Raw genomic sequence first — 54,931 nt, 5'->3', positions numbered from 1 at the left:
AGGCAAAGCTCGACAACAGCGGAATGAACGCGCGGCCATGCAACCCGGCGCCGCCCATGATGCGGTCCATCAGGAACGCAGCACGCGCCATGTAGCCGAAATCCTCCAGCAGCAGGATGAACAGGAAGATCATGATGATCTGCGGCAGGAACACGATCACGCTGCCGACACCCGAAATCACGCCGTTCTGCAGGAAGCTTTGCAGCAGGCTCCAGCTATCGGGCAGCACGTCGTGGACCGCTTGCCCGATCACCGAGAAACCGTCCGACAACAGCTCCATCACCGGCTGCGCCCAGCTGAACACCGCCTGGAACATCACGAAAAGGATCAGCGCCAGGATCATCACGCCCCAGACCGGATGCAGCACCACGGCATCGATCTTCGTCGTCAGCGTGTCCGGCTTGGTCGGCATCGTCACTGCGGCGGCGATGATGCGATCCGCCTCGCGCTGCGCGGCCTTGAGATCGGAGATCGTCGGCGTCGTCCACTGGTTGGCGGCCCGTTCCGCTTTCGCGCGGGAGAGGAAGTCGTCGGTCCGGCGCAACAGCTCGTCGACGCCGCCCTTGCGGACCGCGACCGAGGTGACGATCGGCAGGCCAAGCTCCTGCGACAGGCGCTCGAGATTGATGTCGACGCCGCGGCGCCTGGCGATGTCGATCATGTTGAGGACCAGCATCATCGGCCGGCCGACGCGCTTGAGCTCGAGCACGAGGCGGAGCGTCAGCCGCAGATTGGTCGCGTCCGCGACGCAGAGCACGAGGTCGGGAACTTCTTCGCCGGCGAAGCGCCCGAGCACGATGTCGCGGGTGATCTCCTCGTCCGGGCTGCGGCCGCGCAGCGAGTAGGTGCCGGGCAGGTCGAGCACGGTCACGCTGCGGCCCTCCGGCGTGACGAAGCCGCCGGATTTGCGCTCCACCGTGACGCCGGGATAGTTGGCGACCTTCTGGCGGCTTCCGGTGAGACTGTTGAACAGCGAGGTCTTGCCGGTGTTCGGCGCACCGACCAGCGCCAGGCGCAGAGGTACCGTTGTCATTCGACGATCACAGCCATGGCTTCGCTCCGGCGCAGCGCGATGGTGTTGTTGTCGACGCGCACCGCGATCGGGTCGCGCCGGATCATGCCCTCATGCAGGATTTCCACGCGCGCGCCCTCGACGAACCCCATTTCGACCAGCCGTTGCTCCAGCTCCTGCGGCGATAGCGACGATCCCGTCACCAGCGCCTCGAGCCTGAGGATTTTGCCGACAAAACCGCGATCCGCACCACCGAGCCGGATGTCCTTCGAGCTTTTTGGATCGCCTGTCATACGGCCTGTTTTTCAGCAGCTAATCACAGGGTCAAGCATTTGCCCGTGCAAGGTTTTAGAACTCCTAAAAACAGCTGCGACCCACTTCGGCCCGGCGGATTTTCCCCTCGACCACGGCTCGCCGCCAGCCGGGCCGTGTACGGCTGCGTCCGGCAGCGGCCCCGTCGATCGCAAGACCGGTTCGCGGCCTGCCGGGCAATCGACCGCCTCTCGGCTGCGGCCGGCTCCGAACCTCCAGGGCTGGGATTTGCTTCCTCAGGCGCGACGGTTTGCGTTAATGTTCGCCTCGAGTCGGAGCCCCCGTGCAGACCGCACAACCTAGTTCGCTGAGACTGCTGCAATGGATGATGGCCGCGTCGCTGGCCCTTCCGCTGGCGCTGTTCTTGTTCGCCTCCGCGATGTCCTGGGTCTCGACCAACGAGGCCGCCGACCGCGAGATCGAGCGCACGCTCGACGTGGCCCACGAGCACGCCCTCAAGGTGTTCGAGACCATCGACGGCAGCCTCTCGGAAATCGCCGAGATGATCCGCGGCCTGCCCGATGACGGCATCGCCGCGCGCGAGGAGAGCCTGCATCAGCGGCTGGGCCAGCTCACGGCGTCGCTGCCGCAGATGAAATCGGCCTGGATCTTCGACGCCAGGGGTCACGCCCTCGCCAACAGCCTGACGGTGCCGGCCCCCGACATCGATTTCTCCGATCGCGACTACTTCAGGGCGCAGGTCGACGGCGACGCCGGCACCTTCATCAGCGAGGCAATGAAGCCACGTGCCCCCTATCAGGGATCGGCGTTCTTCGGCGTCAGCCGCCGGCGCAGCCACGAGGACGGCAGCTTCGGCGGCGTCATCCAGGCGTCCGTGCTGCCCGAATATTTCGAGAATTTCTACGCTCGGATCGGGCGCGAGCGCGGCAGCTTCTTCGCCCTGATCCGCGCCGACGGCGCGGTGTTGGCGCAATTCCCTGTCATCGACCACCCGTTCCGGTTCGAGCCGAGCGGTGACCTCGGACAACAGCTCACCGCCAATCCGCTCTCCGGCCTCTTTACGATGATCTCGCCGGCCGACGGCATCGAACGGCGGTTGGGTTATCGGCGGCTTGCGGAATACCCGATCTATGTCGCCGCCGGCCTCGAGACCGCGGCGATCCGCGCGCGCTGGATCAGCGCCATGGCCCAGCATCTGATCTTCGGGGTGCCGGCCACCGCCCTGCTGTTCCTGCTGCTCGCGCTGGCCTTCCGCCGAACCAAGCATCTGCAAAGGGAGGCCAGCCGGCGCATGGAGGCCGAGGAGGCGCTGCGGCACGGCCAGCGGCTGGAAGCGCTGGGACAGCTCACCGGCGGCGTCGCTCACGACTTCAACAATCTCCTGACCGTGATCCGCGGATCGGTCGACATGTTGCGGCGGCGGGATCTGCCGGAGCCGCGGCGGCAGCATTACATCGATGCGATCTCCAACACCGTGAACCGCGCCGCCAAGCTGACCGGACAGCTCCTGGCGTTCGCGCGGCGGCAGGCCCTCAAGCCCGAGGTGTTCGACGCCGTCCAGAGCGTGCAGACGCTGAGCGAGATGATCGCAACCCTGATCGGGTCGCGCATCGAGATCGTCACCGAGGTGCCGGACGTGCCCTGCCTGATCAACGCCGATGCAGGCCAGTTCGAGACCGCTGTGATCAACATGGCGGTGAACGCGCGCGACGCCATGGCCGGCACCGGCCGGCTCACGATCGCGGTGCGTCGGGCCGACGCGCTGCCGTCCGGGTTCAGCAGTCCACCGAGCCCGCACGGCCACGTCGCGGTATCGGTGGCCGATACCGGAATCGGGATTCCGCCGGAATTGCTGGGCCGCATCTTCGAGCCGTTCTTCACCACCAAGGAGGTCGGCCAGGGCACCGGCCTCGGTCTGTCGCAGGTGTTCGGCTTCGCCAAGCAGTCCGGCGGCGAGGTCGACGTGGCGAGCGAGGTCGGCAAGGGCGCGACCTTCACGCTCTATCTGCCGCGCGCGACCGGCACCGGCCGCGCGCAATCACTGCTCCCAGAGGACACGGCGGCACATGCGAGCGGCACCTCGGTGCTGGTTGTCGAAGACAATCCCGAGGTCGGAAACTTCGCCGTCGATGCGCTGACCCAGCTCGGCAACACCGCCGTGCTGGTCGACAACGCCACCCACGCGCTGGAGGAGCTCGCAACCGACGCCGATCGATTCGACGTGGTGTTCACCGACGTCGTGATGCCCGGCATGAGCGGTATCGAGCTCGCGCAGGAAATCCGCCGGCAAGGTCTCGACGTGCCGATCGTGCTCGCGAGCGGTTACAGCCAGGTGCTGTCGCAGCAGGGCAGCTACGGTTTCGAGCTGCTGCAGAAACCCTATTCCGCCGAGCAGCTGCTGCGCGCGCTGCACAAGGCGGCACGCTCGAACCGGGTCAGGCGGCACCAGGCGCCGGCGTGATGGGACGGCACCGAGTGGGTGACGCGACCCGAAGCAAATTCGGTGTCATCACCCGCGCATACGTCGGCGTCTTTGGCGAGTGAGGGACGCACTCTGGACGGGTTCCCTCTCCGCAAGGGAGAGGGAGCCCGACCAGCGCGCTCTCTTCACTATCGCTGCAGGGGCGAACGAAACGAGACCCCGTGACCGTTGGAGTCCCCATCAAAACCGGCTATGCATGCGCCGCTTTCGACGAGGACGACACTTGATCCCCAGTAACGATACGTCGCCGGCGCCGTTCGGCGCGTTGGCGCCGAATGCGGCGCAGGCCGCCATCATCCGCCTTGCGCACAACAGCGGACTTAAGCGCGGCGCATTCCGCCCGTGGCTGTCGCGCCTCGTCAACCTGTTCGGCTCGGGACCGCTCGACGTGCTCTATCAGGGCGCCTCGTTCCGCTTCTATCATCAGGCGAGCGCGACCGAGCGCGGCGCGCTGTTCAATCCCGACTACAATCTCCAGGAGCTCGACTTCCTGCGACGGCATGTCGGCGCGGGCGGCATCTTCGTCGATCTCGGTGCCAATGTCGGCACCTATGCGCTGGCGCTGGCGCGCGATGTCGGGCCCACCGGCAAGGTGATCGCGATCGAGCCGCATCCGGTGACGCATACGCGACTCAAGTTCAACACCGAAGCCTCCGGCTATGCGCAGGTGCGGCTCGTCGCGGCTGCAGCCGGCCCGACCGACGGCGAATTGATGATCGAGACCGACGGCGACAATCTCGGCGCCAGCCATATCGTTACCGGTACGCCCACCGGCAAGGCGTTCAAGGTGCCCTCGCTGCGGCTGCAACGCATCCTCGAAGAGGCCGGCGCGACCAAAGTCGACGCACTCAAGATCGACGTCGAAGGTTTCGAGGACCGGGTGCTGATCGGCTTCTTCCACGATGCGCCCGAGGCGCTGTGGCCGCACGCGGTGGTGATCGAGCATCTCTCGCAGGACGAATGGACCGACGATTGCCTCGCGGACATGCACGCGCGTGGTTACGTCGAGCAGGGCCGGACGCGAAGCAATACGCTGCTGACGCGGGAATGAGGGTTGCCCGCTCTCACCCCGTCATTGCGAGGAGCTTGCGACAAAACTGCAAGGCAGCTTTGCGCAGAAGCGACGAAGCAGAGAAGGGAGGCTCGCAATGATCGACCACATCGGCTTCTCGGTCTCGGATTATGCGCGTGCCAAGGCGTTCTATCAGACCGCGCTGGCGCCGCTCGGCTACAGCCTGATCATGGAAGTGCCCGCGGAGCTGACCGGCCATGAGCCTGCGGCCGGCTTCGGTGCCAACGGCAAGCCGGATTTCTGGATCGGCGGCGAAGGCGCGATGAACAAGCCGGTGCACATCGCGATCGTTGCGAAGGATCGCGCCACCGTGGATGCGTTCTACAAGGCCGCGCTGTCGGCCGGCGGCCGCGACAATGGTCCGCCCGGCATCCGCGCGCACTATCACCCGAACTATTACGGCGCGTTCGTGCGCGATCCCGATGGTCACAACATCGAGGCGGTCTGTCACTCGCCGGAATGAACTTGTCGCGCGGGAACGTCGCCATCCGCCGTCGGTTGTCGCTTCGCCATTTTGATGGAGCGATGAATGATCACGGTGCGTTCCGACATGGTCAGGAACCCGACGGGCCTGATGCCGGAGCCGATCGAGCCGCCCGGGATTCCGCCGGCGACGCCGGGAACACCGAGTGAACCGCCGCCGGGAATCCCTCCAGGCAATCCCAATCCGGAGATTCCACCGCCGGTGCACGACCCCGGCGAACCGCCGCGGCCGGATGAACTGCCAGGCAACATGCCCGATGAACTGCCGGTGCCGGGACCGCCCGGCCCGACCGCACCGCCGCCCGCGACGGACTGTTCAGACGCTCGGTGAGCCGCCCCGGCAACGGCTCGTGAGGGAGTTTCGACGCCGTCTTTTCCATGTCCGGGCGTTTCTTCTGAATGCGTGCTGAACAAACGCGCATGCAACCCGTTATGATGTCGAAATAAAGTACCCTCCTGATTCGTTTCCCGCCACAATCCGGCCTAACGGCTGGCTGTTCATCGTCCCGCCGAACAGTTCGGTTATTACCCGTCCTTCCTGCCCCGACGCTCCGCCGAGGATTCCAGATATCATGACAAAGCTTCGTCTCGTGCTGCTTGCCACGACTGCGCTGACGTTGATGCAGTTCGCCGCCTCAGCTTCGCACGCACAAACCTCGCCGCTGGTCGTCGCACAGGCGCAGCCGAAGGAAGAGCTTGGCCCGGATGGAAAGCCGAAGCCGCGTCCGGCGCCGGGCGCTCCCGCTCGACCGACGCCGCCCGCTGCCGCGCCGCATCCGGCGCCACCGCCACCAGCCGCGCCGGCACGCCCGACGCCTCCGCCGCCTGCGGCAGCTCCGGCACATCCTGCCCCGCCGCCGGCAGCCGCACCGGCCCGTCCAGCACCGCCGGCCCCGCCAGCGGCAGCACCGGCGAGACCCACACCAACCCCGCCGCCCGCTGCAGCTCCCGCGCGCCCCGCTCCCCCGGCGCCGCCGGCGGCTGCGCCGGCACGGCCGGCTCCGACTCCGCCGCCCGCTGCGGCACCCGCGCGTCCTACTCCGCCGGCGGCCGAACCGGCGCGTCCGGCTGCGCCGCCGCCCGCGGCGGCCCCGTCTCACGTCCCGCCGACACCAGCCCCGAATGCGGCTCCGGCAGCTCGCCCCTCGACATTGCCGGCCACACCCGCTCCCGCGGCGCCGCCGGCTCCTGGTGCACGACCGGCCCCTGGCACTCCACCGGCGGCCGCGCCGGCTCCCGGTGCAAGGCCGGCTCCGGGTACACCGCCCGCCGCCGCGCCGGCCCCGACGCCGCCGGCCGGTGGCGCACAGCCGCCTGCACGTCCCGGTACCTTGCCCGGACAGCCCCCGGCTGCGGCCCCAGCGGCGCCGGCTCCGGGCCAGCAGGGACGCCCCAATGTGCTGCCCGGAACGCAGCCTCCGGCCGCCGCGGCACCGCCCGCTGCCGCGCCGACGATCGCGCGCCCGGCCGGCCCGCCGGCACCCACAATCGTCCCCGGGTCGGCGGCGGCGACACCGCCGCCCAACAAGCCGCAATACGCCCCGCCGATGGCTTCATCGGCCTTCCGCGCCGCGCCCCAGGTGGCAGCGCCGCTGCCGCCGCCGCCGCGGCGTGACCTGACTCCACTCGCCGTCGGCGCGGGCTTCGTCGCCGGCGCGATCGTCGGCGCGACCATCGCCGACCTGCAGGGTCAGCGACAGGTGGTCGTCGAAGGTGGCCGCACCGTCTATACCGAACCGGATCGGGTCATCGTCGTCGATCCGAGCGGACAGGCTTATGTCCGCGGCGACGATCTCTACCGCTTCCGTTACGGCGCCCGCGACATCCGCACCGAGACGGTCGGCGGCGAGACGCGCACCATCGTGATCCGTCCCGACGGCAGCCAGATCATCACGGTGGTCGGCCCCGACGGCCAGTTGCTGCGCCGGATCCGCAGGGGTCCGGACGGCCGCGAACTCGTCATCATCGACAACACTTATCGCGATCCGCGCGCAGTCGGCGGCTTCTATGTCGATCTGCCGCCGCCGGTGGTGCGTATCCCCTATGATCGCTACATCGTCGCAGCCGACGCAGCTTCGCCCGACCTGATCTACGAAACCATGGAAGCTCCGCCGGTGGACCGGATCGACCGTCGCTATACGCTCGAGGAGATCCGCTACAGCCCGAACGTGCGCATGCTGATGCCGTCGATCGACGTCAACACCATCAACTTCGACTCCGGCTCGTGGGCGATTCCACCGGACCAGGCGGCAAAGCTGCAGGCGATCGCCGACGGCCTCAACCGGGCGATCCAGCGCAACCCGCGCGAGGTGTTCCTGATCGAGGGCCATACGGATGCGACCGGCAACGACACCGACAATCTGTCGCTGTCCGATCGCCGTGCGCAGTCCGCGGCCGAACTGCTGACACAGCAGTTCAACGTGCCGGCCGAGAACCTGACGTCGCAGGGCTATGGCTCGCAATATCTGAAGGAGCAGACCGACGGACCAAGCCGCATCAATCGCCGCGTCACCGTCCGCCGCATCACCCCGCTGCTCACCGGCGACGCCAGCGCGCCGCGCTGAGCGCGTGCAGGATCAAAAATCAAAATGGCCGGGAGCGATCCCGGCCATTTTTGTTTGGGCGTGCGAAGAGACATCGAAGCCAGCGGGGCGCTTGCTTCACCTCGCTTGCGGGAAGAGCCCTGATCGCAGATGCGATCCGGGTGAGGGGTACAGGTTGGTCAACACACATCACTCGCGGAGATGCCCCTCACCCCAACCCACTCCCCGCAAGAGCGGGGCGAGGGGCGCAGCATCGACGCTGCCATCACCGCGCCATCTGCTGCGGATCGTAGAAGAACCGCTCCTCGATCAGTTCGTCACCGCGCCAGGTCTGCCAGGCGACCTCCTCCATGCTGCGGACCTTGCCGTCCTTGCCGGTGAACTCGAACCGCCAGCAGATTGCGGAGTGGTCGCCATCGAGCATCAGCGGCCCGAGTCGCTTGGTCTTCACGCCGGCGACCGACGCCAATACGGCCGCCTCGCGCGCCGCAAGCGCCTCGCGGCCGACGCGCCATTCGCCGTCATTTTCCTGGGTGCGGGCGTCGGCAGCATAGAAATTCGTGATCGCGCCGACATGGTCGTTGCATTCGACGGTATCGGCGAAGGCTCGCAGGGTCTCGAGTGAAGGCATGAAGGTCTCCCGGTTTGTCAGAGCCGGCTGATTATTTACCGACTCGTGGTCGGTATTTACCGACTAAAGGTCGGTAAGTCAATTGGCGCGGCGCTGGAACTGGGCTAGACAGGTGACATGGCAACCCAGGCCGAACGGCGCGAGAAGACCAGGAACTCAATCGTCAAGGCGGCGCGACGCATCTTCGGCGAGCGCGGCTTTGCCGCGACGACGATGGACGAGATCGCGGCGGGCGCGCGGGTTGCAAAAGGCGCGGTCTATCATCACTTCGCGACCAAGGAGGCGGTGTTCGAGGCGGTGTTCGAACAGGTCTCGCTCGACCTCGTCGCCGATCTCGACCGCATCTCGCGTGCCGAGAACGATCCGCTCGCCGCGATGGCGGCGGGAACGCAGGGCTATTTCGCGGCCTGTTCCAAGGGCCCGACCGGCCAGATCATCTTGCGGGACGGCCCCGCTGTGCTCGGCTGGGAGCGCTGGCGCGAGATCGACGCCAGGCATTTCGGCGGCAAGTTTCCGCGCGCGATCGCCGCTGCGATGGAGGCCGGCGTGATAGCGAAGCAGCCGATCGAGCCGTTGGCGCGACTGTTGCTCGGCGCAGTGACGGAGGCCGCGGTCGCGGTGTCGGGCGGACACGATATCGGCAAGGCGGGCACGGATTACGCGCGCGCATTCCGCTCGCTGCTGGATGCGTTGCGGGTGAAGTAGCGCACGATCCCTCCCATGCCGGGACGACCTGAGTTTGTGGCCGCTGCCCGCGCCCCTCAGTCCTTGTCGTTCTCGAGCTGGAAGATCTGCGCACCCTCCCCGCTCGAGATCAAACCGGTCTTGCCGTAAAGACCGAGCTTGGCGCGGGTGTCGGCAATGTCGAGGTTACGCATCGTCAATTGCCCGATGCGGTCGGCGGGCGTGAAGGCGGCGTCTTCCACCTTCTCCATGCTCAGCCGCTCCGGCGCGTAGGTCAGGTTCGGGCTCTCGGTGTTGAGAATGGAATAGTCGTTGCCGCGGCGAAGCTCGAGCGTCACCTCGCCGGTGACGGCGCGCGCCACCCAGCGCTGCGCGGTCTCGCGCAGCATCAGCGCCTGCGAGTCGAACCAGCGTCCCTGATAGAGCAGGCGCCCGAGCCGCAGCCCGCTGATGCGATACTGCTCGATCGTATCCTCGTTGTGGATGCCGGTGACGAGTCGCTCATAGGCGATGTGCAGCAGGGCCATGCCGGGCGCTTCATAGATGCCGCGGCTCTTCGCCTCGATGATCCGGTTCTCGATCTGGTCGCTCATGCCGAGACCATGGCGGCCGCCGATCGCATTGGCTTCGAGGAACAGCGCGACCGGATCGGCAAAACTCTTGCCGTTGAGCGCGACCGGCTGGCCCTCCTCGAAGCGCACCACGACCTTCTCGGGCCTGACATCGCAATCGCCGCGCCAGAACGGCACGCCCATGATCGGGTTGACAATGGTGATGCCGCTGGAAAGGCTCTCGAGATCCTTGGCCTCGTGGGTGGCGCCGAGCAAATTGCTGTCGGTCGAATAGGCCTTCTCCGCGCTCATCTTGTAGGCGAAGCCCTGCGCGGTCATGAATTCAGACATTTCGGCGCGGCCGCCGAGTTCGTCGATGAACTGCTGGTCGAGCCAGGGCTTGTAGATGCGCAGGCTCGGATTGGTGAGCAGGCCGTAGCGATAGAAGCGCTCGATGTCGTTGCCCTTGTAGGTCGAGCCGTCGCCCCAGATGTTGACGCCGTCCTCCTGCATCGCGGAGACCAGCATCGTGCCGGTCACGGCGCGGCCGAGCGGGGTGGTGTTGAAATAGGTGAGGCCGCCGGTCGAGATGTGGAAGGCGCCGGACTGGATCGCGGCGATTCCTTCATGGACCAGCTGCGTGCGGCAATCCACCAGGCGTGCCTTCTCGGCGCCGAAATCCATCGCCTTGCGGGGGATCGCGTCATAATCCGCCTCGTCGGGCTGACCGAGATTGGCGGTGTAGGCGAACACGCGGGCGCCCTTCTGCTTCATCCACAAAAGCGCTGCTGACGTGTCGAGACCACCGGAGAAGGCGATGCCGACTTTCTCTCCCTTGGGCAGGCTTTTCAGGATCGTGGTCATGAGGCGTCCAATCGGTCAGGTCGGTTGCGGTTTGGCTGCGCGAATAACAAATTTCGCTGCCTTGAGCACGCGTTTAATGACGTTTACAGCCCCTTTGGCGCCACTGCGCCGCTCACGCGTGCGGGGCCGACGTCGCGGCCGCGCCAGCGCTGCATCGCCCGGTAGCCGGGCCATGCCAACCGCGTCAGCGCCGAGTCGACCTGGGCATCGGTCAGGCGGGTCGCGGCCCAGCGGTAGATCAGGGCATAGGCCAGCCAGACCACCAGGAAGGAGACGAGGCCGGCGATTGCCACGTCGGTGAAGAAATGCCCGCCGAACGCCATCCGTAAGCCGCTGGTTGCAATGCCGAACACGGTGGCCCCGACATAGGCGAGCGGCCGCCAGGCGGGCGGCGCCAGCGCCGCCGGCGCATAGGTCCAGAACGCGGTCGCGCCTTCGCCGGAAAAGAACGAGCAGTTGCGCGCGCAATCGCCGCGCGGATCCCACCACGGCACGAATTTCAAGTCACCGCCGAACTGCATCACCACCACAGGCCGCGGCCGGCCCCAATAGCTCTTGAAGGTGAGATTGGTGAGCAGACCAGCGGACAGAAGCATCGTTGTGAGCAGGAAGATCGCCGCGCGGGGCGACATCAGCATCGGGCGGTCGGGCCGGATGAACTTCACCACGATCGCAACGATCGCCGGCAGCACCAGGCCCCAGGCGATCCACATCGCCGCATCGCGCGCGAACGACGCGAGCGCATCGAGCTTCAGCGGAAAGGTTTTCTGCGCAACGTCGTAGAACAGCGCTGCCAGCTTCAGGTCGAGCTCGGGGTAGATCCCGAACACGAGGCCAATGACGAACGCTAGCGCAAGCGCGATGACGAGTCCGGTCCGGTTCATGGCGCGCGGTTTAGCCGAGGCAGCGGGGCATGGGAAGCTTCACGGCTGCGGGCGCGATTGCGAGGGCAGCGGCGGCGGCCGCGAGGGACGCGACGGCGCGCGCCAGGCGCCGGCGGTGCGGCCGGCGACCAGCCAATAGACCAGCCCCGCGACGATGCCGGCGCCAGTCATGATCTCCATGTGCCGGCGCACGATGCCCTCGAAATGCATCGTATCGGGATCGAACGGCACGAGGCCGAGATAGCAGGCCGCGCCGACGATGGCGCCTCCGACGGCATAGGCCAGCACGCTTCTGATGTCGAATGCCTCGGTGACCAGCACGATGATCAGCGCCGGCAACAGCGCGAAGCCGGAAATGAAGATGAAGCCGAAGCCGAGCACGACGTCGATCGCGTTCTGGTCGATCGGCGCGTCCGGCAGGTTGCTGATCTCGGGATAGAGCACCGCGCCGACCACGATGATCCCTGCCACGAAGCAGGCCAGCAGAAAGGCGAAGGCGACGACGAACAGGCGGCCGATCAAGGCCATGTCAGGTTTCCTCCGTCACCGCGAGCGAAGCGAGGCAATCCATCTCGCAACTTGCCGAGACATGGATTGCTTCGTCGCTTCGCTCCTCGCAACGACGAATTGCACGGAGGCCACGATCAATCCGTCATCGCCATCGCGCGCAGCGCCTGGCGCTCGCGCGCGGAAAGCTTTTCGGTCTCCGACTTGAGCTGGCCGCAGGCGGCGAGGATGTCGCGGCCGCGCGGCGTGCGCACCGGCGAGGAATAGCCGGCGTTGAAGATGTATTCGGAGAATTTCTCGATCTGCTCCCAGTCGGAGCACTCGTAGGCCGTGCCCGGCCAAGGATTGAACGGGATCAGGTTGATCTTGGCCGGGATGCCCTTGAGCAGCTTGACCAGGAGCCGCGCGTCATCAAGCGAATCGTTGACGCCCTTCAGCATCACATATTCGAAGGTGATGCGACGCGCGTTCGACGCGCCGGGATAGTCGCGGCAGGCCTGCAGCAATTGTTGAATCGGATATTTGCGGTTCAGCGGCACCAGCTCGTCGCGCAGCTCATCGCGGACCGCGTGCAGCGAGATCGCCAGCATCACGCCGATCTCCTCTCCGGTACGCTTGATGTTCGGCACCACACCGGAGGTCGACAGCGTGATGCGGCGGCGGGAAATGCCGATGCCCTCGTTGTCGGCGACGATCAGCAGCGCATCGCGCACCGCGTCGAAATTGTAGAGCGGCTCGCCCATCCCCATCATCACGATGTTGGTGACGCGGCGCGAGCCGTCCTCGCGGTCGGCCCAATCATTAAGACGGTCGCGCGCCACCATCACCTGGCCGACGATCTCGCCGGCGGTGAGGTTACGCACCAGCCGCTGCGTGCCGGTGTGGCAGAACGCGCAGTTCAGCGTGCAGCCAACCTGCGAGGAGACACACAGCGTGCCGCGGTCGGTCTCGGGGATGTAGACGCACTCGACCTCGTGCGGCCGCTCGACCTTGTCGCCGCTCGGCAGGCGGAGCAGCCATTTGCGGGTGCCGTCATTGGAGATCTGCTCGGCGACCACTTCGGGGCGGTCGACGGTGAAATGCTTCTCAAGCTCGGCGCGCATGTCCTTCGAGACATTGGTCATCTCGTCGAAGCTTTTGGCGCCGCGGAAGTACATCCAATGCCAGAGCTGCTGCGTGCGCATCTTGCGCTGCGACGGCGCAACGCCGATCTCGCCGAGGCGATCGGCGATCTCGGCGCGCGACAGCCCGATCAGCGAGGGCTTCGCCGGCGGCACATAGGTTTCGAGCGGAACCTTTTCGACCAGCGCGCTGGCGCCCGATGCGGCTGGGGTGATCACGGTGTCGGTCATGAAACCTCAAATAGGCCTTCCAGACCGGGCTGGAAAGCCATCAAATGCGCGGAATTGAGCGCGCCTCGAGCGTCTTCAAGCGAAGTGGATACCGGTTCGCGTAAAGAAAACGCGTCAAAACAAGAAGCTAATGCCGGCAGTCCTGCGACAGCCGGTCGAGCGCCTGCGACAGGCCCTTGAGCGAGAACGTATCCGTCGTCTCGGTGCCCTTGGCCGAGACGGCCTTGACCGTCACATCGGCCGATTTGCGCATGGCTTCCACCATCCGTTCCTCCTCGGCCGCGTTCTTGATCCAGAGACCGTCGCCCTGGGTATACATCGCATACGACGCGCCACCGACCTGGAGGGTCGATTCGGAGCCCGGTTTCAGCGCATAGCCGATCATGATCGAGACTTCGTTGACGACCTTTTCCGCCGGACGGGTCGAGACGAAGGCATAGGCCGGATCGCGCGGCCGGTTCGGCGGGTTGGTCTTCGACGACGACGGCTTGGCCAGCGCGAAGCAGACCTTCTTGCCGTTGGGCGCCGCCGTATAGGCGCCCCAGGTGCCGAACTGGCCGATCAGCGTCGGCTCCGCACCGCCGGCCGCGGCGGTCGCGGCCGCCGGAGCAGGTTTGGTCGGCTCCTTCTTCGGCGCAGCCTGCGCCGACGCGAGCGAAATGACCCCGCAAAGCAGTCCGCTTGCCACCAGCGATGTCAGTTTTTCCCGCACGGACAATTGGTTCCCCCATCATTGTGACTGGAAGATGGCCCGGCGATTCCCCCACTGCCGGTGCGGGTGGATAACCGGGAAACGCTTGTTTGGGAAGGCAGTTACGGTTCGACGACGACGCTGGCGACGGCGGAACCTCGCATCACCCTTCATCACGTCTTGGCGCGCGCCGCGCGCTGATTCTCCCACTGTTCGTCGGTCCATTGCAGCAGGTCCTCGGCGCCGGAACTGCGCAGGTGCATGCCGCCGTCCTGCACCACCATCTCGCCATTGATGTAGCCGGCCTGGTCCGAGATCAGGAAGCTTGCAAGGTTGGCGAGTTCGGAATGCTCGCCGGGGCGGCCGAGCGGATTGCGATGCGCCCAGCTCTCGCTGCGGCCCTCGGGACGCAGCTGCCCGGTCGCGCCCGGTGTCGGGAACGCGCCGGGTGCGATCGCGACCGTACGGATGCCCTTCGGCCCCCATTCGACGGCGAGGCTCCTGGTCATCGCCAGCACCGCGGTCTTGGCCATCGACGACGGCACGGTGAAGGCGCGGCCCGTGATGGTCGAGGTCGAGAGGATCGAGAGCACGACGCCCTTGTGCTTGCCCTCGATCCAGCGTCGGCCGGCGGCGAGCGTGCAGTACATCGTGCCGTGCAGCGTCGGTGCCAGGATCGCGTCCGCCGCACGGAATGACAGATGCTCGCTCTGCGCGATGAAGGTTGCGGCAGCATTGTTGACGAGAATGTCGATCGGCGCATCCTGCCAGATCAGGTCCATCATCGCCTCGACAGCGGCGCCATCGCGGATATCGCAGCGTGCGGTGGATGCTTTGGCGCCGAACTCGCTGCGGAACTTGGCTGCGGTCTCCTCGAGCAATTCCAGCCGCCGGCCGCAGATGATCAATTCGGCGCCGAGTTCGGCAAAGCGGCGGCCCATCGCCGCGCCAAGACCGGAGCCGCCGCCGGTGATCAGGATGCGCTTGCGTGCCAGCAGGCCTGTTTCAAACATAGTTTGATCCCTCCGCTTTATATTGTCGCTCCGCCGCAAATCCGGCATGAAGCTTTCAGTCCTTTTGCGTCCGAAACTCAGGTGTGTCCATGAAAGCCATCCTCTGCTCGCAATACTGTCAACCCGACGATCTCGTGCTGGCTGACGTTCCGGATCCGGTGGCCGGACCCGGCGAAGCCGTGATCGCGATCAAGGCGGCGGCGCTGAACTTCTTCGATATCCTGATGATCCAGGGCAAGTACCAGATCAAGCCGCCGTTCCCGTTCTCGCCGGCCGCGGAAGTCGCCGGCATGATCGAGAGCGTCGGCGAGGGCGTGACCGATCTGAAGCCCGGCGATCGCGTCGTCGCCTCCTGCGGCCATAACGGCGCGCGCGACAAGATCGCTTTGCCCGCGAACTCCATCGTGAAGATTCCCGACAATCTCGACTACGATCGCGCCGCCGGCATCATCATCATCTACGGCACCGCGCTGCATGCCCTGGAAGATCGCGCCAGCCCGAAGCCAGGCGAGACGCTCGCAGTGCTCGGTGCCGCCGGCGGCACCGGCCTCGCCGCCTGCGAGCTCGGCAAGCTGATGGGGCTGAAGGTGATCGCGTGCGCCTCGTCGGACGAGAAGCTCGAATTCGCCAGGCAGCACGGTGCCGAGCTGACGCTGAACTACGCCAAGGAAGATCTGAAGGAAGGCCTGCGCCGGCTGACCAATGGCAAGGGCGCAGACATCATCTTCGATCCGGTCGGCGGTTCCTACGCCGAGGCCGCGCTGCGCTCGACCGCATGGGAAGGCCGCTTCCTGGTGATCGGCTTTGCCGCAGGCGACATCCCGAAGATGCCGCTCAACCTCGCGCTGCTGAAGGGCTGCGACATCAGGGGCGTGTTCTGGGGTGCCTGGGCCCGGCTCAATCCGGACAAGAACCGCAAGAACCTCGAGAAGCTCGTGCAATGGACCGCGGAAGGCAAGATCTCCTCGCACGTCGATCGCACCTTCCCGCTCTCACAGACCGCCGAAGCCTTGAAGGTGCTCGCCGGCCGCAAGGCGATGGGCAAGGTGATCCTGCATCCGGGAAGCTGAGGAGCCGTAGCCCGGATGAAGCGCAGCGAAATCCGGGACGGTCCACCCACGGGCGAGAAAGACACCGGATTGCGCTTCGCTCCATCCGGGCTACGCAGCCACGAAGGCTGCGCGACGCTCACTCCTCCGCGAACGTGCCGCGCTTCAACGCGGCGCGTGCTGCGTCGCGGTGCTCCGGCGTGATGTGGCCTGCCACCAGGCGGATCGCGGTTGCGAGGATCGCGGCGTCGTCGGTGTAGCCGAGGATCGGCATCATGTCGGGAATGAAATCGAACGGCAGGATGAAGTAGGCGATCGCCCCGAGCAGCGCCGCCTGCACATGGCGCGGGGTCTCGCGATCGAACGCGCAGTAATAGGCGGCGAGCAGGTCCTCGGCGAACGGCAATTTCGCCACTACCTTCTTGAACTTGATCCAGAAGCGGCGGCGCACGCTGTCGCGGTCCTGCGCCAGCCGATCGGCAGGTTCAAATCCCACGCTGTGCTCGGTCGTTGCCATCGCAAGGTCCCTCGGCGCCGCGCGCCGGTCCGGCCGCGGTCAGCGAGAATCTGGGGATGTCGACTGACCGCCGCAAGGCTGCTCAGCCGACCCCGAGCTGCCGTGCGATGGCGTTCATGGCCTTGGCGAGATCGATGTCCCGCTTGGTGACCCCGCCGACTTCGTGGGTCGCCAGCACGACCTCGACCGTCTTGTAGACATTCTTCCATTCCGGGTGATGGTCATTCCTCTCGGCGACCAGGGCTGCGCGCGCCATGAAGCCGAAGGCCTCGTTGAAATCCCTGAACACGAAGGTCTTGGCGATCGCCTCGCGGCCCTCGGTCTCCGACCAGCCCGCCAGTTCCCAGAGCGCCGCCTTTTTTGCTTCCGCTGTCAGCCGTTCGACCATGGCAACCCTCCCGTTTGGTCCTGATCTTACCCCAACAAAGCGCCTGCGGGATGGGATCCATGCCGAAATTAAGGCCGAAATCGCGTCCCATCGCCGCTGGTAACCATGACGGAGATGTAACATCTGAGGACTGCGGAATTTGCTACAATTACGCAAAATAACCGCGTTGGTACTTCTGGAATTGAGCCCAATCGATCGTTTGCGAGACCGATGACCGACGGCCCCGGCCCCGCCAATATTCCCCCCAGACCGCCCCGTACGGCGCGGCAGCGAATCGCATTCGTGCTGATCGCAGGCGCACTCGCGATCGTCGGCACGCTGGCCGCGGGCTATTATTTCGCGATGCGCCCGGTGACCCTGCGCATCGCCGTCGGGCCGCCCAACAGCGACGACCTCAAGCTGGTGCAGACGCTGGCGCAGGCTTTCAACAATCAGCAGCACAGCCAGGTCAAGCTTCGACCGGTGCCAACCGACGGCGCGCCGGCCAGCGCGCAGACGCTCGCCGACGGCAAGGCCGATCTCGCCATCATCCGCGGCGATCTCGAAGTGCCGAAGAACGCGCAGGCGGTTGCGACCTTGCGCAAGAATGTCGTGGTGATGTGGGTTCCGCCCGCCGCGAAAGGCAGGGGCAGAAAGGCCGCGAAGATCACCAAGATCGCCCAGCTTGCCGGCCACAAGATCGGCGTCGTCGGCCGCACCCAAGCCAACGTCAATCTGCTGAAGATGATCCTGCTGCAATACGGCGTCGATCCGATGAAGGTCGATATCGTCCAGTTCCCGGCGAACGAGGCCGTCGAGGCGATCCGCAACCAGAAGGCCGACGCCTATCTCGCCGCGGGTCCCGCCAACAGCAAGATCACGATCGACGCGATCACGGCGTCGAGCCACGACGGCGGCGAGCCCACCTTCCTCGCCATCGACGCCTCGGAGGCGATCGCGCAGAACCATCCGGCCTATGAGGCTGCTGAAATTCCGGCCGGCTCGCTCGGCTCCGCCGAGCGGCCCGACGACGAGCTCAAGACCATCAGCTTCTCGCACCACATCGTTGCCCGAAGGAGCCTGTCGGATTCGACCGTCGCTGCATTCACCCGGCAATTGTTCTCGATCCGCCAGTCGCTCAAGAACGAATTCCCGCTCGCCGCCAAGATCGAGACGCCCGACACCGACAAGGATGCCACCATCCCCGTGCATCCGGGCGCGGCCGCCTTCGTCGACGGCGAGGAGAAGACCTTCCTCGACCGCTACAGCGATTACATCTGGTGGAGCCTGATGGCGTTCTCGGCGATGGGCTCGGCCGGTGCGTGGTTCGCCGGCTATCTGAAGCAGGACGAGCGCAACACCAACACCTCGCAGCGCGACCGCCTTCTCGAGATGCTGCGGACGGCGCGGCATAGCGACTCCACCGACGAGCTCGACCAGATGCAGGCCGAGGCCGACGACATCCTGCGCGACACCCTGGTGTGTTTCGAGCACGGCGCGATCGAGCAGGGCACGCTGACCGCGTTCAACATCGCGCTGGAGCAGTTCCACAACGCGGTCGCCGACCGCAAGGCGCTGCTGATCAGCATGCCGCAGAATTTGCAGCGCACCGCGACGCAATTCCGGGCGGCGGGGACGGCGTAACGCTTCATATCCCTTCGAACCAGCGCCCTGCGGCGATCTCAGTAGGAGAACCCCGGCGGTGGAGCCAGGGGCTTACCCCTCTCCCCACCCTCCCCCACAAGGGGGAGGGAGCCTGACCGGCGTGCTCACCTGACAAAAAACCAACGGTGTCTTCATGAGCAAATTTCGTCCGCCCCTGTAATCTCTCCGTCATGGAATTTTTCTAGGTCTTTGCGCGCTTGCGGCGCATTTTCTGTGCCGCGACCCCGAGGAGGCCCCCATGACAATCCGGTTTTCGCGCAAGATCACCCGCAGACGTTTTCTGTCCACCACGGCCGCGACCGGCGTCGGCCTCGTTGCGATGCCGTATCTCTCCCGCGCCGCCGATCGGCCGGTGATCACCCATGGCGTGCAATCCGGCGATGTCGGCGTCGACGGCGGCGTGGTCTGGGCGCGCGCCGACCGACCCTCGCAGATGATGGTCGAGGTCGCCACGTCAGAATCCTTCAAGGATGCCCGCGCGCTGCCGCCGATCACGGCGATGCCGGAAAGCGACTTCACTGCCAAAATGCTGCTGGAGAACCTGCCCTCCGGCCAGGACATCTTCTATCGCGTCCGCTTCCGCGACCTCTCCCATATCGATATCGTCGGCGAGCCGGTGGTCGGCCGTTTCCGCACCGCGCCGAGCGACCGCCGCGATGTCTCGTTCGTCTGGGGCGGCGATGTCGCCGGCCAGGGCTGGGGCATCAATCCCGATGATGGCGGCATGGTCACCTTCGCCGCGATGAAGAAGCACCATCCGGATTTCCTGCTGCACTCCGGCGACACCATCTATGCCGACGGCATCATTCCGTCAGAGGTGAAACTTCCCGACGGCAAGATCTGGAAGAACATCACCATTCCGGAGAAGGCCAAGGTCGCCGAGACACTCGACGAATACCGCGCCGCCCACAAGTACAATTTCCTCGACGACAATGTGCGCGCCTTCAATGCCGAGGTGCCGATCTTCGTGCAGTGGGACGATCACGAGGTGACCAACAACTGGTCGCTGTCGAAGCAGCTCCCCGCCGCCTACAAGGAGCGCGACATCACGCTGCTGGCCGCACGCGCGGCCCGCGCCTTCCACGAGATGTATCCGATGCGCGAGAGCATCGTCGAGCCGGGCCGCGTCTATCGCACGCTGAGCTACGGGCCGCTGCTCGACGTGTTCATGCTCGACGAACGCAGCTATCGCGGCCCGAACGGCGCAAACCTGCAGGAGACCTACGGTCCCGACGCCTATTTCATCGGGCCCGATCAGCTCGCCTGGCTGAAGCGTGCGCTGCTCAACTCGCGCGCGACCTGGAAGGTGATCGCCTCCGACATGCCGCTGTCGCTGATCGTCTATGACGATGCGACCAACAAGAAGGGCTCGGAAGCGTTTGCCCAGGGCGACGGCCCGGCCCGCGGACGCGAGCTCGAGATCGCCGACATCCTGCGCTTCATCAAGACCGCCGGCATCGTCAACACGGTATGGCTGACCGCCGACGTTCACTACGCGGCCGCGCACTACTACAACCCGAACAACGCCCAGTTCCAGGAGTTCGATCCGTTCTGGGAATTCGTCTCCGGCCCGCTGCACGCCGGCACGTTCGGCCCGAACGAGCTCGACAACACGTTTGGCCCCGAGGTGAAGTTCGTCAAGGCACCGGGCGATGCGAACCAGAACCTGCCGCCGTCGGCCGGCATGCAGTTCTTCGGCCACGTCAAGATCGACGGCAGGAGCGGCCAGATGACCGTGACCCTGCGCGACCGCGCCGACGTCGCGCTGTGGTCGACGACGCTCGATCCGAAACAGGTGTAGTCCGGCCACAACGGAACTGCCCCGTCCCCTGACGCCCCTGGCCCAAGGCCAGGGGCGCGATTGACCGGGGATAGACGTCACCGACCTCTTCCGGTATCGAGATCAGAGCCATTATGCTGGGGGCCCGGAGGGGCGGAGCATGAGGCGCTGCGAGTCCATTCGTGTGCTCGGTGGCATCGTCGCGGGGTCTCGACTTTGCCGCTTCATTGTCGTCGCCATCGCAGCGCTCGCGCTGCTGCCGATCGAAGTCAGCGATGCTGGCTGGCTGCCGGATATCTTCAAGAGCTCGTCCAGGCACGCCGGACCGCCAAAGCGCGTGAAGTCGGCAAGGCCAGCCCGGTCGGCGAGGCGCAACGCCTCACCAAGGCCTCACCGCACGCGGCTTGCCGCCCTCGGGCCCGCCGTCCTGCCTCGTTCTGCTCTCAAACCGGCCTCGTCAGCATGCGATCCCTCGACATACCGGGTGGTTCTCGATGTAGGGCATACGGCTGAATCGGAAGGTGCGATCAGCGCCCGCAATGTCGCCGAGTACAGCTTCAACCTGCGCCTTGCGAAGCTGATCGCGGAGAAGCTGAAGGCCGAAGGCTTTGCCGAAACCCGACTGCTTCTGACTGCGGGCAAGGCCAGACCGAGCCTTTTCAAACGAGTGGCTAAAGCCAATGATCTGAGCGCCGATCTCTTCCTGTCGATCCACCATGATTCCGTGCCCGACAAACTGCTCGAGGACTGGGAATTCGAGGGCAAGAAAAGCCATTACAGCGATCGGTTCAGCGGGTACTCCGTCTTCGTCTCCCGCGACAATCCGGACTTCAAGACGAGCCTCTCATTCGCCGAACTGATCGGCAAGGAATTGAAGGCCGAGGGGCTTCATTATGCCGAGCAGTATACCCAACCCGTCATGGGTCGCTACCAGCACCCGCTGCTGAACAAGGAGACCGGCGTCTACGACTATGATGAGCTCATCGTGTTGCGAAAGACCCGGATGCCCGCTGTGCTGCTGGAAGCGGGGTCCATCATCAACCGGGGCGAGGAGCTCGAGATGGACTCGCCCGAACGCCAAAACATGATCAGCAGCGGTGTCGCGACTGCCGTCAAGGAGTTCTGCGATCCGCGATGGGCCATCCTCGGTCCGCTCTGATCGCCCGAGCAACCGGAGGGAACGCGATCAGGTCGGTCGCTAGTGACGTCAGCCCGGCTTGCCCGCCTTGATGTCCTTGAATTTTGCGAGCGCCTGTTCGAACTTGGCGTTGAACAGCCACATCGCATCGAGGATTTCGCGGAACGTCGCTGATGTTCTCGCCCTGTCGGCCCGGCCGAAGGCGAAGATGCTGTTGTTGCGCAGGTATCGCATGATCCTTGTGTCGGAGATCCTGTAGGCCGTGAGGTTGCCCGACTTCAGTGCGGCCCTGGTCGGAGTGGGAACGATCTGGATCAGCTCAAACAGCTTCATTTGATCGATCGGGTCAGGCAGCGCTTTCAGGATCGCCGGGATGTCGGGGAAAATATCCGCGTGCGCGTTCATCAGGGCGTCCCGCACGGCGGTCCAGTGATTGAACCTGTGATCGAGGTTGCCGGCCCGTGCCTCTTCCTCGTCGTCGCGGCGGCTCAGTGCAGGATCGAGCTTTGCGATCGATCCCTTCATGGCTGCCCACTTCCTTCGACCGTTGCGGTCTTCGGACGGACCCGTCTGCAGACTGCCCTTGTATGTGTTGGACCGCGCATTTCCGGCATTCTGCTTGCCGCCCGTCTCGGCATAGAAGAGGCCGAGGCTGATACGGCCTGCGGCGGCGGCATTCGCAGCATCCAGCCCCTTGGCGCGGGCGATCGCGGTCGCCAGATCGACGACGTCCTTGAATGGCGTATCCGATCGTTGCGCGCTGGCGGGCGGGGCCTCCATGACGTCGAAGAGCTTCCTGTATTCATCGAACAGCGGTTCATTGTCGGCGTCGAAATATGCGGGCGGGATTCCGAATCGGTTGGGTCTTCCGATCCTCGATGGAAGCGCATCGGTGAGATCCTTGTAGGCGCTCATCATCTCGACGCGGGCAAGGTAGATGGCCTGGCCCGGCAAGTCGGGCAGAGGCTGCCTGGAATCGATCTGCGCGCGTCGCTGGCGCAGGATCTGCTCGAAGTCCTTCCGGGCCTTGTCGTAGATCGCAAGCGCCGATTGCTGGCTCGTGAGTGCGACCGGCTCGCCCCTCGCCGGAGAAAAGAAACTGCCGATGACGGTTAAGGCAGGCGAGATGGTCACGCCGACGATCGCATGCGTTGCAACCGGCGGCGAGAGGAGCAGCCCTAGAGATAGCCCTGCTGCGGGCGCAGCGGCAGATGACCTGATCGCCATGGCGGCTTCCCGATACCGAGTTTCGCCGAATCCGACTCCCTGGATCGTAGACGACGAACGCGCCGGCCGCGAGGCGTTAGGCCCGCAGTCAGCACCGGTTTCTCAACGCAGCCTCGAGCGCTTCGCCCGAACAAGGCTTGGACAGCCGTGGCTTTTCGGCCAGCGACGGCGGAAGCCGGATGTCTCCGCCATAACCCGTCACGAAGGCGTAGCGCACCTTCAGCACATTCAGCCGCTCGGCGAGCGCGAACGACTTCTCGCCCCTGACAAGGCCGACATCGAGCAGGGCAAAGTCGGGCAGGCGTTCGGCGATCATCTCGAGCGCCCGCGCCACGTTGGGGGCGGTACGAACCGTCGTCGCGCCCAGGCGCAGGATTGTGTCCTCGAAATCGAGCGCAATGATCGGATCGTCTTCGACGATCAAGACGTCGCCGGGGATATCGGCGCGGAGGGCGGGCTTCATGTCTCGGCACGGTCCATTTTTCGAGGACGAATCAGGGATCCGGATCATAGCCCGGATGGATGGCCCGCTGCTGGCGCCCCGAGAGCACGCCTGCTGTTCCCATGATGAAACCACCACATCAGGGGACGCGCCGTCTGTTCACTTGTGCACATAAGAAGTGGAACCGAGGAGGAACCAATTCACTGTCGTGGCGTTGGAACCAGCGGATTTTCCAATGCATTCAAAACCAGACGCTTCGGCCGGAGCCAGCGACCGGCCCTTCAACAATTTGCTGCGCAGACTGAACGCGGCCGATTTCGCGTTGCTCGCGCCGTATCTTTCATTGGTCGAGGCTGCGGCGGGTGACCTGCTCTACAACCCCGGCGATGACGTCGGCACCGTGCATTTTCCCTGCGGTCCGAGTCTGGCGTCCTATCTCGTCCCCAACGAAGACGGCCGCGATGTCGAGACGATCCTGGTCGGCCGCGAAGGCGCGGTCGGCGGAATCGTGAGCCAGGGCTTCCTGCCGGCCTACACGCGGATCACCGTCAAGTTCGGCGGACCGTTCGTACGGTTGCCGATCACGAGGCTCGACATGGCGAAGCTCGCCTCGCCGTCCATCCGCAACATCTTCGCGCGCTATGCCGACTGCATGCTGGCGCAGATGTTCCAGTCGACAGCCTGCAACGCCGTCCACTCGATCGAGCAGCGCGCCGCCAAATGGATCATCTCGGCGATGGAGCGCACCGATGGCGACGGCGTGGTGCCGCTCACCCATGAGCAGCTTGCCACACTGCTCGGCGTCGGCCGCAGCTACACCAGCCGCGTGATCCAGAGCTTCAAGGCCGAAGGAGTGCTGGACACGCGCCGCGGTGCCGTCGTGATCCGCAATCCCGACGGACTCCGGCAGCGCGCCTGCCCGTGCAACGACGCGGTGCGGGAGCACTTCGAGACCGTGCTGCGCGGGGTCTATCCGAGCGAGGACAATCCCTCGAATTGACGAGGCTTGCTCCACCTCGCCCCGCGCGTGGGGAGAGGGAGGCGGCTATCGCACGGCGCAAAAACCACGCTACACTTGCCCCATGAGCGGGGCAGGACTTCACGCCATCTTCGATGTCGCGGCCTGGGGTGCTGCTTGCGCCGCCATCTGGTGGCTGTCGCGCGTGCGCGGCCTGCAATTCCCGCGGCAATCCTTCGAGCTGCCCTACGTCGCCGCGCTGGTGTTCGGCGCCGGGATCGGCGCCTACATCTTCGGCACGCTGAACCTGTGGTTCTCGGGCATGCCTGGCATCGCCCGCTCGGTCGAGGGCGCATTGGCCGGCGGCATCGTCGCGATCGAGCTCTACAAATGGCTGCACGGCATTACGATCCGCACCGGCGCTCGCTTCGCGCTGCCGCTCGCGGTCGGCGTCGCGATCGGTCGGATCGGCTGCTATCTCGCCGGCCTCGACGATTTCACCTACGGCACGCCGACCACGCTGCCCTGGGGACATGATTTCGGCGATGGCGCGCTGCGTCATCCGGTGCAACTCTACGAGAGTATCGCGATGGCAGCGTTCGCTGTGTTCTACGTGTTGATGGTATTGAACCGAAACGCCGCCGTAATCACCAATGGATTCTACCTCGCCCTGTTCTATTACGGTCTGCAGCGCTTCTTCTGGGAATTTCTCAAGCCATATGGCACGCTGATCGGCCCGTTCTCGCTGTTCCACCTGCTGTCGCTTTTCGTCGTGGCCTATGCCGCCGTCATGCTGGCGACGGCACCAAGTGCGAGTTTGAAGCATGAACGCGCCGCTGCGTAAGGCCCGCCCCTACATCTTCTGGGGCCAGACCCAATCGCTCTGCGAGACCTGCCTGACCCTGGTACCGACCAAGATCCAGATCCTCGGCAACGAGGTCTGGTACGAGAAGCGCTGCAAGCGGCACGGCGTGCAGTCGACGCTGGTCTCGACCGATCAGGCCTATTGGCGGCTGTGCAAGGATTTCATCAAGCCGGGCGACCGGCCGCTGGCTGTCCAGCGCCACACCGAATTCGGCTGCCCCTATGATTGCGGCCTGTGCCCGGACCACGAGCAGCACTCCTGCCTGGCGCTGATCGAGATCACCGAGCACTGCAACCTCACCTGCCCGGTGTGCTTTGCGGAGTCCTCGCCGGCACGCACCCGCTTCACGCCGCTCGACAAGATCGAGCGGATGCTCGACGCACTGGTGGCCAGCGAAGGCGAGCCTGACCTGGTGCAGATCTCCGGCGGCGAGCCGACGTTGCATCCGGATTTCTTCGCCATCCTGGACGCCGTGCGGGCACGGCCGATCCGTCATGTCATGGTCAACACCAACGGCCTCAGAATCGCGCGCGAGCCGGACTTCGTGGCAAGGCTCGCCGAGAACAGGCGCGGGCTGGAGATCTACCTGCAATTCGACTCGCTGAGGCGCGAGGCGCTGGTCAATCTGCGCGGTGCCGATCTGCGCAAGATCCGGCAGCAGGCGCTGGAGAATCTCGAGCGCCAGGGCATCTCGACCACGCTTGTCGCCACCATCAAGCGCGGCATCAACGACGGCGAGATCGGCGATATCGTCCGCCACGCACTGACGTGGAGCTGCGTGCGCGGCGTGACGCTGCAACCGGTGCAGGACGCCGGCCGCAACGAGAATTTCGACAAGGACACCGACCGCATCATGCTGTCGGAGATCCGCCGGCGCGTGGTCGAGACCGGGGTGTTCGGCGACAAGGACATGATCCCGCTGCCGTGCAACCCCGAGAGCATCTCGATCGGCTACGGGCTGCGCAACGGCGAGAAGGTGCTGCCGTTGACCTCGCTGATCCCGCAGGAGCAGCTCGTCGCCGTGATGCCCAACACGATCAGCCCGGAGAAATATCCGATGCTGCGGGAGAAATTCGTCGACCTGTTCTCGCTGTCGTCGGGGCCGCTGAACACCAGCGATCGCGTCTGCGAGCTGCTGTGCTGCCTGCCGGGCTTCGAGGTGCCGGACGGGCTGACCTACGCCAACATCTTCCGCATCACCATCGTGCAGTTCCTCGATCGCTTCAATTTCTGCGTCGGCAACGTCAAGCGAAGCTGCATCCATTTCGTCACAGAGTCCGGCGCGATCATCCCGTTCGACACCTACAATCTGTTCTACCGCAACGGAAAGATCGCTCGTATCCGCGCCGAGCTCGCACAGCAGACCTATCGGGAAACCAGCCAGGGCGAGGACGTGCCGCGATGAGCGACGACAGCCGCCCCATCATGCCCGACGGATCGCCACCTCCCGTGCTTCCGCCGCGACTGCCCCCGCCACGCAGCGGCTGTGCGACGGCGTTCATGGTGCTGATCGGGCTGATCCTGCTGCTGCCGGGGCTGTGCGCCATCGTGTTCGGGGTCGGCTCGCTGAGTTCGTCGCTGCGCATGGAGCCCGTGCTCGTATTCCTGATCCTGCTCGGGCTCATGGTCGGGTTCGCCGGCATCATGCTGATCCGGGCTGCGATCAAGGGGCGATAGCCGCCAGGAGGCGCGAAGGATCATGGGCACCTTGGACCAGCCGCCGCCGACCAACCCCCAGGAACCACGCCAGCGCAGCGGCTGCGTGACCGCGATCATGCTGACCCTCGGCATCATCCTGCTGCTGCCCGGCCTGATGTGCGCGGTCCTGATCGTCGCCGCGGGTGATTCGGGCAGAGACCCGTTCACGCCTGTCGTGATGTTTATCGCCCTTGGCGGCGTCGCGTTGATCGTCTGGGCGCTTTCCCGAAAGTGACATCGGGCCCCGGAACTCGCCAAAACCGGCCCTTCCGGCCCTAAATTCGATCAACCAAATCACCAATAAACCGTTGTTTTTTGGCGTTTTCTGACTATATTGCGGCGCAACGCGCAAGGTGCCCGGTCCGCTGACCGGGCTTCCTTTTTGGGGCGATGCGTCCCCGTCAAATTTCTTAGGTATGAGCGTGATCCGGGCCCGGACGGGCCGCGCTAGCGAGCGGCCGGCCCCGATGGTCCGGTGAGACCGCGCTCAAGACCCTTTGCACGACCAGAAGAAGAGCCATGAACCTTCGTAACGTCGCCATCATCGCCCACGTCGACCACGGCAAGACCACCCTCGTCGACCGTCTGCTGCAGCAATCCGGCACCTTCCGCGAGAACCAGAAGGTGACCGAGCGCGCGATGGACTCCAACGATCTGGAGCGCGAGCGTGGCATCACCATCCTGGCCAAGGCGGCCTCGGTGCAGTGGAAGGACATGCGCATCAACATCGTCGATACCCCAGGCCACGCTGATTTCGGCGGCGAGGTCGAGCGCATCCTCAACATGGTGGATGGCGCACTGGTGCTGGTCGACGCCGCCGAAGGCCCGCTGCCGCAGACCAAGTTCGTGGTCTCGAAGGCGCTCAAGATCGGGTTGAAGCCGATCGTCGTGATCAACAAGGTCGATCGCCCCGACGCGCGCCCGACCGAGGTCATCAACGAGGTGTTCGACCTGTTCGCGGCGCTCGATGCGAGCGAGGAGCAGCTCGACTTCCCGATCCTGTACGGTTCGGCCAAGCAGGGCTGGATGGCCGAAAGCCCCGAGGGTCCGAAGGATCTCGGCATGCAGCCGCTGTTCGACCTGATCGTGCGCCATGTGCCGCCGCCGACGGTTGAAGAGGGCCCGTTCCGCATGATCGGCACCATCCTCGAAGCCAACCCCTATCTCGGCCGCATCATCACCGGCCGTATCTCCTCCGGCTCGATCAAGCCGAACCAGCAGGTCAAGGTGCTGTCCGCCGACGGCAAGCTGATCGAGAGCGGCCGCCTGACGAAGATCCTGGCCTTCCGCGGCCTCGAGCGCACCCCGCTCGAGGAGGCCGAGGCCGGTGACATCGTCGCGATCGCGGGCCTGACCAAGGGCACCGTCGCCGACACCTTCTGCGATCCCTCGGTCGACACGCCGATGGCCGCGCAGCCGATCGATCCGCCGACGGTGTCGATGTCGTTCATCGTCAACAACTCGCCGCTCGCCGGCACCGAGGGCGACAAGGTGACCTCGCGCATGATCCGCGACCGCCTGATGCGCGAGGCCGAGGGCAACGTCGCGCTGCGCGTCGTCGAGGCCGCCGACAAGGATTCCATGGAAGTCTCCGGCCGCGGCGAATTGCAGCTCGCGATCCTGATCGAGACCATGCGCCGCGAGGGCTTCGAGCTCTCGGTGTCACGCCCGCGCGTCGTGCTGCAGAAGGACGAGGCGACCGGCGCCTGGCAGGAGCCGATCGAGGAGGTCGTGATCGACGTCGACGAGGAGCATTCCGGCGTCGTCGTGCAGAAGATGAGCGAGCGCAAGGCCGAGCTGATCGAGATGCGCCCGTCCGGCGGCAACCGCCTGCGGCTGGTGTTCTACGCGCCGACCCGCGGCCTGATCGGCTACCAGGGCGAATTGCTCACCGACACCCGCGGCACCGCGATCATGAACCGCATCTTCCACGGCTATGCCGCCTACAAGGGCGAGATCCAGGGCCGCCGCAACGGCGTACTGATCTCCAACGACCAGGGAGAGGCGGTGGCTTACGCGATGTTCAAGCTCGAGGACCGCGGCCCGATGATGATCGAGCCGGGCTGGAAGGTCTACAAGGGCATGATCGTCGGCGAGCACACCCGCGATAATGATCTCGAGATCAACGTGCTGAAGGGCAAGCAGCTCACCAACATCCGCACCACCTCGAAAGATGAAGCGGTACGACTGACCCCGCCGATCCGGATGACGCTGGAAAAGGCGCTCGCCTATATCGAGGACGACGAACTCGTCGAGGTGACGCCGAAGTCGATCCGCCTGCGCAAGAAACACCTCGACCCGAACGACCGCAAGCGCGCGGAAAAGGCCAAGGAAGCGGTGGCGTAAGGGCGCGAATAGCGAATGGGGCGTGGCGAATAGGGGCGTTTGCGCCGCCCCGTCGTTGCTATACGCTATACGCTATACACTATTCGCCACTCACCATTCGCGCTTCTCATGTCCCTCCCCTCCACAGTCGACGTTGCCATCATCGGCGCAGGTGCCGCGGGCCTCGGCGCCGCGCACGCGCTGAAGGGCTCGGGCCTCTCCGCGATCGTGCTGGAAGCCCGCGGCCGCGTCGGCGGCCGCGCGCACACGATCCAGGCGGCGCCCGATGTGGTGTTCGACGTCGGCTGCGGCTGGCTGCATTCGGCGAACCGCAACAGCTTCGTCGGCATCGCCGCACAGCTCGGCTTCGAGGTCAACAAGGACCTGCCGCCCTGGCGCGAGCGCGCCTACGGCAAGGCGTTTCCGCAAGCCGATCGCGACGAATACATGCAGGCGCTCGACGAGTTCTACGATCGGCTCGAAGAGGCGGCGCGCGGCGACAAGGACGGCCCCGCTGATCGCTACCTCGCGCCGGGCAATCGCTGGAACCCGATGATCGACGCCATCTCGACTTACGTGAACGGCTGCGAGCTCGACCAGCTCTCGATCCTCGACTTCGACGCCTATGAGGACACCAACCTCAACTGGCGGGTGCGCCGCGGCTATGGCGCGCTGGTCGCTGCCTATGGCGCACTGGTTCCGGTTGCGTTGAACTGCGAGGTCAGGCTGATCGACCATTCAGGCCCGCGCGTCCGCATCGAGACCTCGCGCGGCACGCTCGACGCTCGCAAGGTGATCGTCACGGTGCCGACCAACCTGATCGCCGATGAAGCGATCCGCTTTTCACCCGCGCTGCCCAACAAGGTCGATGCCGCGCGCGGCCTGCCGCTCGGCCTCGCCGACAAGGTGACGCTGGCGCTCGACCATCCCGATGACATGCCGAAGGAAGGCAATCTGCGCGGCGCCACCATGCGCACCGAGATGGGTACCTATCACATTCGCCCGTTCGGCCAGCCCTGCATCGAAGGCTTCTTCGGCGGCCGCTTCGCGCAAGCGCTCGAGGACGCCGGCGACGGCGCGATCGCTGCCCACAGCATCGACGAGATCGTCGCCTTGATCGGCAACGATTTCCGCCGTCGCCTGAAGCCGCTGAAGGAATCGCGCTGGTCGCACGACCCGTTCGCGCGCGGCTCCTATTCGCACGCTTTGCCGGGCCACGCCGACAAGCGCGCCGTGCTCGCCGCGCCGGTCGACGGCCGACTGTTCTTCGCGGGTGAAGCGACATCGCCGAATTTCTTCTCGACGGCCCACGGAGCAAGGGATTCGGGGGAGCGGGCAGCGAAGGAAGTGGTAGCGGCTTCGCAGCGCAAGTAACCGCACCATCATTGCTACTCCAACACCCTTGCCCGCATCTCGCTATCCGGCACGAAGCAGGTCTCGTACTTTCCGAATATCCGATACCTGTTACGTGCAATCACGCCGTAGATCGCGTCGCGCAGCGGTTTTGGGACGGCGAACAGCACGCGGGTCCAGCCCCAGCCGGGCAGCAGGCTCAGCACCGTCAGCGCGGCGTCGGACTTCATCCTCGCGACGCCGCCATGGACCACGGCGTTGGTGTCGGGATCGTTGGGGTCGATGCCGAATGCTTTCGCCAGCCGTGTGCCGTAGTCCGACTGGATCGGCGTGAAGCGGAATATGTGCGCGGAATCGCGCGCGATGACGAACCGGATCCAGCGCGAGCAGAAGATGCAGACGCCGTCGTAGAGGATCACGTCGTCGTCGGGCCAGTTCGTCATCGGTTGTCCAGAATCAGAAGCGCGACCAGCATCAGCACGATCGCAGGGCCGGTCTTCACCAACGCTCCGAGCGGCTCGATCCAGAGGTCAGGGACGAGGATCGCCGATCCCACCATGTAGCCGAGCGAGGCGGCGATGCCTGCGACCAGGCCAAACGCGGCGGTGCGGCGGAATGCGATCAGGACGCCGATGCTGATGTCCATCAGGCTGGTCCCTATCGTAATTGGGCCGACCAGTGCGGGCGGGAAATGGTGGCTGTTCAGGATGCCGGCGGCGGCGTCATAGGAGACGACCAGCGCGATGAAGCCGGAGACGCACCAGAACAGCACGAGGCTCGCGATGATCAGCACCTTGACCAGGAACAGCCGCGCGAACCATTTGTCCTGGATGGTGGCGGGATGCGCACCTGTGGCGTCCGCGATCGTCGTCGGCACGAGGCCGGTTGCATTCATCCAGGCCGAGGGATCGCCGGTGACGCCGCGGCGCAATTCAGCAATCGCGGTCGAACGCAGCGGCGGCATCCAGCCCAGACGGCTTGCGAGATCGCCGAGGCGGGCGCCGAGATCGATCAGAACAGCCGGTGGCGTGATTCGCCATTGCTTCGCGGTGCCCAGCGACCAGCGGAATTGGGCGATGACACCGCCGAGCGAGACCGCTTGCTGCTGCATCAGGTCCCATGTCACCGCGCGCACGCGCTCATCCGTGATGTCGCGTGCCGCGAGCCAGGCAATCGTCGCCGCGATGTCCCGAACCGTGACCGGCTGGAACGGTGTGCCAACCTCGCCGGCGGGCAGATCGAACGGCAGCGCCGCCAATGCGCGCAGCATGGCGCTGCCGCCATAGGCTGCGGGTGCAACGACGAAACCCGGCCGCAGGATCGCATGGGCGATGCCGGAGGCTGCGATCAGCCGCTCGGCCTCGCGCTTGGTGCTGCTGAAGGCGGTGCGGTCCCCATCGGCGGTGCCGGGGATCGAGATGTGGATGAGGCGAACGGCGCGTCCGCTGCTGCCGATCGCCTCGAGCAGGCGCGCGACGAAATCGCGATGCACCACGCGCGTATCCCTGCCCGGGCCGTCCTGCAGCACGCCAAGGCAATTGACGACGACATCCGTCTCATGCTCGCGGATCAGCCGCGCCAGGGCCGCCGCATCCATCGACATCACGGGCAACTCGATATCGAGCGCGCTCGGCCTTTGCGACGGCGCCAAATGCCGCGCAACCCCGACGGCACGGAAGCCGCACGCGCGCAAAGCGTCGGTGACGTAGCGGCCGATCAGGCCGGAGGCGCCGAAGACGAGGATGTTGCGCGAATGCACCGGGTTGCTCATGGCGGTCCTAGAATGGCTTGGCGATCATGAGCCAAAGAATGATCATCACCGAGCCGAAGCCGGGGATACCGAACAGGAACCAGCGGCGGAACAGCGCAAAATAGCGCGGCGGCAGCGGCTGGTTCTTCTCCGCTGCCATCCGTGCCAGATTACGCATCTCGATCTGCATGAAGATGACGGGCACCCAGAACAGACCAGCGACGGCGTAGAGCGCGAGCGAGGCCAGCAGCCAGCGTTCGGCGATCCCGGTCGCCGACAGCGCCATCAGAACGCCGCCACTGACCGGCTGCAACAACACTGCCGATAATGTGAAGATCATGTCCGCGATCACGACGGTCGCCGCGGTGCGCGCAATGAAGGCGGCATCGCCGGTCCGATGCGCCATCAGCATGAAGAACGCGATGCCAGTGCCGGTGCCGAGGATCACGATGGCGCCGAGCAGGTGGAGATATTTGACGAGGAAAAAAAGCGTCATCGCTTCACATGCTGGGCTTTCAGCACCCGATCGAGTTCGGTCATCACGGCCTTCACGCCGTTCTCCGTCTCCGGCAACCAGTGGCCCTCGCCGCCATAGGCGGGAAGCACGTGGAAATCCACTCTCCCGCCGCCTTTGGCGAAAGCGTCGACTAGCCGGCGCGAGAACGCGGGCGTGAAATAGCTGTCATTGGCCGCGACCAGCCATGTCACTGGAATATGCGCAGCCGCGCCGAACTCCGCCGCCGACGCAACCAGTGTGTGCGGGGCGCAGACCTGGTTCGGAAAATCATTGGCGCGGCCGCCACGGCCGGGCGCAAACAGGATGATGCGCGATACGCCGACCGGGTTTTCGCTCGCGAGCGCCAGCGCGCCCCACCCGCCCGCGGAATGACCGATGATGATCGTGCCGTCCGGCCGGATGAAGGCCTGCTTGCGCAGATAGTCCATCGCGACCGCGATCTCGCCCGCCGTGGCGTGTCCGGCGCGCGCATAATCCGCCCCGTCGCAACCGTCCTGATCTTCAATATATTTGCCGCCGGTCGAGCCATGGCCGAGTCGCTCCGGCACCAGCACCGCAAAGCCATGCGCGACCAGCAACACGGCAAGCGCGCGATATTCCGGCTGCGGCATCTGCGCTCGCCGCAGCACGTTCTGCGTCGAGGCATGCGCGATCACCGCGAGTGGAAACGGACCGTCGCCACCGGGGCGAAACAGCAGCGCATGCGCCGGCGTTGCGGAATCGGGCGAGGGCACCAGCCATTGCTGGCGTCGCGCCGGCTCTTCCTCCGCGCCCTGCGCTCCCAGCGCCGGCTGCGCGACGACCGTGCGCGCACCGAGAAGGGCGAAGACAACAGTTACAACCAGGACTTTTACCGAATGCATGAGCACCCTTGACGGTAGTCGCGCAATGATTGGAATCGGCCCCCAGAGTACCGGCAGCGAATCGATCCGGGAGCATTTTCCCGTTGTGTCAGCCCTGTCACATACCACCGAGGCCTCCGTTGCCCACAGGCCGGGCACCAGACTGCCGGTTCAGACGGCATCCCTGTCCTCTTTCGGTACAAGTTCTCATCACAGTGATGCAAAAAGCCCACATGTTAACCGATAATTAACGATGGACCTTGAAGGCGGCCGTCCGAGTTGCTTTGATTGGGGTCATGAGCACAACGCTGATCGAGGTCCGGCCGGCCAAAGCTGCAGACGCAGCTGCGGTGGCGTCTACCCATGACGAAGCCTGGCGCTCCGCGTATCAGGGCATCATCCCCGGCGCAGAACTCGAGAAGCTGATCAACCGCCGTGGCCCGCAATGGTGGGACAGCGCCATCCGCAAGGGCAGCCGCGTCAGCGTGCTGGTGTTCGGTGACAAGATTGCAGGCTACGCCAATTACGGCCGCAACCGCGCCCGCAGCCTGCACTTCGAAGGCGAAATCTACGAGCTCTACCTGCGGCCGGAATTCCAGGGGCTCGGCTTTGGTCGTCGCCTGTTCGCCGCCGCCCGCCGTGACCTCGTGCAGAGCGGCCTGAAGAGCATGGTGATCTGGGCGCTCTCCGACAATGACGCAGCGACTGAGTTTTATCGTGCGCTGGGCGGCCGGATGGTGGCGCGCTCCTCGGAGCGGTTCGGGCCGAAGTCGCTCGACAAGGTCGCTTTCGCCTGGGCCAACTGAAAATCCTGCTTCTCTCGCAGCTGCAGCAAGGCTAAACCTGCCCGAGTGCGTCACGCGAAGCCCTGCCCGGCAATGAGCCCCGGGTGCATGCCGCTTCGTGCCCTGACGGCGCCAAACAAGAAAATCGCACCCTTCCCAACTTCCAACGGCAACGCGGAGCAATCCATGCGTATCGACGCCATATCGATCGGCAAGAATCCCCCCCACGACGTCAACGTCATCATCGAAGTGCCCGTGGGCGGCGAGCCGATCAAATACGAGATGGACAAGGAAGCCGGCACGCTGGTGGTGGACCGCTTCCTCTACACGCCGATGCGCTATCCCGGCAATTACGGCTTCATCCCGCACACCTTGTCGAACGACGGCGACCCCTGCGACGTGCTGGTCATCAACACCCGCGCGATCATCCCCGGCGCTGTCATGAGCGTTCGGCCGGTCGGCGTGCTCCTGATGGAGGACGAGGCCGGCGGCGACGAGAAGATCGTCGCGGTACCCACCTCGAAGCTGACCCAGCGCTACGACAAGGTGAAGAACTACAGCGACCTGCCCGACATCACGCTGCAGCAGATCCAGCACTTCTTCGAGCACTACAAGGATCTCGAGAAGGGCAAGTGGGTGAAGGTGCTGCGCTGGGGCGATGCCGAGGAAGCGTGCAAGTTGATCCTGGAAGGCATCGACCGCGCGAAGAAGAAGTGAGGGCACGCTGCCTCGGACTCCCTCGCCCCGCTCTTGCGGGGAGAGGGTCGGGGTGAGGCGCTGCTTCAACGAGTCGCGAGGGTCGGGGGACCTGTACCCCTCACCCGACATTCAAGCGGCCTTTGAATGTCGACCTCTCCCCGCAAGCGGGGCGAGGTAGAAGGGCTACACAGCCGGCGCCGGGAGGCCGTGGATTGCGCAGGCGGCGCGCAGCGTGTTCACCAGGAGGCACGCCACCGTCATCTGCCCGACGCCGCCGGGAACCGGCGTGATCGCGCCGGCGACGTCGAGCGCTTCCTGAAACGCGACGTCGCCGACCAGCTTCGGCTTCGCCCCTGGCACCGGTATGCGGTTGATGCCGACATCGATCACGGTGGCGCCCGGCTTCAGCCAGTCGCCGCGCACCATCTCGGGGCGGCCCACCGCGGCATAGACCAGATCGGCCTGGGCACAGAGCTTTGCCAGATCGCGCGAGCGCGAATGCGCGATCGTCACCGTCGCATTCTCGTTCAGCAGCAATTGCACCAGCGGGCGGCCGACCAGGTTGGAGCGGCCGATCACGATTGCGTTCATTCCCTCGATCGAGGCATGCACGCTCTTGGTTAGGATGATGCAGCCAAGCGGCGTGCAGGGCGACAGCGCTGCAAAGCCGCCGGCCAGCCGCCCGGCATTGTTCGGATGCAGCCCGTCGACGTCCTTGGCCGGATCGATCGCATTGATGATGGTTTCGGTGTGCAGCGTCTTAGGCAGAGGCAGTTGCACCAGGATGCCGTGCACCCGCGGATCATGGTTGAGCCGTGCGATCAGCGCCAGCAGGTCGCCCTCGGAGACATCCGCCGGCAGCTTGTGCTCGAACGAGGCCATGCCGGCGGCCTGGGTCTGGGTGTGCTTGCTGCGTACATAGACCTCGCTGGCCGGGTCGTTGCCGACAAGCACGACGGCGAGCCCCGGCGTCAGCTGGTGATCGCGCCTGACGCGGGCGACCTCGTCGGCGACCCGGCCACGAAGCTCGGCGGCGATGACTTTTCCATCGATGATGCGGGCGGTCATGTCAGTCCTTTGTCTCTCGTAGCGTTTCGAGCCAACTGGTCACCGGTTCGCGTGAGGAAAACGCGCAGAAAACTAGCCCGGTTTGGCCGCAGTCAGCTTCTTCAAGATATCGCCCAGCCCCTTCGGGTCGCCTTCGACGGCCACCTGCTTGAGCCGTGAGGTGGCGCCGGAGAGTATCCTGACCCTGGCCTTCGGCACGCCGAGCGCTTTTGCAAGCAACTCGGTCACGGCGCGGTTGGCCTCACCGCCCTCGGCAATCGCACGCACCCTGACCTTCACGACCGATCGGCCATTGGCCAGCATCTCGACTCCGTCGATACCGTCCCGGCCGCCGCGCGGCGTCACGCGTAGCGCGATGCTGATGCCCTCGGTCGAGTAGCGCCAGGGCTCCATCGAGGAGAGCGGTCAGATGACGTTCGGGTAAATGTAATACGCGATCACCCGCTCGATAAACATGATGATCAGGATCACGATGATCGGCGAGATATCGAGCCCGCCCAGATTTGGCATCACATTGCGGATCGGGCGCAGCACCGGCTCGGTTATCCGGTACAGGAACTCGGCCACCGCCGAGACGAACTGGTTGCGCGTGTTGACTACATTGAAGGCAATCAGCCAGGACAGGATGGCCGACGCGATAAGGAGCCAGACATAGAGGTCGAGAACGATGAGGACGATATCGAGGACGGCACGCATATGGAGGGGGCTCTCGGGTGGGACAGGTTGCTAGATATCGGTTCATCCCCCCGCAAACAAGGGAAGTTCCCGGCCAAAAAGGCCAAAAGCCGCGGGTTCACTGTTCTTGACTTGACCTTGGGCGGCACTGTAAATGGCCCCGACTGTCGGCCGGGATCCTCAGCATAACCCGGTCGCGATGGGGCCATAGCTCAGCTGGGAGAGCGCGTCGTTCGCAATGACGAGGTCGGCGGTTCGATCCCGCCTGGCTCCACCAGCCTTCACTCGCTTCGCGAGCTGCGGCTCGGCAAGCCCCGAAAGTCCATCGTGGCGAAGTCAGCGAAGGCTGCCCGCCCTAGCCCAATGGGCGCCGGCAGGGCTCTCTCGTGACGAAGCCGGGCTCGTTCAACAAATTGATGTCTCGCCCTCTCACGTCCCCGTAAACCGCGGCGGCCGCTTCTCCACGAAACTCGCCACGCCTTCCCTGAAATCATCGCCTTTCAGCGCAATCTGCATTTCGCGGTTGGCGTCGATGGTGGCTTCCGCCAGCGTCTGGAACGGCACGTCATAGAGCTGGCGCTTGATCACGGCGATCGCGCTGGGCGAGACGAAATCGGCGAGATCGCGCGCATAGGCGTAGGTCTCCTCGCGCAGTCTATCGGGCGCGTAGAGCCGGTTGACGAGGCCGATCCGCAGCGCCTCCTCGGCCGACACACGCCGCGCGGACATCAGCAAATCGAGCGCATTGGCGTGGCCGACGATCCGCGGTAGCATCCAGCTGATGCCGTGCTCCGCGATCAGGCCACGCCGCGAGAACGCCGTCGTGAATACCGCGGTGTCGGCGGCAAAGCGCAGGTCGCAGTACAGCGCGTGCACGAGGCCGATGCCGGCGGTTGCGCCGTTCAGCATCCCGATGACAGGTTTCCGGATCGCCGCGTAATAGGCGTAGCGCGTCTGCCAGTCGGCACGGCGATTCATGTCGAACGGGATGCTCTCGCCGCGCCTGATCTCGTCGGGATTGATCCCCTTCAGCGCCTCCATGTCGGCGCCGGCACAGAAGCCGCGGCCCGCGCCGGTCAGGACGATGACACGGACATTGTCGTCACCCGCCGCCGCCTCCATCGCATGGCGCACATCGCGCTCCATGACCGCCGTCCAGGCGTTCATGCGGTCCGGGCGATTGAGGGTGATGGTCGCGATCCTGTCGTTGATGTCGTAGAGGATGTGTTCGTAGCTCACGGCGATCTCCCTTTGCCTGCTTTTCCTGTTGTTATCGGTTCGCGCGCGAGCCCTTCGGCCACGCCTGATAATCCCGCGTCTCCGGCCGCTGCTCGAGCCAGCCGGTCCAGCGCCGGAATACTTTTGCCATCCGCTCCGGCTCGACGCCGAGCTGCGCCATCGCGACGCCACCATTGACGGATTCACGGTATTCCGCGATCAGTCCGTCGCGCAGGATGAAGCGGCTCATGCCGTCGATCACGACGCGCTTGCCGGCGAATTGGGGAATCGTCGAGGTGAAGCTCGACAGCGACCACGCATAGCCCTGACGGCCGTCGAACACGGGATCGAACATTTCCCAGCGATAATCCGTGGCATCGCGGTGAAACAGGTCTTGCATCATGTGGGCGATGTCGGCGCGGCCGGTGTGCGGGCCATAGATGTAGTCGTGATAGACCGCGTCCTCGGTGAAGTGACGCGCGAAGCGCGCGCCATCACCTGATTCAGCCGACAGCGTGAACTCGCCGAGCAGCCGCGCGAAATCACCACCGGTCATGTCGCCTCCCATGCGCGCGTTTCCGTGCGCTTCGTTGCGCGACACTACCACATCCCTGAAAATGAAAAGCCTAAGCGAGCGCGCGATATTCCGCGCGGCGGCTATTCCGCGGCCTGCAGCATCGTCGCGTGCGGCGTGCGCGCGATCCAGCCGTCGAGAAAATGTTTCAGCCACGCACGCTCGGCGGCATCGTAGACGGCACGCTCGGCGAAATGCACGTCAGGCGGCTGCGCTCCGGGCTGATCCATCCGCACGCAACCGCGCGTGGTCCAGCGATACATCATCGCGTAGGTCACATCGGGATGGAACTGGAGGCCGAAGGCGTTGCCGAAGCGGAAGGCCTGGATCGGGAAGTCGCCGCCCCGTGCGAGCAGTTCGGCGCCGCCGGGCAGCTGAAATCCTTCGCCATGCCAGTGATAGACCCGCGCCGGCCAATCCGGACAGATCGCACGGCCGGCCTCCGTCGGCGTGATCGGGTAGTATCCGACCTCGACCCGGCCTTCCGGATGCGGCGCAACACGCGCCCCGAGCTGTCGCGCCAGCATCTGGGCGCCGAGGCAGATGCCGAGGAACGGCCGCTGCTCGCGCAATGGAATCTCGATCCAGTCGATCTCCCGCCGCACATAGTCATCAGGATCGTTGGCGCTCATCGGGCCGCCGAAGACCACCGCGCCGGCATGATGGTCGAGCGTGTCGGGCAACGCGTCGCCAAAGCGCGGTCGACGGATGTCGAGAGGATAGCCGAGGGCGCGCAGGGCGTTTCCGATCCGGCCGGGGGTCGACGTCTCCCGGTGCAGCACGACCAGCACCGGGCACCTCAGGTGCGGATCCGAAGGCGTGGCCGTGATCGACCGTCCCGTTGGGAAGGGCACCACGGCACTGGCTTGGTCCGACCGCTGCAACATCGTCTCTTGCTAGTTTTCCGGCACGTAAGGCGAGACCATAGCTAAGCAGGTCTTAATATCGTGTGAGTTTGCGCACACTCACACGTGAAGCAAATCACGGGCCAGAAACGAGGCTGAACGTGCGGGTTTTGATTTGGCGCGTTCTCCTGGTGCGGTCGGGTATCCATCCCGGATCAAGTCCGGAAGGACAGGCTTCGCTTGGAAACGCTCCAGGCCATAGCGGATAAGGGCCCAGGGGATGGCTCCCTGGGCCATCCGGCTTATTGCCGACTCGCCGGCCCTCCAGATCGAGACAATAGCGCGGGCACGCTCGTTCGAGTCATCATCTCGATGATCAGCTTCAGCTCTCCTACTGCAATGTTGGCGCTCGCATGCAGGCGGCGCTTCGGCGCATCCGTCTGTCATCACTTTGAATTTCGATCGTCGGAGTGCTCTACTGGGGTGCCCGCGGATGCCTCTGAAAGAGCTCACTAGCGTTGTGAGAATGCATTTTCCCAAATCGGGTGATCTTTCGAAATGCCGCTAGAGTTGCAATCGTTGGCGCCGTTTACGCGCAGAGAAGGGATCATCTGCTTCCTTCTGGCTGCAATGATCGCGTCGGCGATGGAGCTTGTGAATGGCAACCTCGGCGCGGTGCTAGCCGGCGGTCTGTTCAATCCCGATAGCTATATGCGTATGGTCCGCCTCGAGGAAGGGGTGCGGGCAGGGCATGCCGTGTATCTGGTGGCCCGGGACGGGTCGGGTGCGGGCTCCTTACTGCATTGGACACACCTCCTGGAAGCGCTGGTGCTTCTGTTCTCCGCCCCATTCATGGTGTCGATGGATCTGCATGCCGCGTTGCACGCGGGAGCAGTGTTTGTCGGCCCGATCTCCGTAGGATTGCTGGGGGTAGCCGCGGCTTGGACAGTGGTGCCACTGTGTCCGCCGAGGCAGCGCTGGTTGGCTGCGGCGCTGATGTCGTCAAGCTTTGCGGTAGCACCTTATGCCTTGCCCGGCGTGGTGCATCACCACATCCCGGTGGCCGCAGCGATCGTTACCGCGTGTGGCTTCGCGCTACGGGCGGTTTCAGACGGGTCTCGGGCAGGAGTTGGGATGGGCCTGGCTGCGGGTGTGGCGCTCGTACTTACCCCGGAAGCTTATCCATTCCTGACAATGGCATTCGGCGGCCTGGCGCTATCTTGGCTATTCTGGCCGAACGGCCGCTCGGGGTCTGCGGCGCGAGCGGCGGGGATCGCAATGCTGCTGGTATTACTTGCGGCCCTGTTACTCGATCCACCCTATGCCGGTTACGGTGCGGTGGAGATTGACCGCATTTCGGTCGTGTGGGTGGGGTTCGGGTTTGCTTGCGCGGTGGCCGGACTTGGGCTGGATTGGCTAGGCCGCGCGCCTCGTCGGCCAACCACAGCGGTAGCGGGCCTTGCAGTCGCGGTCATAGCGCTAGGTGCCTGGCTCACGGCGTTCCCAAAGGTGTTGTTGGGACCGGAGGGGCTGCCAGATGCCGAAGCGCTGCGGATCATGTTCTCAACGATCCTGGAAATGCAGCCCATCAAGACGACACGAGGCGCCCTGGCCTTCTTAACGCCGGGTTTCATGGGGCTCGGGGTGCTGCTGGTGCTCGCGCGACGGGCGACTGGGCCAACGCGGTGGTTGGCGCTGTACGCCGCTGCATGCATGGTTGCGATGCTGGTGTTGGGCTTCCTGCACTTTCGGTTCTCCACGTATTCGGCCGTGGCTGGGGTCGTCCTCTTCCCAGTGGGAATGACGCTAGCTACCGATGGTCCAACGAAACCTTCGAGACATCTGCTGGGATTCCATGTCATGCCATCACTGGCGGGGAGTGCGCTCCGCGTGAGTCTAATACTGGGATACTTGCTGATCCCGTCGCTGGCGGCCGAAAACACGCCACTGGGTGTGGGGCCGGATATCGCGATCGGCAGTCCGTCTTGCGACGGGGCAGCGGCGACGCGGTTGCTCGGACAGGCTGCTGGAGCAGTGGTGCTAACGGATCCGAACTTGGTGCCGGAGCTGCTCTATCGAACGCGCATTCTAACGGTGGGTTCGCTGTATCACCGCAATGCGATGGCCTATATGCGGTTGCACGCTGCGTGGCGGTCGGAGCCGGGCAACGTGGTCCCGGAAGCTGTGCAGGCCACACGAGCGCGTTTTGTGTTGGCCTGTAGGGGTGGAATGCGCTCAGGGGTCGTAGTGGATTTGCCGGAAACAACACTCTGGGACGTACTAATTGCCGGAACCCCTCCGGCTTGGTTGACGGCGGTGGCCGAAGATGCCGAATCGGGGTTCGTGCTCTATGCGGTGAAGCCATGACGGGCCGACCAACGTTACTGATCGCAAGCTTTCGCTAAGCCGGACCGGTCAGGCCATTCCGTGAATGTTGGATTGTAGTTGGAGAATGCTGATGAAAAATCCGCCGTACACAAGATTGTAAAGCCAAAAGGACGGCGGTTGCCGAGCGAATGACGAGCCGCATCGTGCCATCGGGGCTCAAATCGCCAAAACCGAGTTGGCTCCAATCTGCTAACGCCACCACGGCCAGCGCGAGTCCTACCAGAGATGCCACGATCAGCATCCACTCAAGTCGTGCCGAACGGATGACATCCCAATCATCGCGCGCCGTTCGAAGACTTCTTCAACAGCCTGCTATCGCTTGCGGAGCTGGAAACCGCCGACCGCCGACAGGATGAAGGCGCGCGGGAACAGGCGGAGCAGGAACGGCACGAGCTTGATGAAGGCGCCGGGCATCACCGCCCGCCTGTTGGCCATCAGCCCCCGATAGGCCTGCCGCGCAACCTCGGCCGCCGAAACGTCGAGGATGGCGGAATCGAATCCGGGTGCAAATCCCGCGCGCGCCTGGAACTCGGACGGCACGGGACCGGGGCAGACCACGGTGACACGAACGCCCTTCGGCGCCAGCTCGCAGCGCAACGCCTCGGAGAACGACAGCACATAGGCCTTGCTGGCGTAGTACACGGCCATGCCGGGCCCTGGCAGGAAGCCGGCGATGGAGCCGAGATTGAGGATGCCGCCGCGGTTGCGGATGACCTGATCGGCGAAACGCAGCGTCAGATCGGTCAATGCCCGGACATTGACCGAGATGATGTTGAGCTGTTCGGCACGGTCCCGCTCGACGGCTACGCCGAACAGGCCGAAGCCGGCATTGTTGACTAGATATTCGATCTCGACGCCAGCCTCCGCCAGCGCCGCCGCGATCCTGTCGCCGGCATCGACCTGCTGGAGATCGCAGGGGATCACGACCGGCGCCGCGCCACCCTTGCCGCTGAGCTCGTCGGCCAGCGCGTTGAGGCGATCGGCTCGGCGCGCCACCAGCGCCACACGGTGACCGTTGGATGCAAACACGCGCGCCAGTTCGGTGCCTATGCCCGCCGATGCCCCGGTTATCAGCGTCACACGCTCGGTCACGATCAAACTCTTATTCAAATCCCAGAGAGGTCTCGAACGGCCGCGACGAGAGCATAGGCATGCGGTGGGACGCAAGCCGTCCGTAAGTCTGTCGACAGCAACACCGCACGGGTTTGAAAGTCAAACGCCGGATTTTCGGGCGGTTCGCCCATGATCTCGGCAATCACAGCACACATTAAAGTTTCGTCATCCGCGATGATGGCGGGACCGCGGCGTGCCGTGCATGGCTGGCCTGTCAGATTGCCGCATCCGCGGTGCCCCACGGCCCCTTGGGCAGCCCGGCCTGCTTCTCGGCCACGCGATGCTTGAGGTCGATCCGATCGCGCGAGGAGATGCCAAGGAGGTCGGCGGCGCGCCAGACCACATTGTCCTCGAACTCAGTGACCTGGCCGTCGGCATAGACCAGCTCCCACATCATCTCGACGATGCGCAGCCGCCCCTCCTCGTTCACCGAGCGCATGATCACACTGGTAAAGTGATAGAGATCGACGGCCTCGCCCTCGACCCGCATCGCCGAGGCAATCAGCCGGTCCGCTGTGCCGCGATCGAGCTGGAAGCGGCTTTCGATCAGGCTGTGCAGTTTGAGCTTTTCTGCGGCCGTCGGCTCACCATCCAGCGAGACGACGTGGACCAGGAGTGCGGTCGCCGCCAGACGATAGTCGCCGTCGTTGAAGGTCCGGTCGGACTGCGCATCTGAAGACACGATATCGGCAATGAATTGGCGGAGTCCGTCGAGCATCGTTCTCTCTGTCGAGTGAAGCCTGATGACAGCTATATGGCGCGGAAACAAAACCGGCGCAATTGGCGCGGGTTCCGGCTGAAGCATTATGTTTGGGTAATCTTGGGGCAACCTGGCCCGTTTTGCCGTCATTGCAAGGAGCTCGCGACGAAGTTGCATAGCAATTTGCGCTGAAGCTACGAAGCATTCCGCATGCGCCGGGAGATGGGTTGCTTCGGGGAGCCTGTCATCGGGCGCGCATTCGCGCGACCCGTCGGCTCGCAACGACGAGCGCTAAGGAATCTCGTACACCACGAGCTTGTCGGCGATGCCGCGCAACGCAGCTTCCTTCTGGATCGGCTTTATCGCCGCACGGTCCAGGATTCCCGCGACCTCGGGCGATTCCATCACCGGCTGTGTGAGATGGATTTCCTGCGACGTCGACAGGCTCTGCACCCGCGCGGCGATGTTCACCGTCTGGCCGAAATAGTCCTGCCGCTCGTTCAGCATCACCGCCAGGCAAGGGCCTTCATGGATGCCGATCTTGACGATCAGGTCCTCCTTGCCACGCTCGGCATTGAGCTTCTTCATCGCGGCGCGCATGCGCAGGCCCGCGGAGAGCGCGTGCTCCGGCTTGATGAAGGTCGCCATCACGGCATCGCCGATCGTCTTCACCACGGCGCCGTGCTCGGACGCGATGATATCGAGCAGCGCGTGGAAATGCGCGCGCACGAGGTCGAACGCGACAAGGTCGCCGACGCGCTCATAGAGCGCGGTCGAGCCCTTCAGGTCGGTGAACAGGAACGTTAGCGCCGTGATCTTCAGCCGCTGATCGACGTTGAGATTGTCGGCCCGGAAGACATCGCGGAAGGTCTGGTTCGACAGCATCCGTTTCGCTGTCAGGATCGGCTTGCGCTTGCCAAGCAGTTTGTGCAGCGGATCGCCCGCGATCCAGACCGACGGCAGCACGCGGACGTCAGCCTGATTCTCCAGCGAGAGCCGCAACGGCCCCGGCCGCATCGTCGAGGTGCCGGTCGGCGCCTGCAGCTTGTTGAACGCGATCGAGAACTGCTGGCGTTCCGTGGTCGGCTCGCCATCGACCGCGAAGAAGTGCGCCGAATGCGTCACCGGCTCGAACACGATGACGAACTCATTGGGCAGATTGAGCGACAGCAGCGCCTTCTCGCCGGGCGGCAACTCGAGCCCTTCGAGGGTCACCTCGTTGATCAGGGTCGACAATGTCTTCTCGTCGAAGTCGATGCCCGAGCTCCAGAACATCTGGCGGAAATATTCCCAGATCGGCAGCGAATTGGGCTCGTGCGCGGCAATGTGGCGGACCCGCGGGCTGACCGTGAAGGCCACCTCGACGAGCTCGTCGACCGAGGCCTCGTAGCCGCACGCGCACAGCGCGCAATTGTAATCGTCATGGCGCAGCGACTTCAGCGACGCGTGGTGATCGAGCACGCCGCCGCACCCCGGGCACAGCACGTTCCAGCTCATGTCGAACAGGCCGAGCCGCGAGGCATGCAGGAAGCCGGAGATCACCTTCTCCTGATCGAGCCCGGTGCGCCCCGAAAAATCCAGGAGGTTGATGCGATTGAGCTCGCGATCATGACCATCGGCGATCAGACGCTCCATCGCGTCGATGACGTCAGGATCGGCCGTCTGCCTGAGCACTGAGAACTGGGCCTGCGTATCGCTCATGGTGAGAACCTAAGCATGGTGCGCGCCCGAAGGGCGGCGTGGACGCCGAGTTTGAAGCGATTTTCCGAAAAGGCCACGCTCAGGCGGAAACCGGAGCGCGAGGACGATTCAACTTGGCCTCATCACGCACTAGATGAGCATTCGAGGATCGTCACGCAAGGGTTTTCAGCGTGGCGTGATCGCAAACATCGGCGAGCGGTTGGGCTGCGTCGTCACCACGCCGACCGGAAGCACCGGCTCCTTGTCGGTCAGCGCGACGCGGAACGCACCGATGAGTTTTGCGAGCGCGAGCGTCGCCTCGACCAGCGCGAAATGCGCGCCAATGCAGACCCGCGCGCCGACGCCGAACGGCAGATAGGCGAAGCGATCTGGTGGCGTGCCCGTCAGGAAACGCTGCGGCATGAACGCATTCGGATCGCGCCACAATTTCTCGTGCCGGTGCAACAGCCAGGGCGCGATCAGGATCACGTCATGCTTCCTGACCGGATGGCCCGTGATCGTATCGGGGCCTGCGGCCGCGCGCGCGATCAAAAATGCCGGCGGATACAGCCGCATGGTCTCGTCGATCACGGCGCGGGTGAATTTCAGTTGCTCGATGTCGAGCGTGCCAGCTGCTGCCACGCCATTGACTTCGGCTGCCAACTGCTCCTGGGTCGCAGGATCGAGCGCCAGCAGATAGAGCGCCCAGAACAGCGCGGTCGCCGTCGTCTCATGTCCGGCCAGGATCATGGTCGCGACCTGATCGCCGAGCTGGGCGTCGGTGAAGGCCTCGCCCGTTTCGGGATCGCGCGCGTCGCCCATCAGGTCGAACAGGTCGCGCGCCGGCGCGCCGGCGTCCTTGCCGGCGGCACGACGCTCGGCCATCAGTTGTCCGACGAAAGCAGTCCAGCGCTTGCGGAAGCGGGCGCGGCGGAAATCGTGCGGGGTCGGCCAGCCGAGCGGCAGCACGAGGTCCAGCATGCTCGGCCGCGCCAGCGTCTCGCCATACTCCATCACGAAGTCGCGGAGCGCGGCACCATGGCGGTCCATGCCGAACGAGAACATCGTGCGGCCGGCGATCTCCAGCGTCATGCGCTGCATCGCCTCGCGCAGATCGACCGGCCCGCCGCTCGCCGCCTTCAGCTTGGTGATCGTCTCGTCGGTCGCCGTCATCATGTAGGGCACGAGCGTCGTCACCGCGCGCGGCGTGAACGCCGGCGCGAGCGTGCGGCGCTGATACTTCCAGGCGCGGCCCTCGGAGATCAACAGTCCCTCGCCGAGCATCGGGCGCAGCACGCGGATGCCGGCCGGGGTGCGCGTATAGTTCTCGTAATTGTCGACCAGCACATGCCGGATCGCATCCGGCGTGTTGAGAATGAAGCTGGAGTGGCGGAGGAAGCGGCCCTGAACGATGTCCTCCTCATAGGCGCGCCGGCCCCAGGCCTCGATCGGCGACTTGCCCATCGCACGCATCCGCCCGAACGCGGTCATGTCGTCGGGCGCGCGCGGCGGAGTCGGCGGCACCAGCGGCCGCCGCGTGACCGTCATGTCGTGGACTTCGGCAATGCTCATGATCCCTCGCGTCCCCGCTCGCAATATCGAATTCAGCCACGCGATCCCGACGCCATGAAGGCGGGTGGATCACACAATGACCTAATAAGTCAGCTCCGCAACCGCAATGCGGTTTTCCGACGCCGGCCAGGCCCGCGCCACGATCCGCTCCTGGTTGAAGATCGCAACCATCGGACGCCCGATCTCCGCCTCGGCCAGCCGCAATGTCGTCACCGCGTCGGTCGGCACGCCCGGCTTCACGTCGGCCGGCTCCCTGCCGTCGAACAGCACGACGTCGCGCGGCAAGCCGAAATAGCCGCGCGGCCGCGACATCAGCACGATTGCGCCGGCACCGGCGTCGGTCGGACCGAGCGGCCGCGCCGCGCGCAGATGCACGATGTCGGAGGAGCGCGGAAACGGCGAACGATAGACATGCGTCGTCACCGCGCCCGGTGAGGTCAGCACGATCTCGAGATACCAGGACGGATCGACCTGTGCCGGACCCCAGCGGCCGTCGGCGCTGGTTTGCGAGCTGTGCACCGGCCCGCCGATACGCTCTCCGGTCTCCGCCGCCACGTGATAGACGTCGACGGATGCGCCCGCGACCGGACGATTGGTCTGCACGCCGCCGGGCGTGCCGGTGACGAGGCCGCTCAGCCTGACATTTGCCTCCGGCACGATCTCGATCCGCGACGGCTCGCGGCCGGCGATGAATTTGTAGATCTCGCGGAACGCGCGCGGATGATATGCGGTCTCGCGATGATCGACCGCCCCGATCACAAGGTTGGTGGCGCCCTTCAGCGCCGGGCCGTCTGATGTCACATTGGTCGGCGTGCCTGGCTTGCCGATGAAGCGGCCGTCGGGTTGCGCGTATTTGTCGAGCCCGTCGCTGCGCAGCGTCAGGAACGCGGTGCCTGCCGCTACCTCGCTGTCGCCTTCGTTGAGGCCCCGCAGGAACGGGCCGCGGCCGTTGAACTCGTTGCCGAGGCCCTCGTCCGAGGCATACACGCCATGGTTCGGCGTGCCACACAGCACCGCATGGCTGACCTCGCCGCCGCCACCGTTCTTGACATAATTGCGGATCGCATTGCCACCGCGCGAATTGCCGACCAATGCTACGCGAGCAGCACCCGTCTTCTGCTTCAGCTCCCTGATCGCCTCGCCAAGCTCGCGGCGCGCATCCTCGGTCGAGGAGCGGCCCGCCTGCTCGACCTTGTCGTCAGTCCGCGCCAGCGGATCGGTGAAGTTGATCGCGAACATCCGCTCGCGCGGCACGCCGTTGGATTCCATCCGCCAGATCGTCGTGACCCAGAGCGGCGCCTGGTCGCCATTGCCGTGCACGAACAGGATCGGCGCAATGTCGGCGCCGGACACGCCGGGTGCCGCCTGCGCAAGGGCCGGAGCGCCGAGACGGCCCCCGAGCAAGGACAGCGCGCCGGCACCCTTCAAGATCGTCCGCCGCGACAGCTCCATGTGTTTCCCCTCCCCAAGCCTCAAGCCGTACTTTAGCTGTGCCCTACGCCCGCGAACAGGGTCGCAAATACTGGACATGACAGGCTTTTCGCAGGCATCTGTGACCCCGCCGGAATCATCAGCAAGCCATGGCAGGGCAAACGGAACCGGATATGACCGCACCGCCTGTTCGAACCGACAGCATCACTGCACCGTTACGTCACGGAATCTTCAGGCGGATCTGGCTCGCCAGCCTTCTCTCGAACCTCGGCATCCTGATCCAGGGCGTCGGCGCCGCCTGGGCAATGACCCAGATGACGTCGGAGGCCGACAAGGTCGCGCTGGTACAGACCGCCCTGATGCTGCCGGTGATGCTGATCTCGATGCCGGCCGGCGCCATCGCCGACATGCATGACCGCCGCATCGTGGCCCTGGTCTCGCTCATGATCGCGCTGAGCGGAGCCACGACGCTGACGGTACTGGCCTGGTTCAAGCTGGTGACGCCGAACATCCTGCTCGCGCTGTGCTTCGTCGTCGGCAGCGGCATGGCGCTGTTCGGACCGGCCTGGCAATCCTCGGTCAGCGAGCAGGTGCCGTCGGAGACGCTGCCGGCCGCGGTCGCGCTCAACGGCATCAGCTACAACATCGCCCGCAGCTTTGGGCCCGCGATCGGCGGCATCGTCGTCGCCGCGGCCGGCGCGGTCGCGGCGTTTGCGGCCAACGCCGTGCTCTATCTGCCGCTGATGATCGTGCTGTTCCTGTGGAATCGCGTCAGCGAGCCGTCGCGGCTGCCGCGCGAGCGGCTGAACCGCGCCATCGTCTCCGGCGTGCGCTACATCACCAACTCGCCGTCGATCCGGGTCGTGCTGACCCGCACCATGGTCACCGGCATCATCGGCGGCTCGGTCTCGGCGCTGATGCCGCTGGTGGCGCGCGACCTGCTGCATGGCGGCGCGCAGACCTACGGCATCATGCTCGGCGCCTTCGGCATGGGCGCCGTGATTGGGGCGCTCAACATCAGCGAGGTGCGCCGGCGCATGAGCGGCGAAGCCGCGGTGCGGGCCTGCGCGCTGGCGATGGGATGCGCGATCGGCGCCGTCGCCATCAGCAACGAGCCGGTGATCACGGCCGCGGCACTGGTGGTCGCCGGCGCGGTGTGGATGCTCGCGGTGGCGCTGTTCAATATCGGCGTGCAGCTGTCGGCACCGCGCTGGGTCGCCGGCCGCTCGCTGGCGGCGTTCCAGGCCTCGATCGCCGGCGGGATTGCGATCGGCAGCTGGATCTGGGGCCGCATCACCGACGTCGCCGGCGTCGAGACCGCGCTGTTGATATCAGGCGCCTTGATGCTGATCTCGCCGCTGCTCGGCCTCTGGCTGAGGATGCCGCCGGTCGGCGCGCGCAACGAGGATGCCACCGAGGCGCTCGCCGATCCCGAGGTGCGGTTGCAACTCAAGGGACGAAGCGGGCCGCTGGTGGTCGAGATCGAATATCGGGTGGCGCAGGACAACGCCCGCGCCTTTCACAATGTGATGCTGGAGGTGCAGCTTAGCCGCCAGCGCAACGGCGCCTATGGCTGGTCGATCGCGCGCGACATCGCCGATCCCGAACTGTGGACCGAGCGCTACCACTGCCCGACCTGGCTGGATTTCCTGCGCCAGCGCAACCGCGCCACCCAGATCGAGCGCGAATTGCACCAGAAGGCGGCGGACTTCCACATCGGCGCCGAGCCGGTGCGGGTGCGCCGCATGCTGGAGCGCCCGTTCGGCTCGGTGCGCTGGAAGGACGAGACGCCGGACCGCACCGCCGGCGAGGTGCTGCCGGTGGTCGCGACCGCGGCGGGGAGCAGCACGTAGCCTCGCTGGTCTGGGAATCTACTGCCCGTGCTCGGTCAACGTCTGCTGGCACGCCTTGCTCAGGCGGGCACGGTGCTCCTTCAGGCAGGCCAGCACGGCGTCGTCGCCCTGATCGAGGTGGTGGCGGCAGAACCGCGAGGCGTCGCGGGTGCAGGCATCGCGCCCCTGCTGCTGCGCGGAGGCCGTGGACGCGATCAGAACGAACGGAACGACAAAAAGAAATCGGATCATCTCTCAAGCCTTCAATGAATGCGACGGCGGCGTTGTATCGCCTTTCCGGGCGGCCAAGAAGCTTGAAACGATGGAAGGACGGCCTTGTTCCGGGCGCGGTCGGCCATCCCTGGAGTGCGTGCGCTCCCCGCCGGCGGCTGCGTCCCGTCGTCGCAGGGCGGATCCGGCGCGCAATTACTCGGCGGCGACCTTGCGCTGGGCGGCCAGATCGCGGTCCATCACGGCGCGGCAGCCGCTGCTCAGATTGGAGCGATGCTTGATCATGCAGGCGGTGATCTTCGGGATGTTCGGGATCTCGGCGCTGCAGAGTCGGAACGCATCACCCGTGCACATCTGCTGCGCTTCGGCGCTGAAGGCAAAGCTCGCAGTCGAGGACAGCGCGGAGAAGGCGACCGCGAAAGTCATCGCGGCGGCGGCCTGGCACAGCCGGCTTTTGAACAATGTCGTCATGATCATGATCGGCTCCCATCGGCACCGCAAAGGCGGGCCCGTTGTTCGATGGGTGCAATCCTGCGCCGACCCGCGCGAGCCGACTGTGACGATCATCACATCGGCGCAAGCCGTGCTTTTTCTTATCCTCCCAACCTCGTGTTGGGACCACGTTAAGACCTTGTTGGCACTAATCAGTCGTTACGGCTGTGGCGTACCCCGAGTTCCGAAAGAGTTGTGTACCGATGCGTAATCCGTTGGGCCTGATGCTGGCCAGTCTTGTCATGGCGGTCGCGATCGCCGGAGTGTGGTTCTGGACCTCCTCCCCGCGCGCCGACGCCGCCGCTCCCCAAACCGTGGCCGCACGCGCGGCCGATCCGCTTGCTGCGGCGGCCAAGGATGATGTCGACACCACTGCCGCGCTTTCGACGAAGCGCGCCGATGCAACCCCGGCGGCAGCGGCACCTGCTCCGGCGGCTGCTCCCGCGCCGATGCCCGCTCCGGTCGCCTCCACGCAAAAATGCGCCAATCCCGATGCGCTCGGCATCAGCCGCACCGTCGTGGTCGACACCACGGGCGGCCCGGGCTTCGGCTTCCTGCAATACAAGCAGTTCGACTTCCTGACCGACCACGAGATCGTGCTGACCTTCGACGACGGCCCGTGGCCGACCACGCCGGCCGTGCTCAAGGCATTGGCGGACGAATGCACCAAGGCGGTGTTCTTCCCGATCGGCCTGCACACGACCTATCATCCCGACATCCTGCGCCAGGTCATGGCCGCCGGCCACACCATCGGCGCCCACACCTGGTCGCATGCGCATCTGGCGAGCAAGAAGCTCACCGAGCAGCAGGCCAAGGACGAGATCGAGAAGGGCTTCAGCGCCGTGAAGATCGCGCTCGGCGCCAATCCGGCGCCGTTCTTCCGCTTTCCCGCGCTGGCGCACACGCCGGCGACGCTGGCCTATCTCGAGAGCCGCAACATCGCGAAGTTCTCCGTCGACGTCGACTCCAACGACTTCAAGTCCAAGAGCGCGGACGAGGTCATCAAGAACGTGATGGCGGGGCTCGACAAGGAGCACAAGGGCATCATCCTGATGCACGACCTGCAGAAGCACACCGCGCAGGCGCTGCCGACCCTGCTGCGCAAGCTGAAGGAAGGCGGCTACAAGGTGGTCTGGATGAAGCCGAAGACCCAGATCGAGACGCTGCCCGAATACGACGCGATGATGGCCAAGACCGAGAAGGTCTCGACCGCGCCGACCCGCCCGGTGAGCAGCGTGATCCAGACGGTCGCGGAGTAGACGCGCGAGATCGCGAAGTCAGGTTTCGAACGTCGTCATGGCCGGGCTATGGGAAGTCGCGGTTCGCGCGGGGCTTTCTGCTGACCCCTCATTTGACTGCTCATTTGAGCTACGCGCAGCTGGCACAAACTGCACTTTGCGCGGGAAAATTTTCCGGCCTAGTATGGGAACCCATGTAGGGGGCTCCCATGACTTATGGCCTGTTGGAATTCTCTCAGGCGAATGGCCGCGAGCCCCGCAAACTCAGCAAGCGCCCCGCCCTTATCATTGCCGGACGCCGTGCAGCAGCGACGCTCGGGCGCTCGGAAGCGCTCTATGACGCAATGATCATTCTTCTAGGTCTGGCTCCGATCGCCCTCGTCGGGCTTGCTGCGCTCCTGTAGGGCGGCCATGTCCACGTCCTGACTGATCCGATTGATCGCTCCGGCGACGATTGGATTGACGGACCGCCAGCTACACCTCCGGACCGATCACGACAGCCATACCATGCCTGCCCCGGCCACTGTGATGTCCCGGCAGTCGCAGCTTGTGCTGCCCGCCGTTGATCTACGTCAACATCACCGATCCCTTGCCGCTCACGATATGTTCAGCCGCGCCTGACGCGGCGTTATCACCTTCCGGTTCGCGTACGATGAGGAGGAACACCATGCATCGGACCAAGAGTCTCTCGACCAGCTCTGTGACTGTTACGGGAATCGCAGCCAGCCTCCTGCTGGGGCTTGCAGGGGTGACTCTCAGTCCGGCACCGGCCAAGGCCGTAATCTACTGCACGTATGTCGGCTATCCGGCAGGCTGTGTCGCGCGGGCCGGCGTCGTGCTCAGGCCTCGCCCGGTGGCGCGCGCTGCGGTCCGTCATAACGCCGGCGGCAACTTAAACGGCGGTGTCAATCGCGTTGGAGTACGGCGGTAGGCAGTCGTTTGCGGGTCACGATATTGACGGCAGACCGCAAGCCAGGTTCGTGACCCGTCCCGCCGTGTCGACAGCTGCGCGGCTGCTGCACCGGCATTGCTCGTGAGAGAATGAGAAATGCTCGCAACATGGCTCTACGTCAGCACCAGCACGCTCGGGCAGAATGCTGACGATGAGATAGCCAGCATTTGGAGCATCGCGCGAGTGCGAAACCCGGAGCTTGGACTGACCGGCGTGTTGCTGTTTTCCGGTCTTCACTTTGCCCAGTTTCTCGAGGGATCGGACGCAGAGCTTAAGAGAATGAAAACGTCGATTTGCAGGGACAAGAGGCACACCGGCCTTCTGACCCTGCAAACCCATCCGACCGAACAGCGAAGATACGCGCGCTGGGCGCTGGCCTATGCAGGCAGGGCTACCGCGATCGACAGGGTTCTGTCCGATGCCTTGCGCGGGCACGACGGGAGGGAATTGCTCGACTACATGGATCGGTTTGTGGCCGATATCTGTTGAGCGCAGCCTCTCGTCGGGTCGATGCCCGCTGTGATCACCTGGCAGAGGCCGTTCGTGACGTATCCTCTCCGAGCTGTTGGCCCTGCGCGAGCCGCCGCTCCAGCATGCCCATCACGCTGCTGATTTCGTCGAACGCCCTGGAGTGCGCGTCGTCTCCTCCCAGATGAGTCAGGTCGAACACAAGCAGTTTCTGCTGTGCAATTGCGCTCTTGTACGGTTCTTGATCCGGATTGATGTCGCCGACGCGGTTGGACCCTCCCGAAATCGATTTTGAAAGTTTGAGGGCGGCGTCATCTTGCGACAGAAACAAGCCCATCCGGGGGCGGCGCGGCCCCATCTCTCCGACCTGGCTGATGAATTGATCAAAGTCGACGTCGGGTGCGACAAACGCGACGTTCTTCAGCTTCGATGTCGTTCCGCCGCGCGATGCTTTCATGTGGAGCGCATCGAGAGTTATCAGGCAGCCCATGGAATGGCAGACGAGCGTGATCTCCCTGACGCCGGGATTCGAGTTCACTGCATCAAGCAGCTGGACAAGCGGCACGCCGGATTCCAGCGCGACCTTGCGGTCGTGCTCGTATGAACCGAGGTTTGCCGCTCCCTGCGATGGCCAGGAAAAAAGGATCGGAACTACGGGAAGCCTGCCATCGTGCACGAACTGGGCGTAGCGATACACCGCGTCGTCGAAGCGATTGTTGAATCCGTGAACGAAGACCATCGCCTTGCTGCGATGCCTGGCCTTGGCCAAGCTGGTGATGGCATTGCCGAATTGAGCGCGATCCAGGTATTCCGCCGATGCGGTTACGAAATCTTTTCGCGGATCGCCAGGAGGAGATAGCGGCCATTGTATTTCGCCGACTGCACGAGAAGCATCCGGCGGAATGGAGACCGTGACTTGGCCGAAGGCCATCTCGTTGGACGGATCCCGGCTGAACATCTCGCCGGCGTCGCTGCCGGATCGTGCGCGCGTCGTCCCGATCAGAATGGGGACTTGCGAGGCGCCTTCGACCAACTCATTGCTCGGCACGAGCACGCCTTGCAAGGGACGGAGCGTGCATGAACAGCAGGCCAGGACCACCAGCGCGGCAATCGCAACATGGGGAGAGGCGAACATGGTACGGTGCACGGGTGACATCTGGCTCCTCGCAACGCATACCCTCCGGCGCGAGCATCCTGGCACTGACAGATCCAGCGCGGCCGGCGGGTGCATCCAGCACCAAAGTGAGCCTGGGGCAGCTACGATTGATCCAGATCAATACCCCGGTCCCTTGGGGGGTTGCCGCATCGCTATGCGACCGAACAAGACGGCGAGACGCTGTTGCGCTGCTGGACACAGATGAGCGGCCCGATACATAGGTGACATTTCGTACCGGACACATGGGTTACACTTTCCGCTTTTGTTCTGCGGGAGGTG

General features: G+C 65.0%; 58 protein-coding genes and 1 tRNA gene (1 of these 59 cut by a window edge). 26 read left to right on the top strand and 33 right to left on the bottom strand.

The annotated features are described in order from the left end of the window. Both JQ586_RS16690 and JQ586_RS16685 read right to left on the bottom strand, forming a co-directional pair. Nucleotides 1-1,033: the 5' portion of a ferrous iron transporter B gene (locus JQ586_RS16690; protein ID WP_212395688.1), read on the bottom strand. 845 nt of this gene lie to the left of the window's left edge; the window shows 1,033 of its 1,878 coding nt (coding positions 1-1,033); the start codon lies at nt 1,031-1,033; its stop codon lies off the left edge, out of view. Continuing rightward, nucleotides 1,030-1,305 carry a FeoA family protein gene (locus JQ586_RS16685; RefSeq protein ID WP_212395687.1) on the bottom strand — a complete coding sequence of 92 codons (276 nt, stop codon included), beginning with the start codon at nt 1,303-1,305 and terminating at the stop codon, nt 1,030-1,032. The genes JQ586_RS16690 and JQ586_RS16685 overlap by 4 nt, the downstream gene beginning before the upstream one ends. 302 nt (nt 1,306-1,607) lie before the next feature. On the opposite strand from JQ586_RS16685, the gene JQ586_RS16680 reads away from it, so the two are divergent. The 4 genes from JQ586_RS16680 (at nt 1,608) to JQ586_RS16665 (ending at nt 5,653) form a co-directional block, all read left to right on the top strand. Beyond that, nucleotides 1,608-3,746, top strand: coding sequence for a hybrid sensor histidine kinase/response regulator (locus JQ586_RS16680; RefSeq protein WP_212395686.1), 2,139 nt, complete (start codon nt 1,608-1,610; stop codon nt 3,744-3,746). A gap of 244 nt (nt 3,747-3,990) precedes the next feature. Continuing rightward, the gene (locus JQ586_RS16675) at nt 3,991-4,818 is read left to right on the top strand and encodes an FkbM family methyltransferase (RefSeq protein ID WP_212395685.1); all 828 of its coding nucleotides are present in this window, start codon (nt 3,991-3,993) and stop codon (nt 4,816-4,818) included. Nucleotides 4,819-4,915: 97 nt separating this feature from the next. Beyond that, complete coding sequence (locus tag JQ586_RS16670; protein ID WP_212395684.1) at nt 4,916-5,302, top strand: VOC family protein; 387 nt, start codon at nt 4,916-4,918, stop codon at nt 5,300-5,302. Between the two features lie 111 nt (nt 5,303-5,413). Continuing rightward, on the top strand, nt 5,414-5,653 hold the full coding sequence (locus JQ586_RS16665; RefSeq protein WP_212395786.1) for a hypothetical protein: 240 nt from the start codon (nt 5,414-5,416) through the stop codon (nt 5,651-5,653). A gap of 239 nt (nt 5,654-5,892) precedes the next feature. Here the strand turns inward: JQ586_RS16665 and JQ586_RS41555 are convergent, their stop codons facing one another. Together JQ586_RS41555 and JQ586_RS41550 are read right to left on the bottom strand one after the other, a co-directional pair. Continuing rightward, entirely contained in the window at nt 5,893-6,315 is a 423-nt protein-coding gene (locus tag JQ586_RS41555; protein ID WP_409410995.1) for a hypothetical protein, read from the bottom strand. A gap of 42 nt (nt 6,316-6,357) precedes the next feature. After that, on the bottom strand, nt 6,358-6,567 hold the full coding sequence (locus JQ586_RS41550) for a hypothetical protein (RefSeq protein WP_409410994.1): 210 nt from the start codon (nt 6,565-6,567) through the stop codon (nt 6,358-6,360). A gap of 152 nt (nt 6,568-6,719) precedes the next feature. Here JQ586_RS41550 and JQ586_RS41545 point away from each other — a divergent pair, with 152 nt between their 5' ends. Continuing rightward, the gene (locus tag JQ586_RS41545) at nt 6,720-7,886 is read left to right on the top strand and encodes an OmpA family protein (protein ID WP_409410993.1); all 1,167 of its coding nucleotides are present in this window, start codon (nt 6,720-6,722) and stop codon (nt 7,884-7,886) included. Between the two features lie 244 nt (nt 7,887-8,130). On the opposite strand, the gene JQ586_RS16655 is transcribed toward JQ586_RS41545, so the two are convergent. Continuing rightward, entirely contained in the window at nt 8,131-8,496 is a 366-nt protein-coding gene (locus tag JQ586_RS16655) for a nuclear transport factor 2 family protein (RefSeq protein ID WP_212395682.1), read from the bottom strand. 117 nt (nt 8,497-8,613) lie between these two features. Here JQ586_RS16655 and JQ586_RS16650 point away from each other — a divergent pair, with 117 nt between their 5' ends. Next, on the top strand, nt 8,614-9,201 hold the full coding sequence (locus JQ586_RS16650; RefSeq protein WP_212395681.1) for a TetR/AcrR family transcriptional regulator: 588 nt from the start codon (nt 8,614-8,616) through the stop codon (nt 9,199-9,201). 56 nt (nt 9,202-9,257) lie between these two features. Here JQ586_RS16650 and argG read toward each other — a convergent pair whose 3' ends face one another. The 6 genes from argG to JQ586_RS16620 form a co-directional block, all read right to left on the bottom strand. After that, nucleotides 9,258-10,595: an argininosuccinate synthase gene (gene argG / locus JQ586_RS16645; RefSeq protein ID WP_212395680.1), complete on the bottom strand. Its 1,338-nt coding sequence runs from the start codon at nt 10,593-10,595 to the stop codon at nt 9,258-9,260. A gap of 83 nt (nt 10,596-10,678) precedes the next feature. Further along, a complete protein-coding gene (locus JQ586_RS16640) occupies nt 10,679-11,479 on the bottom strand; it encodes a phosphatase PAP2 family protein (RefSeq protein WP_212395679.1) in 801 nt (266 codons plus the stop codon). 39 nt (nt 11,480-11,518) lie between these two features. Further along, nucleotides 11,519-12,007, bottom strand: a complete 489-nt coding sequence (locus JQ586_RS16635) for a hypothetical protein (RefSeq protein WP_212395678.1) — start codon at nt 12,005-12,007, stop codon at nt 11,519-11,521. 116 nt (nt 12,008-12,123) lie between these two features. Then, nucleotides 12,124-13,323 carry a 23S rRNA (adenine(2503)-C(2))-methyltransferase RlmN gene (rlmN, locus tag JQ586_RS16630; protein WP_212395785.1) on the bottom strand — a complete coding sequence of 400 codons (1,200 nt, stop codon included), beginning with the start codon at nt 13,321-13,323 and terminating at the stop codon, nt 12,124-12,126. Between the two features lie 142 nt (nt 13,324-13,465). Further along, complete coding sequence (locus JQ586_RS16625; RefSeq protein ID WP_409334498.1) at nt 13,466-14,038, bottom strand: invasion associated locus B family protein; 573 nt, start codon at nt 14,036-14,038, stop codon at nt 13,466-13,468. Nucleotides 14,039-14,202: 164 nt separating this feature from the next. Beyond that, nucleotides 14,203-15,042, bottom strand: coding sequence for an SDR family oxidoreductase (locus tag JQ586_RS16620; protein ID WP_212395676.1), 840 nt, complete (start codon nt 15,040-15,042; stop codon nt 14,203-14,205). An 89-nt stretch (nt 15,043-15,131) separates the two neighbouring features. Between JQ586_RS16620 and JQ586_RS16615 the strand changes: the two genes are divergently transcribed. Continuing rightward, nucleotides 15,132-16,112: an NADPH:quinone oxidoreductase family protein gene (locus tag JQ586_RS16615; protein WP_212395675.1), complete on the top strand. Its 981-nt coding sequence runs from the start codon at nt 15,132-15,134 to the stop codon at nt 16,110-16,112. A 118-nt stretch (nt 16,113-16,230) separates the two neighbouring features. On the opposite strand, the gene JQ586_RS16610 is transcribed toward JQ586_RS16615, so the two are convergent. Together JQ586_RS16610 and JQ586_RS16605 are read right to left on the bottom strand one after the other, a co-directional pair. Continuing rightward, a complete protein-coding gene (locus JQ586_RS16610) occupies nt 16,231-16,608 on the bottom strand; it encodes a YkvA family protein (RefSeq protein WP_212395674.1) in 378 nt (125 codons plus the stop codon). 82 nt (nt 16,609-16,690) lie between these two features. Then, nucleotides 16,691-16,996 carry a 4a-hydroxytetrahydrobiopterin dehydratase gene (locus JQ586_RS16605; RefSeq protein ID WP_212395673.1) on the bottom strand — a complete coding sequence of 102 codons (306 nt, stop codon included), beginning with the start codon at nt 16,994-16,996 and terminating at the stop codon, nt 16,691-16,693. A 210-nt stretch (nt 16,997-17,206) separates the two neighbouring features. On the opposite strand from JQ586_RS16605, the gene JQ586_RS16600 reads away from it, so the two are divergent. The 3 genes from JQ586_RS16600 (at nt 17,207) to JQ586_RS16590 (ending at nt 21,579) form a co-directional block, all read left to right on the top strand. After that, nucleotides 17,207-18,619, top strand: coding sequence for a TAXI family TRAP transporter solute-binding subunit (locus JQ586_RS16600; protein ID WP_212395672.1), 1,413 nt, complete (start codon nt 17,207-17,209; stop codon nt 18,617-18,619). A gap of 259 nt (nt 18,620-18,878) precedes the next feature. Continuing rightward, nucleotides 18,879-20,441, top strand: coding sequence for an alkaline phosphatase (locus JQ586_RS16595; RefSeq protein ID WP_212395671.1), 1,563 nt, complete (start codon nt 18,879-18,881; stop codon nt 20,439-20,441). A gap of 163 nt (nt 20,442-20,604) precedes the next feature. Then, the gene (locus tag JQ586_RS16590) at nt 20,605-21,579 is read left to right on the top strand and encodes an N-acetylmuramoyl-L-alanine amidase (protein WP_312016977.1); all 975 of its coding nucleotides are present in this window, start codon (nt 20,605-20,607) and stop codon (nt 21,577-21,579) included. A 48-nt stretch (nt 21,580-21,627) separates the two neighbouring features. Here JQ586_RS16590 and JQ586_RS16585 read toward each other — a convergent pair whose 3' ends face one another. Together JQ586_RS16585 and JQ586_RS16580 are read right to left on the bottom strand one after the other, a co-directional pair. Then, complete coding sequence (locus tag JQ586_RS16585) at nt 21,628-22,785, bottom strand: hypothetical protein (RefSeq protein WP_212395669.1); 1,158 nt, start codon at nt 22,783-22,785, stop codon at nt 21,628-21,630. Between the two features lie 88 nt (nt 22,786-22,873). Then, nucleotides 22,874-23,248 carry a response regulator gene (locus tag JQ586_RS16580; protein WP_212395668.1) on the bottom strand — a complete coding sequence of 125 codons (375 nt, stop codon included), beginning with the start codon at nt 23,246-23,248 and terminating at the stop codon, nt 22,874-22,876. A gap of 214 nt (nt 23,249-23,462) precedes the next feature. Between JQ586_RS16580 and JQ586_RS16575 the strand changes: the two genes are divergently transcribed. The 7 genes from JQ586_RS16575 (at nt 23,463) to JQ586_RS16545 (ending at nt 30,447) form a co-directional block, all read left to right on the top strand. Further along, on the top strand, nt 23,463-24,227 hold the full coding sequence (locus tag JQ586_RS16575; RefSeq protein WP_212395667.1) for a Crp/Fnr family transcriptional regulator: 765 nt from the start codon (nt 23,463-23,465) through the stop codon (nt 24,225-24,227). Between the two features lie 82 nt (nt 24,228-24,309). Next, nucleotides 24,310-25,029 carry a prolipoprotein diacylglyceryl transferase gene (locus JQ586_RS16570; protein WP_212395666.1) on the top strand — a complete coding sequence of 240 codons (720 nt, stop codon included), beginning with the start codon at nt 24,310-24,312 and terminating at the stop codon, nt 25,027-25,029. Beyond that, nucleotides 25,010-26,455 (top strand): radical SAM protein, encoded by a 1,446-nt coding sequence (locus tag JQ586_RS16565; protein WP_212395665.1) that lies wholly within the window; start codon nt 25,010-25,012, stop codon nt 26,453-26,455. Before JQ586_RS16570 ends, JQ586_RS16565 begins: the two co-directional genes overlap by 20 nt. Continuing rightward, nucleotides 26,452-26,727 (top strand): hypothetical protein, encoded by a 276-nt coding sequence (locus JQ586_RS16560; RefSeq protein WP_249147677.1) that lies wholly within the window; start codon nt 26,452-26,454, stop codon nt 26,725-26,727. Before JQ586_RS16565 ends, JQ586_RS16560 begins: the two co-directional genes overlap by 4 nt. Before the next feature lie 22 nt (nt 26,728-26,749). Next, nucleotides 26,750-26,983 carry a hypothetical protein gene (locus JQ586_RS16555; RefSeq protein WP_212395664.1) on the top strand — a complete coding sequence of 78 codons (234 nt, stop codon included), beginning with the start codon at nt 26,750-26,752 and terminating at the stop codon, nt 26,981-26,983. Nucleotides 26,984-27,267: 284 nt separating this feature from the next. Then, entirely contained in the window at nt 27,268-29,094 is a 1,827-nt protein-coding gene (gene typA / locus JQ586_RS16550) for a translational GTPase TypA (protein ID WP_212395663.1), read from the top strand. 108 nt (nt 29,095-29,202) lie between these two features. Further along, nucleotides 29,203-30,447 (top strand): NAD(P)/FAD-dependent oxidoreductase, encoded by a 1,245-nt coding sequence (locus JQ586_RS16545; RefSeq protein ID WP_212395662.1) that lies wholly within the window; start codon nt 29,203-29,205, stop codon nt 30,445-30,447. A 14-nt stretch (nt 30,448-30,461) separates the two neighbouring features. Here JQ586_RS16545 and JQ586_RS16540 read toward each other — a convergent pair whose 3' ends face one another. Genes JQ586_RS16540 through JQ586_RS16525 form a run of 4 tightly spaced genes read right to left on the bottom strand, consistent with a single transcriptional unit; the run spans nt 30,462 to nt 33,556 of the window. Continuing rightward, the gene (locus JQ586_RS16540; RefSeq protein ID WP_212395661.1) at nt 30,462-30,869 is read right to left on the bottom strand and encodes a thiol-disulfide oxidoreductase DCC family protein; all 408 of its coding nucleotides are present in this window, start codon (nt 30,867-30,869) and stop codon (nt 30,462-30,464) included. Further along, nucleotides 30,866-32,197 (bottom strand): SDR family oxidoreductase, encoded by a 1,332-nt coding sequence (locus tag JQ586_RS16535; RefSeq protein ID WP_212395660.1) that lies wholly within the window; start codon nt 32,195-32,197, stop codon nt 30,866-30,868. The genes JQ586_RS16540 and JQ586_RS16535 overlap by 4 nt, the downstream gene beginning before the upstream one ends. A 7-nt stretch (nt 32,198-32,204) precedes the next feature. Then, entirely contained in the window at nt 32,205-32,672 is a 468-nt protein-coding gene (locus JQ586_RS16530; protein ID WP_212395659.1) for a DUF2269 domain-containing protein, read from the bottom strand. After that, nucleotides 32,669-33,556 (bottom strand): S9 family peptidase, encoded by an 888-nt coding sequence (locus tag JQ586_RS16525; RefSeq protein ID WP_212395658.1) that lies wholly within the window; start codon nt 33,554-33,556, stop codon nt 32,669-32,671. Before JQ586_RS16525 ends, JQ586_RS16530 begins: the two co-directional genes overlap by 4 nt. A 275-nt stretch (nt 33,557-33,831) precedes the next feature. On the opposite strand from JQ586_RS16525, the gene JQ586_RS16520 reads away from it, so the two are divergent. Together JQ586_RS16520 and ppa are read left to right on the top strand one after the other, a co-directional pair. Continuing rightward, a complete protein-coding gene (locus JQ586_RS16520; protein WP_212395657.1) occupies nt 33,832-34,341 on the top strand; it encodes a GNAT family N-acetyltransferase in 510 nt (169 codons plus the stop codon). Nucleotides 34,342-34,506: 165 nt separating this feature from the next. Then, nucleotides 34,507-35,037 carry an inorganic diphosphatase gene (gene ppa, locus JQ586_RS16515; RefSeq protein ID WP_212395656.1) on the top strand — a complete coding sequence of 177 codons (531 nt, stop codon included), beginning with the start codon at nt 34,507-34,509 and terminating at the stop codon, nt 35,035-35,037. Nucleotides 35,038-35,202: 165 nt separating this feature from the next. Here ppa and folD read toward each other — a convergent pair whose 3' ends face one another. The 3 genes from folD to JQ586_RS16500 all read right to left on the bottom strand — a co-directional run bounded on the left by folD (nt 35,203) and on the right by JQ586_RS16500 (nt 36,783). Then, nucleotides 35,203-36,087, bottom strand: coding sequence for a bifunctional methylenetetrahydrofolate dehydrogenase/methenyltetrahydrofolate cyclohydrolase FolD (folD, locus tag JQ586_RS16510; protein WP_212395655.1), 885 nt, complete (start codon nt 36,085-36,087; stop codon nt 35,203-35,205). Nucleotides 36,088-36,159: 72 nt separating this feature from the next. Continuing rightward, nucleotides 36,160-36,480, bottom strand: coding sequence for a DUF167 domain-containing protein (locus JQ586_RS16505; protein WP_212395654.1), 321 nt, complete (start codon nt 36,478-36,480; stop codon nt 36,160-36,162). A 12-nt stretch (nt 36,481-36,492) separates the two neighbouring features. Next, complete coding sequence (locus JQ586_RS16500; protein WP_212395653.1) at nt 36,493-36,783, bottom strand: YggT family protein; 291 nt, start codon at nt 36,781-36,783, stop codon at nt 36,493-36,495. Nucleotides 36,784-36,963: 180 nt separating this feature from the next. On the opposite strand from JQ586_RS16500, the gene JQ586_RS16495 reads away from it, so the two are divergent. After that, nucleotides 36,964-37,039: transfer RNA gene (locus JQ586_RS16495), tRNA-Ala, on the top strand. Between the two features lie 152 nt (nt 37,040-37,191). On the opposite strand, the gene JQ586_RS16490 is transcribed toward JQ586_RS16495, so the two are convergent. From JQ586_RS16490 to JQ586_RS16480, 3 genes are all read right to left on the bottom strand, one after another. After that, nucleotides 37,192-38,001, bottom strand: coding sequence for an enoyl-CoA hydratase (locus tag JQ586_RS16490; protein WP_212395652.1), 810 nt, complete (start codon nt 37,999-38,001; stop codon nt 37,192-37,194). 31 nt (nt 38,002-38,032) lie between these two features. Further along, complete coding sequence (locus JQ586_RS16485; protein WP_212395651.1) at nt 38,033-38,536, bottom strand: nuclear transport factor 2 family protein; 504 nt, start codon at nt 38,534-38,536, stop codon at nt 38,033-38,035. A 101-nt stretch (nt 38,537-38,637) separates the two neighbouring features. Next, the gene (locus JQ586_RS16480) at nt 38,638-39,441 is read right to left on the bottom strand and encodes a glutamine amidotransferase (RefSeq protein WP_212395650.1); all 804 of its coding nucleotides are present in this window, start codon (nt 39,439-39,441) and stop codon (nt 38,638-38,640) included. Nucleotides 39,442-39,978: 537 nt separating this feature from the next. Here JQ586_RS16480 and JQ586_RS16475 point away from each other — a divergent pair. Then, complete coding sequence (locus JQ586_RS16475; protein ID WP_212395649.1) at nt 39,979-41,766, top strand: hypothetical protein; 1,788 nt, start codon at nt 39,979-39,981, stop codon at nt 41,764-41,766. Nucleotides 41,767-42,099: 333 nt separating this feature from the next. On the opposite strand, the gene JQ586_RS16470 is transcribed toward JQ586_RS16475, so the two are convergent. The 5 genes from JQ586_RS16470 to JQ586_RS16450 form a co-directional block, all read right to left on the bottom strand. Continuing rightward, nucleotides 42,100-42,879 (bottom strand): SDR family oxidoreductase, encoded by a 780-nt coding sequence (locus tag JQ586_RS16470; protein ID WP_212395648.1) that lies wholly within the window; start codon nt 42,877-42,879, stop codon nt 42,100-42,102. Between the two features lie 235 nt (nt 42,880-43,114). Continuing rightward, a complete protein-coding gene (locus JQ586_RS16465; protein ID WP_212395647.1) occupies nt 43,115-43,618 on the bottom strand; it encodes a TerB family tellurite resistance protein in 504 nt (167 codons plus the stop codon). Between the two features lie 273 nt (nt 43,619-43,891). Beyond that, on the bottom strand, nt 43,892-45,301 hold the full coding sequence (locus JQ586_RS16460) for an adenylate/guanylate cyclase domain-containing protein (protein ID WP_212395646.1): 1,410 nt from the start codon (nt 45,299-45,301) through the stop codon (nt 43,892-43,894). A gap of 165 nt (nt 45,302-45,466) precedes the next feature. After that, entirely contained in the window at nt 45,467-46,852 is a 1,386-nt protein-coding gene (locus JQ586_RS16455; RefSeq protein ID WP_212395645.1) for a cytochrome P450, read from the bottom strand. An 81-nt stretch (nt 46,853-46,933) separates the two neighbouring features. Next, nucleotides 46,934-48,304 (bottom strand): hydrolase, encoded by a 1,371-nt coding sequence (locus JQ586_RS16450; protein WP_212395644.1) that lies wholly within the window; start codon nt 48,302-48,304, stop codon nt 46,934-46,936. Nucleotides 48,305-48,456: 152 nt separating this feature from the next. Here JQ586_RS16450 and JQ586_RS16445 point away from each other — a divergent pair, with 152 nt between their 5' ends. After that, nucleotides 48,457-50,136 (top strand): MFS transporter, encoded by a 1,680-nt coding sequence (locus JQ586_RS16445; RefSeq protein ID WP_212395643.1) that lies wholly within the window; start codon nt 48,457-48,459, stop codon nt 50,134-50,136. An 18-nt stretch (nt 50,137-50,154) separates the two neighbouring features. On the opposite strand, the gene JQ586_RS16440 is transcribed toward JQ586_RS16445, so the two are convergent. Together JQ586_RS16440 and JQ586_RS16435 are read right to left on the bottom strand one after the other, a co-directional pair. Then, nucleotides 50,155-50,367, bottom strand: a complete 213-nt coding sequence (locus JQ586_RS16440; RefSeq protein ID WP_212395642.1) for a hypothetical protein — start codon at nt 50,365-50,367, stop codon at nt 50,155-50,157. A 174-nt stretch (nt 50,368-50,541) separates the two neighbouring features. Further along, nucleotides 50,542-50,772 (bottom strand): hypothetical protein, encoded by a 231-nt coding sequence (locus JQ586_RS16435; protein WP_249147685.1) that lies wholly within the window; start codon nt 50,770-50,772, stop codon nt 50,542-50,544. 269 nt (nt 50,773-51,041) lie between these two features. On the opposite strand from JQ586_RS16435, the gene JQ586_RS16430 reads away from it, so the two are divergent. The 4 genes from JQ586_RS16430 (at nt 51,042) to JQ586_RS16420 (ending at nt 53,517) form a co-directional block, all read left to right on the top strand. Continuing rightward, a complete protein-coding gene (locus tag JQ586_RS16430; RefSeq protein WP_212395641.1) occupies nt 51,042-52,097 on the top strand; it encodes a polysaccharide deacetylase family protein in 1,056 nt (351 codons plus the stop codon). A 188-nt stretch (nt 52,098-52,285) separates the two neighbouring features. Next, complete coding sequence (locus tag JQ586_RS16425) at nt 52,286-52,480, top strand: hypothetical protein (protein WP_212395640.1); 195 nt, start codon at nt 52,286-52,288, stop codon at nt 52,478-52,480. 263 nt (nt 52,481-52,743) lie between these two features. After that, nucleotides 52,744-53,007 (top strand): hypothetical protein, encoded by a 264-nt coding sequence (locus JQ586_RS40510; RefSeq protein WP_249147675.1) that lies wholly within the window; start codon nt 52,744-52,746, stop codon nt 53,005-53,007. A 117-nt stretch (nt 53,008-53,124) separates the two neighbouring features. Further along, nucleotides 53,125-53,517, top strand: a complete 393-nt coding sequence (locus JQ586_RS16420) for a BLUF domain-containing protein (protein WP_212395639.1) — start codon at nt 53,125-53,127, stop codon at nt 53,515-53,517. Between the two features lie 34 nt (nt 53,518-53,551). On the opposite strand, the gene JQ586_RS16415 is transcribed toward JQ586_RS16420, so the two are convergent. Beyond that, the gene (locus JQ586_RS16415; protein WP_249147672.1) at nt 53,552-54,652 is read right to left on the bottom strand and encodes an alpha/beta hydrolase; all 1,101 of its coding nucleotides are present in this window, start codon (nt 54,650-54,652) and stop codon (nt 53,552-53,554) included. Nucleotides 54,653-54,931: the final 279 nt, after the last annotated feature.

The sequence above is a fragment of the Bradyrhizobium jicamae genome, assembly GCF_018130215.1.
In the GTDB taxonomy this organism is placed as follows: domain Bacteria; phylum Pseudomonadota; class Alphaproteobacteria; order Rhizobiales; family Xanthobacteraceae; genus Bradyrhizobium; species Bradyrhizobium jicamae_A.
This window is presented reverse-complemented; position numbering and strand designations above follow the sequence as displayed.

Bases quoted from the DNA above. Each gene is read 5' to 3' on its own strand.
- JQ586_RS16650 (WP_212395681.1), top strand. From the start codon at position 8,614: ATGGCAACCCAGGCCGAACGGCGCGAGAAGACCAGGAACTCAATCGTC.
- JQ586_RS16635 (WP_212395678.1), bottom strand. From the start codon at position 12,007: ATGGCCTTGATCGGCCGCCTGTTCGTCGTCGCCTTCGCCTTTCTGCTG.
- JQ586_RS16465 (WP_212395647.1), bottom strand. From the start codon at position 43,618: ATGCTCGACGGACTCCGCCAATTCATTGCCGATATCGTGTCTTCAGAT.
- JQ586_RS16665 (WP_212395786.1), top strand. From the start codon at position 5,414: ATGCCGGAGCCGATCGAGCCGCCCGGGATTCCGCCGGCGACGCCGGGA.
- JQ586_RS16670 (WP_212395684.1), top strand. From the start codon at position 4,916: ATGATCGACCACATCGGCTTCTCGGTCTCGGATTATGCGCGTGCCAAG.
- JQ586_RS16440 (WP_212395642.1), bottom strand. From the start codon at position 50,367: ATGATCCGATTTCTTTTTGTCGTTCCGTTCGTTCTGATCGCGTCCACG.
- JQ586_RS16600 (WP_212395672.1), top strand. From the start codon at position 17,207: ATGACCGACGGCCCCGGCCCCGCCAATATTCCCCCCAGACCGCCCCGT.
- JQ586_RS16500 (WP_212395653.1), bottom strand. From the start codon at position 36,783: ATGCGTGCCGTCCTCGATATCGTCCTCATCGTTCTCGACCTCTATGTC.
- JQ586_RS16555 (WP_212395664.1), top strand. From the start codon at position 26,750: ATGGGCACCTTGGACCAGCCGCCGCCGACCAACCCCCAGGAACCACGC.
- JQ586_RS16535 (WP_212395660.1), bottom strand. From the start codon at position 32,197: ATGAGCAACCCGGTGCATTCGCGCAACATCCTCGTCTTCGGCGCCTCC.
- JQ586_RS16545 (WP_212395662.1), top strand. From the start codon at position 29,203: ATGTCCCTCCCCTCCACAGTCGACGTTGCCATCATCGGCGCAGGTGCC.
- JQ586_RS16455 (WP_212395645.1), bottom strand. From the start codon at position 46,852: ATGAGCATTGCCGAAGTCCACGACATGACGGTCACGCGGCGGCCGCTG.
- JQ586_RS16530 (WP_212395659.1), bottom strand. From the start codon at position 32,672: ATGACGCTTTTTTTCCTCGTCAAATATCTCCACCTGCTCGGCGCCATC.
- JQ586_RS16435 (WP_249147685.1), bottom strand. From the start codon at position 50,772: ATGACTTTCGCGGTCGCCTTCTCCGCGCTGTCCTCGACTGCGAGCTTT.
- typA (WP_212395663.1), top strand. From the start codon at position 27,268: ATGAACCTTCGTAACGTCGCCATCATCGCCCACGTCGACCACGGCAAG.
- JQ586_RS16620 (WP_212395676.1), bottom strand. From the start codon at position 15,042: ATGTTTGAAACAGGCCTGCTGGCACGCAAGCGCATCCTGATCACCGGC.
- JQ586_RS16575 (WP_212395667.1), top strand. From the start codon at position 23,463: ATGCATTCAAAACCAGACGCTTCGGCCGGAGCCAGCGACCGGCCCTTC.
- JQ586_RS16580 (WP_212395668.1), bottom strand. From the start codon at position 23,248: ATGAAGCCCGCCCTCCGCGCCGATATCCCCGGCGACGTCTTGATCGTC.
- JQ586_RS16430 (WP_212395641.1), top strand. From the start codon at position 51,042: ATGCGTAATCCGTTGGGCCTGATGCTGGCCAGTCTTGTCATGGCGGTC.
- JQ586_RS16520 (WP_212395657.1), top strand. From the start codon at position 33,832: ATGAGCACAACGCTGATCGAGGTCCGGCCGGCCAAAGCTGCAGACGCA.
- JQ586_RS40510 (WP_249147675.1), top strand. From the start codon at position 52,744: ATGCATCGGACCAAGAGTCTCTCGACCAGCTCTGTGACTGTTACGGGA.
- JQ586_RS16540 (WP_212395661.1), bottom strand. From the start codon at position 30,869: ATGACGAACTGGCCCGACGACGACGTGATCCTCTACGACGGCGTCTGC.
- JQ586_RS16640 (WP_212395679.1), bottom strand. From the start codon at position 11,479: ATGAACCGGACCGGACTCGTCATCGCGCTTGCGCTAGCGTTCGTCATT.
- JQ586_RS16525 (WP_212395658.1), bottom strand. From the start codon at position 33,556: ATGCATTCGGTAAAAGTCCTGGTTGTAACTGTTGTCTTCGCCCTTCTC.
- JQ586_RS16610 (WP_212395674.1), bottom strand. From the start codon at position 16,608: ATGGCAACGACCGAGCACAGCGTGGGATTTGAACCTGCCGATCGGCTG.
- JQ586_RS16685 (WP_212395687.1), bottom strand. From the start codon at position 1,305: ATGACAGGCGATCCAAAAAGCTCGAAGGACATCCGGCTCGGTGGTGCG.
- JQ586_RS16585 (WP_212395669.1), bottom strand. From the start codon at position 22,785: ATGGCGATCAGGTCATCTGCCGCTGCGCCCGCAGCAGGGCTATCTCTA.
- JQ586_RS16460 (WP_212395646.1), bottom strand. From the start codon at position 45,301: ATGAGCGATACGCAGGCCCAGTTCTCAGTGCTCAGGCAGACGGCCGAT.
- argG (WP_212395680.1), bottom strand. From the start codon at position 10,595: ATGACCACGATCCTGAAAAGCCTGCCCAAGGGAGAGAAAGTCGGCATC.
- JQ586_RS16615 (WP_212395675.1), top strand. From the start codon at position 15,132: ATGAAAGCCATCCTCTGCTCGCAATACTGTCAACCCGACGATCTCGTG.
- JQ586_RS16480 (WP_212395650.1), bottom strand. From the start codon at position 39,441: ATGTTGCAGCGGTCGGACCAAGCCAGTGCCGTGGTGCCCTTCCCAACG.
- JQ586_RS16605 (WP_212395673.1), bottom strand. From the start codon at position 16,996: ATGGTCGAACGGCTGACAGCGGAAGCAAAAAAGGCGGCGCTCTGGGAA.
- JQ586_RS16415 (WP_249147672.1), bottom strand. From the start codon at position 54,652: ATGTCACCCGTGCACCGTACCATGTTCGCCTCTCCCCATGTTGCGATT.
- JQ586_RS16450 (WP_212395644.1), bottom strand. From the start codon at position 48,304: ATGGAGCTGTCGCGGCGGACGATCTTGAAGGGTGCCGGCGCGCTGTCC.
- JQ586_RS16445 (WP_212395643.1), top strand. From the start codon at position 48,457: ATGACCGCACCGCCTGTTCGAACCGACAGCATCACTGCACCGTTACGT.
- JQ586_RS16560 (WP_249147677.1), top strand. From the start codon at position 26,452: ATGAGCGACGACAGCCGCCCCATCATGCCCGACGGATCGCCACCTCCC.
- folD (WP_212395655.1), bottom strand. From the start codon at position 36,087: ATGACCGCCCGCATCATCGATGGAAAAGTCATCGCCGCCGAGCTTCGT.
- JQ586_RS16655 (WP_212395682.1), bottom strand. From the start codon at position 8,496: ATGCCTTCACTCGAGACCCTGCGAGCCTTCGCCGATACCGTCGAATGC.
- JQ586_RS16570 (WP_212395666.1), top strand. From the start codon at position 24,310: ATGAGCGGGGCAGGACTTCACGCCATCTTCGATGTCGCGGCCTGGGGT.
- JQ586_RS16420 (WP_212395639.1), top strand. From the start codon at position 53,125: ATGCTCGCAACATGGCTCTACGTCAGCACCAGCACGCTCGGGCAGAAT.
- JQ586_RS16595 (WP_212395671.1), top strand. From the start codon at position 18,879: ATGACAATCCGGTTTTCGCGCAAGATCACCCGCAGACGTTTTCTGTCC.
- JQ586_RS16505 (WP_212395654.1), bottom strand. From the start codon at position 36,480: ATGGAGCCCTGGCGCTACTCGACCGAGGGCATCAGCATCGCGCTACGC.
- JQ586_RS16565 (WP_212395665.1), top strand. From the start codon at position 25,010: ATGAACGCGCCGCTGCGTAAGGCCCGCCCCTACATCTTCTGGGGCCAG.
- ppa (WP_212395656.1), top strand. From the start codon at position 34,507: ATGCGTATCGACGCCATATCGATCGGCAAGAATCCCCCCCACGACGTC.
- JQ586_RS16425 (WP_212395640.1), top strand. From the start codon at position 52,286: ATGACTTATGGCCTGTTGGAATTCTCTCAGGCGAATGGCCGCGAGCCC.
- JQ586_RS16485 (WP_212395651.1), bottom strand. From the start codon at position 38,536: ATGACCGGTGGTGATTTCGCGCGGCTGCTCGGCGAGTTCACGCTGTCG.